Genomic DNA, 53,637 nt, shown 5'->3' on the forward strand with positions numbered 1-53,637 from the left:
TGCCGGGCACCTCCGCACCACCGGCGCGGACGTGCACTCCCACTTCCAGGGCCTGTCCGCCTTCTACAAGGCGCCGGAGGCGGAAAAGCTCTTCGCCACCACCAAGCCCGTCAAGGACCGGGCGGATGAGTTCGCCGACGGCCTGGAGACGGTCGCCTCGGCCCTGTCGGCGTACGCGGATGAGATCCGCCCGCTGGTGCCGAAGCTGGCGGCGCTGAAGACCAAGGCGCAGAACTTCATCCGGGACCACAAGGACGATGAGGACGGCGACTACGACGAGGATCTGATCCACGAGCACAATCAGATCCGCGACGACATCACCGCCACCGTCGCCGCGTTCTGGGCGGCCGAACGCACCTGCCACAACAAGATCACCGCTCTGTGGCACGGCACCCAGATGGTGGCCGGGGACGGTTCGGACAAGCAGAACCAGTACGGCTTCAACGCCGCGGACATGAAGAACGCCAAGCTGCCCTGGGGCGATCCGGTGGAGGAGAAGCACCACTGGTACGAGGTGGGCCACTGGGTGAAGTCCTTCGTGTGGGACGGTCTGATCGTCGACGGCATCTGGGGCACCATCAAGGGCCTGGGCACCCTCGTCGGCTTCGGCGGCTGGGACGCCATGGGCCAGGCCTGGAAGGGCCTCGCCCAACTGGCGACGGGTCTTGCGATCTCCTCCATTCCGGGTGTGGGCACCGCCTTCTGGGCCCTCCCCGACGACAAGATGCCGAGCTGGCTCCGCGACTCGCGCACCGCGATGAAGGAGACCGGCAAGGCGCTGGTGGCCTGGGACGAGTGGGGCAAGAACCCCGGCCGCGCGGCCGGCGCGGTCACCTTCAACGTCCTGACCACGGTCTTCACCGGCGGCGCGGGCGGTGCTGCGGCCGGTGCGGGCAAGGCCGGCGCGGTGGCCAAGGCCCTCTCGGTCGCCGGCAAGGCCGGCAAGGTCATCGACCCGATGACGTATGTCGCCAAGGGCGCCGGCGCGGGTCTCTCCAAGGTCGGCGACATCGCCAAGAGCATCAAGGGCATCGGCAAGATCGACGTTCCGGCGCTGCCCGCCGACGCGATCAAGCTTCCCGAGGGTGCGTTGAAGCTGCCCGACGGCACCGTGCACCTTCCCGAGGGCGCGGCGGTCCCGGAGGGGGCGACCAGGCTGCCCGACGGCAACGTCAAGCTGCCCGACGACGTCCCGGCGCTGCCCGAGAACGCCACCAAGCTGCCCACCGGCACGGGCGAGCCGGCCCGGTACTTCGACGGCGACGGCAACCTGCTGGACGAGCACGGCAACGTCCTGGACAGCATCGACAACGCACCCAAGGAGGGCTCCCCGCACGCCGGGCCGCCCGCGGGCTCGGATCTGCCGCGGGTGGACGCCGACAGCCCGGCCAAGGTCCCGGCGATGGCCGGCGCCGGCGCGCACGCCGCCGACGACGCCGCCCACATCCGCCTGGGCGGCAGCTTCGACACCCAGCTCGGCGACGCCGGACGCCTCGGCGACGACGCCACCACCCCGGCGGGCCACGTCGGCGACACCCCGGGCGGCCACGCCCCCGGCCACCTCGGCGACACCCCGGGCAACGGCCTCCCCGGCCGGATCGGTGACACGCCCGGCGGCACGGCCGACCACCTCCCCGGCGGCACCGCGCACGACCTGGGCCACGGCCCGTCGGCCGGCCATGAACCGCCCACCGGCGGCGGCCACCCGGGCGGTCACGGCGACGGGCCCGGCGGCCACAACGACGGCCCCGGCGGCCACAACGATGGCCCCGGCACGGGCGGCGGCCACGAGGGTCCGGCCTCCGGCGGTCACGGCGAGGGTCCGGGCGCGGGCGGCCACGAGGGCGCTCCCGGTGGTCACGAGGGCTCCGGCGGGGGGAACGGACCCGGCGACGGACCGGGCGGCAGCCATGATCCGTCCGGCGACGGCGACCGGTTCAGCGAGGGCGACCGTACTGCCACCGGGCCGACCGGGCCGATGAGCCCCGACCAGGAGGCGGCGGTCACGGCGGGGCTCGACCGTGCGAAAATGGCTCCGCAGGATCAGCAGCGGCTCCTCACGCAGTTGCGCAAGGGCGACTACGGGGCGCAGGTCGCCGAGTACATCGCCCGAGGAGACTTCGACGGTATGCCCGGCTATGGCGAACTGCTCAGCCAGTGCAAGCAGAAGGGCATGCTGCCCGCTGTCCACCAGGCCATGGAATTCGCCGCCGACCTCAAATCCCGTGGAGTGGACGACCTGGCCTTCGAGTACAAGAACAAGGGGCAGGGCCTGGACCTCGACGTCCTGGTCAAGTCCGGGGACGACATCAAGTACGGGTGCCAGCTCAAGGACGTCGGGCAGGAACACAGCATCGGTTCCGCGGCTCGCAAGATCGCGGACAAGCAGTTGGCCGGTCAGATTTCGGGCCCCAAGGTCGCCATTCTCGACGTCCACGACACGCGGGCCGCTCTCACGGAAGCCACCATCAAGGACGTGGAGCATTACGCGAAGAAGACCGGAGCGACGTTCGAGCTCCGCTTCAAGGACGGCTCCGTCACCATTCCGGCCAACGGCCAAGTCTATCCGTAAGGAAAATGCATGTCCCTCTTGATGCGCGCACCCGAGGAATGCGCCTCGTGGGAATGGGAGCTGGACGGCTTCGCGCCGCCCGGTCTGGAGTCCGCGCTGGACACGGCGTCGCGCATGGCGGAGCTGCTGCGGAGGCACGGCCTGCTGGAGCCGAGCCGGGTGGAATGGCGATGGTTCGTCTACGGAGTCGGCGGTATCGGCGTGACGACGGGGCTTTCCGTCATGGGGCGGCTCGACCCCGCCGACCTCGCGCAGCGAATCCAGCAGAGCCGGCCCGCCGGTTATCCGGAGGCCCAGGCCGGAGTCCTCACCGTCTCCGGGACGGGGACGTGGTTCGACGCCGACGGGGAGGAGCGGCGCGAGCAGGATCTCGTCGTGCTGAGCGTCGATCCCGATGAACGCCATCTCGCGGCCGACGTCGCGGTCTTCCATGACATCTGGGGCCATTTCGACTTCAAGGGTTTCCCGCATCCGGAAATCCACAAGCGCAATGCGCCGCGCCTCGCGGCAGCGCTTCAGGAACTCGAAACGCTGCTCGGTACGGCGGCGGAGCCGGGCGACGCCACGTATTTCGGCCGCGCCGAGGGGTACGGCATCGAAATGCCCGACGTCATCGACGGCCGCGGTCCCGACCTCACCGACCGCCTTTAAGGGCAGCGACGGGCAGACGGTTCCTGTTGCGCATCGACATCGATGACCCCGAGGTCGAGGCGGGCTATTTGCTCCTTTACCGGGGTGAGTCGTTCACCGGTGAGGTCGAGGAGCGGATGGGCGGGGCCGTCGTCAGCCGGGACTCCTACGTGGACGGCGTGCCGCACGGGCTCTGCCGCGAGTGGTACCGGGACGGCACGCTCCGTTCCGAGGGCACGGCCCGCATGGGCTTCCCCGTCGGGGTGGCGAGGACCCTGGCACCCCGACGGCACGCTCGCCTCTGAGCACGTGTCCTCCGAAGACGGGCTGACCGTACTGGAAGAGCGCCGGTGGGACGAGCGGGGGCGGCTCACGCGGGCCTGGCGCGCGGCCCGGCCGACTGGAGAAAGCCGGTCCGCCGGGGAACCCGGGGAGCCGTCAGCGGGCGGTACCGGGGCCTAGCTGCCCGCCGCCGGGAGGGACTTCGGGCCGGGCTCACGGACCAGTGCGTACAGGGCCGCGCTCGCGAGCATCAGGGCGCCGTCGAGGTAGATCGCCGGGACCCAGGTGCGGTAGGCGTCGAAGAGGGCGCCGCCGAGGGCCGGGCTGACGACCGCACCGATCTCGCTGACGAGGTTGAAGAGCCCGAACGCCGAGCCACGTTCGGCCGGGTCGACCACGTCGTTCAGCAGCGCGTGCACCATCGGCTGGAGCGCGTTGAAGACCAGGCTGGTGACGAAGAGCAGGACCGACATCAGGACCAGTGACGGCTTGCCGACCGCGTGCAGGTAGCCACCGAACACCACGACCAGCAGGCCCTGGACGAGCACGAAGGCCACCACCATGGGGCGGCGGCCCCAGCCGCGCCGCTTCGCGAGGTCGGAGAGCAGCCCGCCGGCCGGGAAGCCCAGGATGCCGGCGCCCGCGTTGAACGTCGCCACCAGCGCCGCCTTGGCGAAGGAACTGGTCGCCGCGTCGGCGACGATCGACACCGACCAGAAGCTGAAGAACCACAGGTTCCACATCACCGCGATGAACGCGCAGCACAGCAGCAGCACGTTGCGGTTGCGGGCGACCGCCCCCATCCGCGTACCGCGCCGCGCGAAGACCGCGCCGATGAGGACGAACGCGAGCACGCACTCGGCGACCGCCACGCCCCACGCGGGCATCCCGAGCCCGTCGGCGATCAGGTAGACGGCCAGCACGGCGGCGCACAGCACCACCGAGATGCCGAGCAGCCGCAGGGCCGGCGCGCCGGCCTTCAGCGGGCCGCCGAGCCGCCGCAGGTAGCCGGTCATGGCCAGCCCGAAGACCAGCGTCGCGGCGCCCAGCACAAGGAACGGCATCCGCCACGCGCCCGCCGTCCCGAAGGCGCCGGCGCCCCGGTCGATCAGGTACGGGGCGCCGAGCGTGGCCACCGTCAGGCCGAGCGCCAGCCCGGTGATGGCCACGCCCATGCCGAGGCCCGCCTTCTCCGGCGGCGAGTACCGGGCGATCAGCGTCCGGTCGTTGGAGTAGAAGACGCCCTCGCCGAGCCCGGTGAGCACCCGCAGGACGACGAAGGCGAGCAGCCCGCCGACGAACCCGCTGGCCAGGGTGGTGACGCCCGCCCAGAGCAGGGAGATCACGATCATCGACCGGTGGCCGAAGCGGTCGCCCAGGTAGCCGCCGGGGAACTGGGTGAGCATGTACCCGGCGAAGAAGAGGCTGCCGATGAGGCCGCCGAGGGCGTGCGGATGGGCGGCGGAGCCGAGCATTCCGTGGTCGTTCTCGATGAGCCAGGTGACGACGGGCCCGGTGATCGACCGGTCGGCGTACGAGAAGAGCCAGCCGCCGAGCAGCATGAGCCACAGGGTGTGGTGCGGCTGCCACCGGCCGCGCCCGCCCGGTGGTGCGGCGGCGGACCGGGCGGCCGGGGCCGGGGAGGAGCGCGTCATCGGTGATCCCTTCTCGGCCTGTACGGCAGGGGCATGACAGCTTGCACCGTGAACGGCCCCGCCGCCAGAGGCCGGACCGAACGGGGCCCCGCGACCGCCGGTGAGGTGCCGTCGGGGAGCCGTCCGGGCTCTGAGAGAGTGGGGGCATGAGCACTGCGCATACCGGTACGGGCCAGGCGCCCGGTCGTACGGGCCACGCGCCCGGTCACGTCGTCGTGATCGGCGGCGGCATCTCGGGTCTCGCCGCCGCGCACCGCGCACTCGACGGCGGCGCGCGGGTGACCGTACTGGAGTCGTCCGGGCGGCTCGGCGGCAAGCTGCTGGCCGGCGCGGTGGCAGGCGTACCGGTCGACTTCGGCGCCGAGTCCATGCTGGCCAGGCGGCCGGAGGCGGTCGAGCTCGCGCGCGCCGTCGGCCTCGGCGACCGGCTGCAGCCGCCGACCACGGCGACCGCTTCCCTCTGGACCCGCGGCGCCCTCCGCCCGATGCCCAAGGGGCACGTCATGGGCGTTCCCGGGGACGCGGCGCCGCTCGCCGCCTCAGGCGTGCTCTCCGAGGCCGGCCTCGCGCGCATCGAGGAGGACGCCGCGCTGCCCCGTACGGAGGTCGGCGAGGACGTCGCGGTCGGGCAGTACGTGGCCGAGCGGCTGGGCCGCGAGGTCGTCGACCGGCTCGTCGAACCGCTGCTGGGCGGCGTGTACGCGGGCGACGCGTACCGCATCTCCATGAAGGCCGCCGTTCCGCAGCTCTTCGAGGCCGCGCGGAACCACCGCTCCCTCACGGAGGGCGTACGGGCCATCCAGGCGCGCACGGCCGCCACCGTGCACCAGACCGGGCCCGCCGCCTCGGGGCCGGTCTTCATGGGCATCGACGGGGGCATCGGGACGCTGCCGGGCGCGGTCGCCGACGCGGTACGCGCCAAGGGCGGCGAGATCCTGCTGCACACGGCCGCGGAGGAACTGCGGCGGACCGGCGAGGGCTGGGAGGTCCGCACCGGGGACCGGGCCCTGGCGGCCGACGCGGTCGTCCTCGCCTGCCCCGCGCCCGCCGCTGCCCGGCTCCTCCGCCCGGAGAGCCCCGCGGCCGCGACGGAGCTGGACGCCGTCGAGTACGCCTCCATGGCCCTGGTCACCATGGCCTTCCGCCGCGCCGACGTCGCCGACCGGCTCACCGGCAGCGGCTTCCTCGTGCCGCCGGTCGACGGCCACCGGATCAAGGCGGCCACGTTCGCGAGCAACAAGTGGGGCTGGATCGGCGCCGCCGACCCGGACCTCTTCGTGCTGCGCACCTCCCTCGGCCGCTACGGGGACACCGCCGACCTGGCCCGCGAGGACGCCGAGCTGGTGGAGCTGTCGCTGGCCGACCTGCGCGAGGCGGTCGGGCTGCCCGCAGCGCCCGTGGCCGCGCACGTCACCCGGTGGGACGGCGGCCTGCCGCAGTACCCCGTCTGCCACCTGGCCCGCGTGGTGCGCGTCCAGGAGGCCGTGGACCGGCTCCCCGGCCTCCGGGTGTGCGGCGCGCTCTACGAGGGCGTGGGCATCCCGGCCTGCGTCGCGAGCGCCCGGAAGGCCGCCGACGCCGTACTGGCCACCCTGACGCCGGACATTCCGGCGAGCGAGTGAGAATGGACGACATGACTGACGCCACGCCCGGGCCCGCGCCCGAGAAGACCCCGAACGCCGGCAAGAAGGCGAAGGACCTCAACGAGGTCATCCGCTACACCCTCTGGTCGGTCTTCAAGCTCCGTGCCGCCCTCCCGGAGGACCGCAGCGGCTACGCCGAGGAGGTCGACGAGCTGTTCGAGCAGCTCGCCGCCAAGGACGTCGTGGTCCGCGGCACGTACGACGTGTCCGGCCTGCGCGCCGACGCCGACGTCATGATCTGGTGGCACTCGGAGAGCTCGGACGCGCTGCAGGAGGCGTACAACCTCTTCCGCCGCACGAAGCTCGGCCGCGCCCTGGAGCCGGTCTGGTCGAACATGGCGCTGCACCGCCCCGCCGAGTTCAACAAGTCGCACATCCCGGCCTTCCTCGCCGATGAGCAGCCGCGCAACTACGTCAGCGTGTACCCCTTCGTACGCTCGTACGACTGGTACCTGCTCCCCGACGAGGACCGCCGCCGGATGCTCGCGGACCACGGCAAGATGGCCCGCGGCTTCCCGGACGTGCGCGCCAACACCGTGCCGTCCTTCTCGCTCGGCGACTACGAGTGGATCCTCGCCTTCGAGGCCGACGAGCTGTACCGCATCGTCGACCTCATGCGCCACCTGCGCGGCTCCGAGGCGCGGCTGCACGTCCGCGAGGAGGTCCCGTTCTACACCGGCCGCCGCAAGCCGGTCACGGAGCTGGTGGCCGGCCTGGCCTGACCGGCCGCACGGCCTTCAGGGACGGCTCGGGGCTCACTTCTCACCGGGCTCGGGCTCCGCGTGCGGCTTGCAGACCGCGTCGCGCGCCGGGACCCGCCCGGTGAGCAGGTAGTCCTCGGTGTACTTGTTCACGCAGTCGTTCTCGCTGAACGCGATGCCGTGCGTGCCCGCGTCCCGCTCGGTGACCAGCCGGGACCCCGCCAGCCTGCGGTGCAGCTCCAGCGCGCCCGAGTACGGCGTGGCGCCGTCCCGCTCCGCCGCCAGCAGCAGGACCGGAGGCAGCACGCCGGGGGCCGTACGGACGTCCAGCGGGCGCCCGCCGGCCTCGGTGGCCGACCGCGGCCAGAAGGCGCACGGCAGGTTCATCCACGCGTTGTCCCACGTCTCGAACGGCGCGACCTGCGCCACCAGGGTGTTGTCGCGGTCCCAGGTGGGCCAGTCGCGCGGCCAGGCCGCGTCGTTGCACTCCACGGCCGTGTAGACCGCGTCGCCGTTCTCGTCCGACACCGCGTCCGCCGGGTCCGGCGCCGCCTGCGCGATCAGCGGCTTCGGGTCGCCCTTGAGGTACTTCGACAGCGCGGCCGCCCGGATCGGCCAGTAGTGGTCGCTGTAGCCCGCCGTCAGGAACGCCGACTGGAGCTGCGCAGGGCCGACCTTGCCGCCCGCCGGCTTGCGGCGCAGCTGCGCGGCCGCCCGGTAGTACGACCGGCCGACCGCTTCCGCCGTCGTGCCGAGGCGGTAGGTCTTGTGATGCTTGGCGACCCAGGTGCGCCAGTCCTTCCAGCGGCCCTCGAAGGCGATGTTCTGCTCGAGGTTGCTGCGGTACCAGATCTTGTCCGGGTCCGGGTTCACCACGCTGTCGAAGACCATGCGGCGCACGTGCCCCGGGAAGAGCGTCGCGTACACGGCCCCCAGGTACGTGCCGTACGACGCGCCCATGAAGGTCAGCTTCTTCTCGCCCAGCGCGGCCCGCAGCATCTCCAGGTCACGCGCGTTGTTCAGCGTGTTGTAGTACTTCAGCGCCGTACCGGCACGGCGCGCGCAGCCCTCCGCGTACGCACGCGCCTCCTTGATCTTCCGCTGCTTGAAGCGCTCCGAGGGGTGCACCGGGCTGTCCGAGGGCGCCTCGGAGGCATGCTTCGGGTCCTTGCACGAGAGGGGCGCCGACCGGCCCACCCCGCGCGGCGCGTAGCCCACGAAGTCGTACGCCCTGGCCGTGCGGCGCCACTCGGGCAGCTCGGCGTACATGGGGAAGGGCATCGCGGAGCCACCGGGGCCGCCGGGGTTGTACAGGAGCGCACCCTGCCGCTCCTTCGGGGGGCCACTGGCGCGCCGCCTGCTGACGGTGAGGTCGATCTTCTTGCCCTCGGGGTGCGCGTAGTCCAGCGGCACGCGGACCGTGCCGCACTGCACGCCGGACGGCAGGTGCTCCACGGCGGGGCAGCGGCCCCAGGCGATCTTCGGGGCAGGTGCGGGTGCGTGGGCGGCGGCCGGAGCGGTCGAGGGGAGCCCGGCCGCCGGGGCGGCTGCCAGGGTGCCCAGGACCAGTGACCCGATGGTGCCGAACAGCGCTACTGCCTTCACAAGCCTTCCCTTCGTGGGTCACCGTGCCGACGTGCCGCCTCCGGATGGCGTCACGGGGTGTGACAAAAGGGATACTTGAGCGGCGATTTGACGATGTAAAGCACCGGGCGCCGGTGTCGGAAGGGATGCCCCGGAAGAGTCCGCACGGGAGCGCGTGGGGGATGCCGCGGGGCGCCGCGCGCCCGCGCGGGCGCCGTGCGCCGCGTACGGAGGGCGGGCGGGACGGGACGGGCCGGGGCCCTCGGCACGGGACTCCAGGGTTTCGGCTTCCGGCTTCCGGTTCTGTGCTTAGGCTCCGGGCTTTCGGCTCCCGGCTTTCGCCTCCGAGCTTCGGCTCCGGGCCGAGGGCCGGCGCGGTCAGCCCCTGCCCGCCGCGTGCGGGCCGTTGCCCCCGCGGTTCTCCTGGCCCCCACCGTGGCCGGCGCCGCCGTTCCGGCCTTCCCCGCGGCCTTCGCCGTTGCCGGGCGCCGCACCGTTGCCGCGCGCCTCGCCGTTGCCGGGACCCATGCCGTTGCCATTGCCGGGGCCCTCACCGTTGGCGGGGTCCTGCGGCGCGGGTGTCGAGGCGGCCGGCGGGAGGGAGTACGTCGCGGTGGGTGAGGGCGCGGGTGCGGCGGGGGCGGCAGGGGCCGCGGACGCCGCGGGTGCGGCGGGCGGTGCCGAGGGCGCGGGCGTGGGCGAGGCCGGCGGCGTGGGCGAGGCGGAGGACTGGGTGTCCCGGGCGATGCCGTCGAAGTTCACGAGACCGGTGCGTTCGAGCACGCCGATGTGGTCGAGGACGGTCGCGTTGGCGTCGTCCGCCAGCCCGCGTACCAGCGAGTTGCGGGTGGTCGCGCGGACCTGGGCGACGACCGTGAAGACCCGGCCGTGCGCCAGCCGCAGGATGTTGGCGAACTTCCGGTCGTAGTCGGTACCGCGCGCCGCGGCCAGCTCCGTGAGCCAGCCCTGCTGCTGCGCGTTGGGCTGGTTGGGCAGGTCGACGCCGAGCTGCGCCGCCACCTGCCGCACGTGGCGGTCGAGCGAGGTGTGGCCGGAGACCAGGTGCTCGCCCGCGGTCCGTACGGCCTTGGTGGTGCCGCGTTCCTCGGCCTGCTGCCCGGCCGGCAGCTCCCACAGCCCGGCGAGCCGGACCTTGTTCACGAAGTCGCGGTCGAGCGCGGAGAGCGGGCCGAAGCGGGTGGCCACGGTGCCCGCGTTGATGTCGGTGCCGGCCGCGGACAGCCCGGCGAAGGACAGGATGGGGAAGAGCAGTGCGGCTGCCGTCGCGACGAGAGCGGCGACGACGAGACCGGTTCCGGTGACGGATCGCATGGTGCCTCCTGGTGCGGACCCGCACGCTAGTCCGACCGTCCCCACCCGCACCCCCGCTTCCCCGAACCCCGCTCAACGGGAGCAGCACGTTGGTACGTTGACGTGTTTCCGGAACGCGCGGCGTACGGGGCCGGGCCGGAGGGCGCCGTCGCGTATGAGGGTGCGCGCGAGAGTTGCGTACGGGGGCGGCCGGGACCGCTGCGTACGAGGCGCGTAACGGCGCTGTGTACGGGGGGCGGACCGCTGTGTACGAGGGTGCGCACGAGCGCTGCGTACGGGGCAGCTGGGGCCGCTGCGTACGAGGCGCGTCTCGGTGCGGCGTACGGGGGTGGCCGGGCCGCTGTGTACGAGGGTGCGCGCGAGAGCTGTGTACGGGGGGCCGGACCGCTGCGCACGAGGGCGGCCGGCACCGCTGCGCACCGGGTGCCGGGGATCGCTGCGCATGAGGGGCATGCGGGCTGCTGCGCATGGTGATCGTGCGGGCGCCGCGCTCCGGGGGGAGTCGGGGCGCCGCGCCTTGGAGGAGTCGGGAGCCGGGCCCCGGAGGGGGCGGGGCCCGCTCCTCGGGAGGTGCGGGTGTCGCGTCCCAGGGGGCGTCAGCTGCTGGAGCTGCCGCAGGAGGAGCCGCCGCCGGAGCTGCCCCCGCAGGAGGAGCCGCTACCGCACGACGAGCCCCCGGAACCACCGCACGAGGAGCCGCCGCAACCCGACCCGCCCCCGGAGGAGCCGCACCACAGGCCGCCCGCGTCGCCAGCCCGTGCTCCAGCCGCCGCCCGGCCCGGCCCCGGCCGAGGCCACCGCGGCGGCACCGGCCCCCGACGCCGCCCGCTGCGCCTCCTGCAGGTACTCCCGCAGCACCTGGTCCACCAGCAGCGCCGCGCCCCCGACGGCCACGGCGAGCGCGGCGGGCTGGCCCGCCGGGCCGGCGGCGGCCGCCTTGTTGGCCGTACGGAAGCGCTTCAGGACACGCTTGCCCTCCTTCGTGATGCGACGGCGCACGGCGTTCCGGCAGAGCGTGCCGATGAAGATCCCGGCGAACACGGCGGGCGTCACCTTCAGCACGAACGGCATGTTCTGCGGGTACTGCGGAGCGCCGTCGTCCAGCCCGCCCGTCACCGATTGGAAGATGCCGAGGAAGAAGATGCCCATGCACGCGCCGATCTGCAGCCGGGCCAGCTGCCGCCACGGCCGGCCGGCCTCCGGGCGGCGCAGCAGGCCGCGGTCGGCCAGCCGGTCGCCGATCTGCTGGACGGCCGCGCTGCGCATGATCACGGGGCGCAGCCGGGCCAGCGAGCCGCCCGGCGTCCGCGCGAGCGCCTCCAGCACCGCGGACTCGACCGGGTCGTGCGAGACGGCGGGACGGCGCGCGGTGACCGTCCCGGGGCCGCCGATGACCAGCCGGCCGTCGCTGTGCATCCCGGCGATCGCCGCGTCGGCGACCCGGCCGGGGCCGCCGGCGAGGAAGGCGTTCTCCCAGAGGTCGTGCGAGGGCACGTCGACGAGCACCGTCCGCGGGGACGGCGCGGCGCGGCGGGTGTGGACCGTACCGACGATGAGCACCACCGAGGACGCGGCGACGGCCAGGTACACCAACTGCGCGAAGGACAACGTGATTACCTCCCACTCCGGGGTCTGCCGACATACTCCACCCGCGAGGCGCCTTCCGGCACGTCACGGGCCCTGCTCCGGCCGTCGCCCGCCGGGCCGTCCCCGTCCGGCCGCCCGCCGCCGGGCCGGGGCAGGAAGCCGGCCAGCGTGCGGGCCAGGCGGGCCAGCCGCGCCGCGGGGCGGGCCGGCGGCGGGGTGGGGCCCGCGCGCTCGCGCCACCACTGTGTCAGCTTCCGCCGCGCGGCGGGGTGCGCCGGCAGCCCGAGGGCGAGCAGATGGCCGGCGAAGTCCAGCGCGTCCCGGCGGTAGCCGCCGCGCATCGGCCGGCGGTGCGCGTAGTCCAGGAAGGCGGTGCGGTAGTCCGCTCCGAGTATGCCGGGCAGCTCGGGCGCCACCGCGGCGACCACGTCGGCGCGCTTGGCGGCCAGGGCGCGCCGCTGCACGGCGAGCCGCTCCGTGTCGAACCCCGCCGGATCGGCACCGTCCGACACGAGAGCGGCCAGCAGCTCCTCCTGAGCCGCGGCCAGCCGCAACCGGGCGGCCTCGGTCCCTCCGGGAGTGGCGGGGCCTCCTCCGGGTGTGGCGGGGCCTCCTCCGGGTGTGGCGGGGGCGTGCTGGCCTCCGGAAGCGCCGCCCCGGCCTCCGTGAGCACCCCGGCCGTCGGACGCGTGCCGCTCCTCGGACGTGTGCCGCTCCTCGGGCGCCCCCGGCTCGGCAGCCGGCAGCGGGTCAGGCAGTCGCTCGGGCATGGGGCGCGGCCTCCTCCACGACGTCCCGGATGGCGTCCAGTTCGGCGGCCAGCTCGGCCACCGGCGGGAAGTTCTCGTCCCGTTCGAGGAGCACGCCGGGCGGGCTCACCCGGGCGCACAGCTCGCCCAGGACGTCGAGGACGGGCTGCGTCACGGGGTGCGCATGGCTGTCGTGCCAGACGCCGTCCCGTTCGAACCCGCCGGCCACATGGACGTACGCGATCGCCTCCACCGGCAGCGCGTCCAGCGCCGCCGCCGGGTCCTCGCCCCGGTTGACCCGGTTGGTGTGCAGGTTCGCCACGTCGATGAGGAGCCGCACACCGGTCCGCTCCACGAGCTCGGCGAGGAACTGACCCTCGGTCAGCTCCTCGCCCGGCCAGTTGATCAGCGCGGCGATGTTCTCCAGGGCAAGCGGTACCGGCAGCGCGTCCTGTGCGATGCGTACGTTTTCGCACAGCACGTCCAGCGCGTCGTACGTACGCGGGACGGGCAGCAGGTGCCCGGCCTCCATGCGCGGCCCCCCGGTCAGCTCACCGCCCGCCCGCACGAAGGCGATGTGCTCGGTGACGAGGGGCGCCCCGAGGGCTTCGGCGCGTTCGGCCAGCGCCGCCAGCCGACCGGCGTCCGGGCGCTCGGCGCCGCCCAGCCCGAGGGAGACGCCGTGCGGCACGACGGTGGTGCCGCGGGCGCACAGCGCTTCCAGAGCGGGCGGGAGATGGCCGGGGCAGATGTTCTCCGCGACCACCTCGACCCAGTCGATGCCGGGCAGCTCCGCGATCCCGTCGGCGATCTCGGGCCGCCACCCGATGCCGGTGCCCAGCCGGTACCGGGGCTCCGGACCGGCCCGCCGCTCCCGGTGGTCCGCACGCCCGGTACGCCCTGGCTGCTCCATCGTTCCCCCTCGCTCCGACTGTGGTGTTTCCGTACTCATCACCCCTCCGAAGAGGACGAACCGTCGACCGGCCGGGTTCAGAGCCGGATCTGAGCTTTTCCCCGCCTTTGCGCGGCGTACGAATGCGCACGGTGAGCCCGGCACGGACGTACGCCGCGAACTCGGCGCGGTTCTGCGCCGCGAACCGGCACCGTCGTGTGCGCGGCGCGCCCGGCACGGTCGTACGCCGTGAGCCCGGAACCCTGGTGCGGCGCGCACGACGCCGTACGGTGGCGGGCCGCTTGGCCGCTTGGCCGCCTGGCCGCCTGGCTCCTTGGCCGCCTGGCCTTCCGACCGCCCGCCGTCCGCGCCGTCCGCTCGCCCGACCCGCCCACCCGTCGGGCGGCCGTGCCGTGCCGTCAGCGGGCCGTCTCCGCGGCCACCGCCGCGCCGAGCCCGAAGAGGACCGTGCCGGTGAGCTGTTCGAGGCGGCGGTGGACGCGCGGGCGCCGGAAGACGGCCCGCGCACGGTGCACGGCGAGGGCCACCGCGCCCAGCCAGAGCATGCCCAGTACGGCGTGGACGGCGACCAGCATCAGCGTGGTGGCCACGACCGGCGCGCCGTGCGGGATGAACTGCGGCAGCAGCGACATGTACACCACGCCGACCTTGGGGTTCAGCACGTTCGTCAGCAGGCCGGTGCGGAAGGCACGCCACGGCGTCCGCGGCCCGTCCGCCGTCACCCCGCCCTCGAGGGCCTCCGGACCGTCCCGAAGGGCCTCCGCGGGGGTCTCCGAGGCGGCGGCCCCGGCGGGCGTCCGGGCGGCACGCCGCGCGCTGCGCAGGGCCTGGAAACCGAGCCACATCAGGTACGCGGCGCCCGCGATCCGCAGCGCGTCGTACGCCACCCGGGATGCCGACAGCATCGCCGTCAGTCCGGCCGCGCCCGCCAGCCCCCACACGAAGCACCCGGTGGCGATGCCGAGCGCGGAACACAGGGCGGCGCGCCGCCCCGCCCCGAGTGCCGTGCGCAGCACGACGGCGAAGTCCGGACCGGGGGAGACGGTCAGCAGCGCGGCGACGACCGTGAAGCCGAGGAGTGAGGTGTACACGTAAGAAACCGTACGTGCCCCGCCGTGCCCCGCCGCCCGCGGGGCACTCGGGGGCCGCCGGCCGCGCCGCATACAGGGCCTGGCGACCGCGCCCACTCGGGTGCCGACGGCCGCCCGGCACCCGGGTCCGCCGACCGCCCGGTACCCAGGGCCTGACGACCGCAGAGCCTCAGGGCCTGACGGCCGCAGAGCACCCAGGGACCAACGGCCGCGCGGCCCTCGGGGCCTGAGAGCCGCAGGACACTCAGGGCCTGACGGCCGCAGCGCACTCGGGACCGCCCGCCGCAGCGCACTCGGAGCCACCCGCCGCAGCGCATTCAGGGCCCGCCGATCGCAGCGCACTCGGGACCTGCCCGCCGCAGCGCACTCGTGAGCCATCCGCCGCAGCGCATTCGGGGCCCGCTGATCGCAGCGCATACGGACCCCGCCCGCCGCAGCGCACTCGGGACCCGCGAGGACCGACCCCCTCAGCGCCGGGTGAACTCCGGCTGCGTCACCGTGTCGACCCGCGTCGCGCGCCCGAGGAGGGCCACCTCGCGGAACTGCCACAGCAGTGCACCGGTCGGCGCGTGGATCACCATCCCCGCGCGCAGCGGCATCTGGAGCAGCGGGCCGCCGTCCGGTGCCGTCGCCCACCGCGGCAGGTCCGGCTTCATCAGCCGCCGCAGCGGTACGTGGTGCAGCGACTGCACCTCCTTCGGGTCCGGGCGCGGCAGCACCGGGCCCCGCGGGACGACGACGAGCGGTGTGATCACGAAGCCGGAGTCGGTACGGAAGTCGTCCAGCAGCCCGGCGACCTCCTCCGGGCCGGCCTCGACGCCGGTCTCCTCGGCCAGCTCCCGCAGCGCCGCCTCCTCCGCCGACTCCGCCTCGTCCAGGCGGCCGCCCGGGAGCGCCCACTGCCCGGCGTTCCGGCCGCGCGGCGCCCGCTTGATCACCAGGACGTGCGGCTCGTCCCGGAACGGCACCACGGTGAGGCACACGGCGGCGCTGCGCACGCCTTCCGGTACGGGGACCGCGCGTCGCTCGAACGCCGCCAGATTGGCGCGCAGCGCGGCTTCGAGCCGGGACGGGTCCGCGAAGTCCGCTTCCTTCAACGTCGACATCGGCATCATCACGATGTACCACGCCCGGACGCCCGTTCCCACCCCTTCGTGGCCGTTCGCCGGCCTCCGTTCGGCGTAGCTTCACTCGCTCTTGCCCCGCCCCGCGCGGGGCTGGTCCCATGGGGGAGGGGCGGGGCCCGCGCCACGGCGTCCGCCCGCCGGAGAAGAGTCCCGCAAGGGGTGATGTCCGTGAAGCCGACACCGGACGACCCCGACCGGCTCTTCCTCCCGCCGGACGACGACCTCGCGCCGAACCGCCCGGGTGAGACGCTGCGTACCTTCCTCGCCGAACACCCGCTGGACGGCTTCGCCCTCTTCGGGGCCAGACTCCTCGGCCGCCGTCCGGTGCAGGACGACTGGCGGCGCCGGCTCGCGGCGGAGTGCGAAGTGGGCGCGGAGCTGGAACGGCTGGGCCGCGGTGGCTGGTACGTACTGCACTCCGTGCCGTTGCCGCCGGGCAGCGAGATCAGCCACCTCCTGATCGGCCCGGGCGGTGTCTTCTGCCTCGCCACGGAGGCCGTGCGCGCCGCGCGGGTACGGGCGGACGACAGCGATGTGCGCCCGGGCCCGGGCCGGCGCCCGCTGCCGTACGTACGCCGGGCGCGTCAGCGTGCCGTGCGCGCCACGTACGCGCTGACCCGCGCCTGCGGTTTCCCGGTGCCCGCCCGCCCCGTCCTCGTCCTCGTCGGGCCCCGCCACGTGGAACGGCTGCCGGAACCGGCGGAGGCGTACCCCCGCGGCGAGCCGGAGGTCCGGCTCGTGGCCGGCGCCCACGCGGTCACGGCCCTCGGCGCGCTCGGCGGCGTACTGGCCCCCGCGGCCGCCGACCGCATCCACACCGTCGCCCGCAACCGCTGGACCTGGAACGACCTCTGACCCCGTCGGCAAACGACCACTGGCACCCGCCGGCACCGGACCGCCGACCCAGCGTGGCCCCGGCCGCTCGGGAGCCGACGAGCGGTCGCCGCCCACGGACGATGCGTCCGCCGACGGCGTCAGGCTCCCCGGGAACGTCGGACAGCCGCAACCGCTGCGGGGCGAAGGGCCGCTCGGCACAGTTGTGCAGCGGCGCTTGGCCTCGCGCGTCCTGGGCCGCGCTTGGCCCTGGGCGTCCTGGGCCGTACCTGCCCGGAAGCCGAGCCGTCGTGTCCTCGGCGCAGCCGCCCCGGGCCGGCAACGACACCCGTCCGCCCGGAACCGCGCGCAGGCGGGGTGTGCCCTCAGCAGTGAGCGAGTGGCGCCCCGGGAGCCCGGGAGCCCGGGAACCCGGGAGCCCGGAAGGCCCGGGAGCCAACGGCCCAACCGCACTCGCCGGCCTCCGGCCGAGCCCGTCAGGAAACGGTCTACCGCAGCGCCGGGTGGTCCGCCACGACCGTGCAGGAGCCCGGGGCGATCTCCGTGAAGCCCGCGTCGCGGACGACGGGGAGGCCGCTGCGGGTGAGCCGCGCCCACTGGTCCGGCTCCGCCGTGCGCACGGCCAGCGGGAAGCCGGCCGCCCGCCAGGACTCCCGCTCGGCCCCGGACAGCTCCCACCACGCGAGCTGCGCGCCGTGGCCCGCCTGCGCCATCGCCTTGCCGGCCGACATCTCCAGCTCCGGGCTCAGCCACAGCACCGGGGCCTCCGGGTCGGGCGCGGCCGGCGGCTCCGGGTCGTCCAGCTCCGTACCGGAGACCTGGAGCTTGGCCAGGTCCTTGGGCCAGCCGTCCAGCGGCACCGGCGGGAAGACCCGCACCTCGGCGGAGCCGCCGTCCACCGTGATGCCCGGCAGGGCCCCGGCCCGGCGCCATTCCGCGCCCCGCGCCCGCCGCACGACCTTGCGTATCCGGGCGTCCTGCCAGTCCCGTACGGCCGCGGCCCACTCGCCCTCACCCCGCGCGCGCTCGTCCGAGAGGAGCACCAGGACCGCCCGCGCGGCCGTCTCCAGCGCGTCCGTGCGCGCCGGCGGCGCGGTCTTCTCCAGCCGGACGACCAGCGGCAGCACGAACTGCGGCGCCGCGTCGCGGTCGGCCTCCGCGCGCGGAGCGGCGGACGCCGCCGCGCTGTCCGCCGCGGCCGCGGTGTCCGGGCCGTCCGGGGCGTCGGTGCTGCTCAGGCTGGTCTCAGTGGTCTCGGTGTCACTCACGAATTCAGTCTGCCAGCCCCCACTGACATTCCCCGCGCGGGAGCCCGCCCGGCTCTTGCGCGGCAGCCCGTCGGCTCTTGCGCGGCAGCCCGTCGGCTCTTGCGCGGGAGCCTGCTCGGCCCCCGAGAGGGGGCCGCCCGGACCTCGCGAGGGAGCCCGTCCGGGCCCGGCGGGCCGCGCGACGCGTACCGACGGCACCGCCCACCCGTATGTGCTTGGCGGAGCCAATCGTTCCGGGTGATCATCCTCGGCATGCAGAGCGAACTCTTCTCGTCCGAGAACTTGGTCACGCAGGCCACCGCCCCCGGCATGTCGCTGCAGAACGCCAAGTCGATCAAGTACGTGGTGGACGGCGAGTGCTACGCGCGCCAGGGCTCCATGGTGGCCTTCCGCGGCAACCTCCAGTTCGAGAAGCAGGGCCAGGGAGTGGGCAACTTCCTCAAGCGCGCGGTCACCGGCGAGGGGCTCGCGCTGATGGCCGTGCGCGGTCAGGGCGAGGTGTGGTTCGCGCACGAGGCGCAGAACTGCTTCATCGTGGACCTCGCCCCCGGCGACAGCCTCACCGTCAACGGCCGGAACGTGCTGTGCTTCGACCCCACCCTCTCCTACGAGATAAAGGTCGTGAAGGGCGCCGGCATGACCGGCGGCGGGCTCTTCAACTCCCTCTTCACCGGCCACGGCAAACTCGGTGTGATCTGCGAGGGCAACCCCATCGTCATCCCGGTGAGCCCGCAGCTGCCGGTCTTCGTCGACACCGACGCGGTGGTCGGCTGGAGCGCCGCCCTGAAGACCTCCCTGCACCGCTCGCAGAGCCTCGGTTCGATGATCCGCGGCGGTTCGGGCGAGGCCGTTCAGCTGCGCCTGGACGGCGAGGGCTTCGTGATCGTGCGCCCGAGCGAGGCCAAGCCCGAGCAGGCGTCGAAGGGCTGAGACACCGGACCGGGCAGCCACTCGGTCGGGCAGGGAAGGGCTGAGCCTTCCGGCCGGGCCACGATGAGACGGGCAACTGGGCCGGCACGGAGGCGGGGGACCACAGGGGGACCGCATGAAGCTGCACAAGGTGGGGCGGCGCTACGGGCTGCGCGGCCCCTGGGTGCTGCGCGACGTCGACCTCGAAGTGCCGCGCGCCGCTCTGCTGCGCTTCGAGGGCGCGAACGGCAGCGGCAAGTCCACGCTGCTGCGCCTGCTCGCGGGGATCGACGCGCCGAGCACCGGCCGCGTCACGGGGCGCCCACGCACCGCGTACGTACCGGAGCGCTTCCCCGCTGCGCTGCCCTTCACCGCCCTCGGATACCTCAGCCACCTCGGGCGCGTCCACGGGCTGCGCGGTGCCGAGCCGGCCCGCCGCGCCACGGAGTGGCTGGAGCGCTTCGGGGCGGCGGGCCACGCCCGTACGCCGCTCGCCGAGCTCTCCAAGGGCACCAGCCAGAAGGTCGCCGTCGCCCAGGCGCTGCTCGCCGAGCCCGAACTGCTCGTGCTGGACGAGGCGTGGACCGGCCTGGACCGTACGGCGCGTGGCACGCTCGACCGCGCTGTGGCCGAACGCGTCGCTGCGGGCGGCACCGTCGTGTTCGTCGACCACGATCCCGCCCGTCTGGCCGGCGCCGCTGACGCCTGTTACCGGGTCGTGGACACGGGCCTGCGCCGCCAGGAGGCAGCCGCGTACGCCTCGGACGCCGCCCCCGGTCCGCGCGTCACCGTGGTGGCGCAGGGCCCGCCCGGCGCCGACCCGCCGCCGGGCCTTCCGGGGGCGCCGCGCACCGCGCCCGGCCCGGACGGCACGACCCGGCTCACCGTGCCCGCCACGCACTCCGACACGCTGCTGCACGCGCTCCTCACGGCCCGGCCGCCCTGGCACATCCACGCCGTCGCCCCTGAGGAAGCCCGTCCCACCGAGGGAGCCCGTTCCCCTGAGGGAGCCCGCCCCACTGAAGGAGCCCGATTCCCTGTCCCCGAGGGAGCCCAGTTCCCTGAGCAAGCCCCTTCCGACCGCACCGCACGGAGGCCGGACATCCCGTGACACCGCTGCTCCGCTACTACGTGGCGCTGCTCATCGGCTCGCACCGCTGGCTGCCGCCCACCCTCGTGTACGCCGCGTTCGTGGCGATCGGCATCCGGGCGGGCGACCCGGTGCTCGACGGGCTCGGGTACGCCGCGGCCCCGCTGCTGCCCGTGGCCGCCTGGCTGGTGCGGGCCGGGGTGACCGCCGAGCCGCCCGCGGCGCGGGCCTGCACGGCGGCGGCCGCCGGGCCCGGCCGCGCGCACCTGGCGGCCGTCCTGGCCGCCACGCTGGCCGCGACGGTGCTCGGGGTGCTCGGCACGGCCTTCACCGCGCTGGTCTCCGACCCGCGCAGCGCCGATCACCGCATCGCGGTACCGCTGGGGCCAGCGGTCCTCGCCGGGGCGCTCACGGCCCTCTGCTGCGTCCTGCTGGGCACGGCCGTCGGGGCGCTGGCCAACCGGCCGGTGTTGCACAGCCCGGGGTGGGCGATCCCCACGGGCGCGCTGGCCGCCCTGATGCTCCTCGTCGCCGCGGGCTCGCCCGCGAACGCCGCGGTCAGCGGCCTGGTCACCGGTTCGTCGCACGGCACGGTGACCGTTCCCTGGCTTCCGCTGGGCGCCGCCGCCCTGATCGCGGTGGCCGCCGTCGGCGCGGCGTGCGTGCTCAGCTCCCGGCGCACCTGAGTTCCCGGCGCACCTGAGCCCGGCCGGCAGCCGCACACGGGCGTGCGACCCTACAGGGCTTCAGAAGGGCACAGGCTGCAGACCGGCACGGGCTTCAGGCCGTGCCCAGGCTTTAGGCTCGGGACCATGTCGTCCGCCAGTCAGCGCCCCGCCCACGAAGACGCACCGCCCGCGCCCTCCGAGGAGGGCACGCGCGCTGCCTCCGGGGAGGAGACGCCCGCCGCCTCCCCGGAGGAGCCGTTCGCCGAGTGCGTCCTGTGCCGTGCGCCCACCGAGTACCCGGAGTCCACGCCCGGCATCGTCCTGTGCCCGCCGTGCGAGTGGCTGGAGGCCCAGCGCACCGCCTGCTCGGGCTGAGCCGCCCGCCCGGGCCGGTGGAGCGGACGGTGCGCCGGCCGTGCCGGACGCACCGCCGCTGCCGGCGTCAGACCGTCAGAACGGACCGGTCACCGCGAACGTCGTCCCCGGCGTGTAGCAGTTCACGTACATCGTGCGCCCGTCCGGCGCGAAGGTGACGCCGGCGAACTCGCCCCACTCCGGCTTCTCCGGCGTCCCGATGTTCTGCCGGCCGCGCGCCATCGGGTACACCGCGCCCTTCCGCGTCACACCGAAGACGTGCTGCGCGCCGTCGCCGTCCTCGCAGACCATCAGGCCCCCGCTGGGCGCCAGGCAGATGTTGTCCGGGGACTCGCCGGGCAGCTGCAGGTCCGTGTCCGGCCCGAAGACGACGACCAGTGTCAGCCGCCGCGCCTTCGGGTCGTACTTCCACACCTGCCCGTAGTGGTCGGCGGCCGAGCCCTCGTCCCGGTGCGCGAAGCTGGACACGAAGTACACGCAGGAGCCGCCCCAGTAGCAGCCCTCCAGCTTCTGGGCGTGCGTGATGCCCTTGGGCCCGAAGTCCTGGAAGCGGATGGCGGTCTGCTTCGCCAGCGGGTCGGGGACATCCACCCATTCGATGCGGTCGAACGTCGCGCCCGTCTCCTGAATGGCGGAGAGGTCCTTCACCCCCGGTACGCGCATCGCCTGCAGCCGGCCGCCCGCACGCAGCGAACCGATGCCGCCCATCGGCTTGTTCGGGTGGAAGCGGTAGAAGAGCCCGAACGGCTTCTCGAAGGCGTCCTCGGTCTCGTAGACCGTGCCGTCCCGCGGGTCGATGGCGATCGCCTCGTGCTGGAAGCGGCCCATGTCCGTGAGCGGCACGGCACCGGTGCGGCGCGGGTCGTACGGATCGACCTCGAAGATGAAGCCGTGGTCCTTGGTGTAGCCCTCCTCGCCCGCCTTGAACTCGGTCTCCTCGCACGTCAGCCAGGTGTTCCACGGAGTGGGACCGCCCGCGCAGTTGGTGGAGGTGCCGGCGATGGCGACCCGTTCGGAGACCACCCCGTTGTGCGCGTCGACCTCGATGGCCGTGCAGCCGCCCTCGCCCATGGGGTCGTAGGTGATGCCGGACACGGTGGGCACGGGGGAGCGGGACTTCTTGCGGTTCTCGTGGTTGCGCACGAGGTGGGTGTGGCCCCGGCGGCCCCTGAAGGCGGCCATGCCGTCGCAGTTGCTCGGTACCTTGCCCTCTCCGGAGCGCAGCGGGTCGCCCTCCCGGGACAGGACCTTGTAGCGGAAGCCCTTCGGGAGGTCGAGCAGACCGTCCGGGTCGGGCACCAGCGGTCCGTAACCGCTCCTGCCCATGGCCTGGGCGGCGGTGCCGGCGAAGATCTCCGAGACGGCGCCGGAGAAGACGATCCCCGCTCCCACCGCGCCGGTTCTGGCGAGGATCTGACGTCGTGTTGCGGACATGAGGCAACTCCCTGCTGGCGGACAGGTGATGACCGCACGTGTGTACCACGTCACAGGGGGGCCGGGAAATACGCGCGTAGAGGGTGCCGTGGGAGGCAGTGGCGGGCTGCTGGGCGCCCCGGCGGGGCGCCGGGGCGCTACTTCTCCGTCAGCTGCTTCGCGTCCCGCGCCAGGGCCGTCAGGCGGGATATCGCGCGGAAGTACTTCTTGCGGTAGCCGCCCTTGAGCATGTCCTCGCTGAACAGCTCGTCGAACGGCTTGCCGGACGCCAGCACCGGCACCTCGCGGTCGTAGAGCCGGTCGGCCAGCACTACGAGGCGCAGCGCCGTGGACTGGTCCGGGACCGCCTGGACGTCCGTGAGGCACACCGCCCGGATCCCGTCGCACATCGCGCCGTACCGGCTGGGGTGCACCTTCGACAGGTGGTCGAGCAGCGCGGGGAAGTCGTCGAGCGAGGCGCCCGGCGTGGCGTAGGCGACCCGGGTCACGGTCTCGTCGTCGAACGGCGCGGGCGCCTCGGGCAGGCCGCGGTGGCGGTAGTCCTCGCCGTCGATGCGCAGCGGCCGGAAGTGCGCGCTCAGGCCCTGGATCTCGCGCAGGAAGTCGGCGGCCGCGAAGCGGCCCTCGCCGAGCTTCCCCGGAAGCGTGTTCGAGGTGGCGGCGAGCGCCACGCCGTGCTCGACCAGCTTGGCCAGCAGGGAGGAGACCAGGACCGTGTCACCGGGGTCGTCGAGTTCGAACTCGTCGATGCAGAGCAGGCGGTGGCCGCTGAGGGTGCGGACCGTCTCCTGGAAGCCGAGCGCGCCGACCAGGTTGGTCAGCTCCACGAAGGTGCCGAAGGCCTTGAGTTCCGGGGCGGCCGGCGTCGCGTGCCACAGGGAGGCCAGCAGGTGGGTCTTGCCGACGCCGTAGCCGCCGTCCAGGTAGACGCCGCGCGGCCCCTTGGGGGCCTCGGGCTTCTTCGAGAACCAGCGCCGCTTGCCCCCCGAAGGGCTCGCGGCACCCCCGATGCCCGCCGCGAAGGAGCTGAGCACCTGTACCGCCTCGGCGTGGCTGGGCTGCGCCGGGTCCGGGATGTACGTCTCGAAGCGCGCGCTCTGGAAGCGCGGCGGCGGCACCATCTCCGCGACCAGCCGGTCGGCGGGGACATGCGGGGCGCGCGCGGTGAGGGCGGCCGGAGCCGCGTCGTCCGAGGGACCGGCGGACCGGCCGGCTATCGGAGCGGGCTGCGAGGGCGACGAGGGGTTCGAAGGTGACACAGCGCTCCAGGGTAGTCGCTGCGCGGCAGGCGACGGGCCGCTGAGCGAGACATGTCACACGGCCGCCGCCGTGCCACACTGCGGCGTATGCGACGTCTGTTCCCTTTCCCCGCCCAGCCCGCGCCGTCCGAAACCGCTTCCCCCGAAGGAGTCGTCGACGCGGTGATGTCTTCGCCGCCGAACGGGTACCGGGAGTGGATGGAAAATCGGGAGTGGACGCTGGACGAGCTGGCGGACGCCTATGCGTACCCGGAGCCCGCGGACGCGGCGCCGGAGGGCGCGGGGGCGGCGGCACACGGGTGGCTGCGCGCCAACATGGTGTCCTCCGTGGACGGCGCCGCGCACCACGACGGCCGTTCGCAGCCCCTCTCCAGCGACGCCGACATGCGCATCTTCGGGGTGCTGCGGGGCCTGGCCGACGCGGTCGTGGCCGGCGCCGAGACGGTGCGCAAGGAGGGGTACCGGCCGGCCAGGGCGCGCGAGGCGTTCGCCGCCCGCCGCGCGGCGGCAGGGCAGGCGCCCGCCCCGGCGATCGCGGTGGTGACGGCCAGCATGGACCTGGACTTCTCGCTGCCGCTCTTCACCGAGCCCCTGGTGCCCACGGTGCTGCTCACCGGCGCCGCCGCCGACGAGAACCGGGTACGCGAGGCCCGCGCGGCCGGTGCGGAGGTGGTCTTCGTCGGGGAGGGCGCCGCTGTGGACCCCGCGCGGGTGCCCGGCGCGCTCGCGGACCGGGGACTGACCCGGCTGCTCACGGAGGGCGGGCCCCGGCTGCTCGGCCAGTTCGCCGCGGCGGGCGCGCTCGACGAGCTCTGCCTGTCGCTGGCGCCGATGGTGACGGCGGGCGACGCGCCGCGGATCATGAACGCGCCCGGCCTGACGGACCCGGACCGCTTCCGGCTGGTGTCCGTACTCGAGGAGGACGGGTTCCTGTTCACCCGCTACCGACGGCCATGAACCGTTTCATCGGATCTCCCCGGCGTTCAGCGGAATAACCCGTTCCGCTTAGCTTCCGTTGGGCACACTAAAGGACAAAGACCCCGTCCCTGACGGGGAAGGATGGTTTCTGTCGGACCGCTCCCCGGGGGCGGTCCATGCAGCGGAGAAGAAGGGCACGCGTCGTGTTCACGAGCGTTTTGATGATCGAGAAGCCTCTGACGCCCGCGGACGTGGAGTTCGTCACCACGCTGCACGGCGACGACGAGGTCTCCTTCGTCGTCCTCATGCAGCCGCGCGGCGAGCAGGACGTCTTGCTGCGGGCCATCGACGACGTCGCCCTCGGCGAGTTCGACGAGGCGGTGCGGGAGGGCGACGAGCCCGAAGGGGAGCGGGCCGAGCCGCCCGCGGAGCGCGCCCTGTCGCACACCTTGCAGCAACTGCGGAACGCGGGCGCTGAGGCCATCGGACAGGTGGTCGAAGACCACCCCCTGGAGCTGCTCCGGTCGGTCGTCGACGAGACGGGGGCCGACGAGGTGATCGTGCTGACCGCGCCGCACTTCGTGGAGGAGTTCTTCCACCGCGACTGGGCCTCCCGCGCCCGCCACAAGGTCGGCGTGCCCGTACTGAAGCTGTTCTCGCACGCGCCCGGCGAGCCTGCGGAGGAGCAGGACGAGACGGCCGGGAGCTGACCGCACGCTCGCTCCACGGCCTCTCAGGCGCCCGCCGGCGCCCGCGTACCGACCCGCCCGTCCCGGACCTCCACGACGGCGTCCACGGCGCCCAGGTGTGCCCTGTCGTGGGTGACGAGCACGGTCGCCGTGCCGCGCCGGCGGGTGAGCGCGGTCAGCAGCTCCAGCACGGCCGCGCCGCGCTCCTGGTCCAGCGCGCTGGTCGGCTCGTCGACCAGGAGGACGGCCGGGTCGTTCATCAGGGCCCGCGCGATGTTGACCCGCTGCCGCTGGCCGCCCGAGAGCTGGTGCGGCCGGTGGTCCGCCCGGTCCGCCAGCCCCACGGCGGCCAGCAGCTCCCGCGCCCGCGGGGCCGCCGCACGGGGCGACCGCCCGGCCAGGTGGGCCATCGCCTGCAGCTGCTCGGCCGCGGTCAGCGAGGGCAGCAGGTTGGGCTGCTGGAAGACCATGCCGACCTTGTCGCGGCGGAGCGCGGTCAGCCGCGCGCGGCTCATCCCGGTGGTGGCCACGCCGTCGATCGTGACGGTGCCGCGGTCCGGGGTGATCAGGGTGGCGGCCACCGCCAGCAGGCTGGACTTTCCGGACCCCGAGGGGCCGAGCACGGCGGTCACCGAGCCGGCGGGCACGTGCAGGGACACCGCGTCCAGCGCGGTCAGCCGGGCGTCGCCGTCGGGGTAGGTGAGGGTGACGTCGGTCAGGTCGAGGCTCATCGGGCGCTCCACGGGGTCTTGGGGGCGGTCGGGGCGGTACGGGGGCGGCGGGGGCCGTGGGACGTCACCGGGCGCTCCCCAGGGCCGTCAGTGGGTCGACGGCGGTGACGCGGCGGACGGCCAGCGCGGCCCCCACCGCGCCGAGCGCGATCATGACCAGCGCGGGCACCAGGACGGTGGCCGGCTCCAGCACGAAGGGCACGGTGCCGCCGACCGCGGCGCCCACCCCGGCAGCGAGCGCGGTGCCCAGGCCGGTACCGAGGACCAGCAGGACGACGGCCTGGCCGAGGGCGTCCCGCAGCAGGTAACGGGTCGAGGCGCCGAGCGCCTTCAGTACGGCCACGTCGCCGCTCCGCTGGATGGTCCACACGGTGAAGAACGCGCCGATCACCAGCGCCGAGATGGCGAAGAGGAAGCCGCGCATCAATTGCAGCGACCCGTTCTCGGCGGTGTAGGAGCCGATGGCCCGTACGGCGTCGGCGGACGCCACCGTCCGGGTGCCGAGCTTCCTGTCGGCGGCCGCGAGCGCGGTGGGCCCGGCGTCGCCGGCGGACAGCGCGAGGACCGTCGAGCCGCCGTCGTCCTTCGTGGCGGCCGGGCCGCCGGTCATCCGCTGCCAGTCCGCCAGCGCGGTCCACACGACGGGCGTGTGGCTGTACATCGCCCCGCCCGACACGGCGGCGGCCCGCAGCCGCTGCCCGGCGAGCGTGAACCGGTCACCGGCCCGTACGCCCAGCTCCTCGGCGGCCCGCTCGGAGAGCACGGCCGTACCGGGCGCGATCCGCGCGGCCTCGGGGGCCAGCCGGGAGCCGGGGCGCACCCCGAAGGCCGACAGTGCCGCGTTCCGCGTGCCCGACTCGCCCTTCGTGGTGGCGATGCCCAGCGGCTCGGCCCGGGCCACTCCCGGTACCGCGGCCCAGCTCCCGGCCGTCTTCGTGCTGATGTGCGAGTCGGTGAACGACACGTCGTCGTCCCCGGCGGGCGCGGAGAACACCAGGTGGTCGGCGGGGAGCGAGGTGACCGCCGAGGTGTTCTCGCGGCCCAGCCCCGCCGTCAGCCCGGACAGCAGCCCCACCAGCACGGTGATCAGCACGATGACGGTCCCCATCAGGGCGAACCTGCCCTTGGCGAACCTCAGGTCTCTCCAGGCGACGAACACGGCCTCGGACGTCCTTTGCGCACGGTGCCGGGCCCGGTGCCCGGCGGCTGCCCCCAATCTCGCTGCGGAGGCGCGCCCCGGGCATCGCGCCCGGGACGGCTTCGCCGGGATCGAAAGGACACCGGCTCGGTCAACCTTTCGGTTGATGCCGGAGTGCCGGGCGCCGCCTAGCCTTGAGGAGCGCCCCGGCCGGCCTCCGGGAGCAGCCCCGCCGCCCGTGCCCGTACGCGGCCCGCAACGGGGCAGCGCACACCGGTACGCGCACGCGCAGCCCCGTACGCGTGCGCGACGATTCGGAATGAGCACCTGAACGCGTCGTGAACCCCCACTCCCTGACCCCCGTCCTCCGTGTGCTGCGCCTCTGCCTGCATCTGATGGTCGCCGCGCTGCTGGCGCTCGCCGCCGGGCGTGCGGTCGCCGACCACGCGCCCGACGGGCCGGCCGTCATCGGTGCCGCGGGCGTGCTCGCCCTCGTGTACGCGCTCGGTCCCGTCCTCCCGAAGGTATCCGCGGCGCCCGCTGCCGCCGCCCTCTGGCTCGTCGCCGTGCTGGCCGTATGGGCGACGCTGGTCCTGCTCACCCCGGACGGCGTCTGGCTCGCCTTCCCGCTCTTCTTCGTGCAGCTCCACCTGCTGCCCCTGAGGTGGGCGCTGCCGGTCGTCGCGGTCACCACCGCCGTGGCCGTCGGGGGCTTCGGGTGGCACGCCGGCACGCTCACCATCGGGACGGTGCTCGGGCCGGCCCTCGGGGCGGCGGTCGCGGTCGCCGTCGTCCTCGGGTACCAGGCGCTGTACCGGGAGAGCGAGCAGCGGCGCCGCCTCATCGAGGAGCTGACCGTGGCCCGCAGCGACCTGGCAGCGGCCGAACGCACCGCCGGGGTGCTGGCCGAGCGCGAGCGGCTCGCCCGCGAGATCCACGACACCCTCGCCCAGGGCCTCTCCAGCATCCAGCTGCTGCTGCGCGCCGCGGAGCGCGCCCTGCCCGGCCGCCCCGAGAGCGCGCTCGGCCACGTACGGCACGCGCGGGAGGCTGCCGTCGACAACCTCGCCGAGGCCCGCCGCTTCGTACGCGCCCTCAGCCCGCCCGGTCTGGAGCACGGTTCACTGCCCGCCGCGCTGGAACGGCTGTGCGAGACGACGGCGCGCACCACCGGCCTCGCCGTGCACTGCCACGTGTCCGGCACGCCCGCAGCGCTGCCCACCCCGCACGAGGTGGCCCTGCTGCGCATCGCCCAGTCCGCGCTGGCCAACACGGTGCGGCACGCCGCGGCACACCGGGCCGAGCTGACCCTCAGCTACATGGACACCGAGGTCGCGCTGGACGTGGTCGACGACGGCACCGGGTTCCGGCCCTCCGAGGTCCCCGCCCCGGGTGCCGACACCGGGGGAGGGGGCTTCGGGCTCGCCGCGATGCGCGCCAGGGCACGCGCCCTGCACGGCACCTTCGTGGTCGAATCGGCGCCGGGGGAGGGCACCGCCGTCGCGGTCACGCTGCCCGTCGCCGACCCGTCCCCGCCGGCCCCGCCACCGGCTGGCACCGGCACCGCACCGACCGGCACCGGCTCCGCCCCGTCCGACACCGGCACAGCCCAGATCGCCTCGTCCGATCCGCCCGACCCGTCCGAACAGGCCCGCACATGACCGACGCCCCGCACTCCGGCGACCCCGTCGCGCACACCGGCGCCCCTGCCCCGGACACCGGCAGCCCCGCCCCGGCCGCCCCCGGAGGCGGCCGCATCCGCCTCCTGCTCGCCGACGACCACCCCGTCGTACGCGCCGGGCTGCGGGCCGTACTGGAGACCGAACCGGACTTCGAGGTGGTGGCCGACGTCGCCACCGCTGAGGAGTCCGTTGCGCTCGCCGCCCGGCTCGGCGTCGACGTGGTCCTGATGGACCTCCAGTTCGGCGGCGAGATGCGCGGCCCGCGGGCCACCGCCGAGATCACCGCACGGGACGGCGCGCCCCGCGTCCTGGTCCTCACCACGTACGACACGGACGCCGACATCCTGGCCGCCATCGAGGCCGGCGCCACCGGCTACCTCCTGAAGGACGCGCCGCCCGAGGAACTGGCGGCCGCGGTGCGCACCGCGGCCGCAGGGAAGTCGGCCCTCGCGCCGGCCGTCGCGCTGCGCCTGATGGACCGCATGCGCGCACCCGCCGCCGCCCTTTCGCGCCGCGAGACCGAGGTGCTCCGGCTGGTCGCCGACGGCCTGTCCAACGCGCAGATCAGCAAGCAGCTCTTCCTCAGCCAGGCGACCGTGAAGTCCCACCTGGTGCACATCTACACCAAGCTCGGCGTCGACTCCCGTACGTCCGCGGTCGCGGCGGCCACGGCACAGGGGCTGATCCGGCGCTGACCCCGCTGCGTGGCGGAGGCCGGGCGGCCGTGACCGGGATTGTCGGTGCGGGGTGCGAGAATCGGGTCCGACCGACAAGCCGACCGGCGCCCGCCGGCCGGCCGTACCGACCAGGGAGACGTCACGATGGCACCCGGCATCCCCGCCGCGATGGACCGACCGCACTTCATCGGCATCGGCGGCGCCGGCATGTCCGGCATCGCGAAGATCCTGGCCCAGCGCGGCGCCGCCGTGGCCGGCAGCGATGCCAAGGAATCGGCGACCGTCCTGGCCCTGCGCGAGGCCGGCGCCACGGTCCACATCGGCCACGCCGCCGAGCACCTGGCCGCCGACGCCACCAGCGTCGTCGTCTCCTCCGCCATCCGCGCCGACAACCCCGAGCTGGCCGCGGCCGCCGAGCGCGGCATCCCGGTCGTGCACCGCTCGGACGCCCTCGCCGCCCTCATGGACGGCGCGCGCCCCATCGCCGTCGCCGGCACGCACGGCAAGACGACCACCACGTCCATGCTGGCCGTCGCCCTGACCACCCTCGGCCTGGACCCCTCGTACGCCATCGGCGGCGACCTCGACGCGCCCGGTTCGAACGCCCGGCACGGCAACGGCGAGATCTTCGTGGCCGAGGCCGACGAGTCGGACCGCAGCTTCCACAAGTACGCCCCCGAGGTCGCCATCGTCCTCAACGTGGAGCTGGACCACCACGCCAACTACGCCTCGATGGACGAGATCTACGAGTCCTTCGAGACCTTCGTGGGCCGGGTCCGGCCGGGCGGCACCCTCGTGGTCTCCGCCGACCACCCCGGAGCCCGCGAGCTGACCGCCCGCGTCCGCGACCGCGACGGCCTCACGGTCGTCACCTACGGCGAGGCGGACGACGCGGACCTGCGCGTCCTGGACATCACCCCGCGCGGCCTGGCCAGCGAGGTCACCGCCGTGCTGCCCACCGGCGAGCGCCTGGCCTTCACGGTCTCCGTCCCCGGCCGCCACTACGCGCTGAACGCCGTCGCGGCCCTCGCCGCCGGCGTCGCCCTCGGCGTGCCGGCCGCCGAGCTGGCCACGGCGCTCGGTTCGTACACCGGCGTCAAGCGCCGCCTCCAGCTCAAGGGCGAGGCCAAGGGCGTGCAGGTCATCGACTCCTACGCGCACCACCCCACCGAGATGACCGCCGACCTGGAGGCCATCCGGGGCGCGGCGGCCGGCTCCCGCGTCCTCGTCGTCTTCCAGCCGCACCTCTTCTCCCGCACCCAGGAGCTGGGCCGGGAGATGGGCCAGGCGCTGGCGCTGGCCGACGCCTCCGTGGTGCTGGACATCTACCCGGCCCGCGAGGACCCGATCCCGGGCGTGACCAGCGACCTGATCGTCAAGGCCGCCGAGGCGGCCGGCGCGACGGTGACCGCCGAGCACGACAAGGCCGCGATCCCCGACGTCATCGCAGGAATGGCGGGCCCTGGTGACCTTGTTCTGACCATGGGCGCGGGCGACGTGACGGAGCTGGGACCGGAGATCCTGGCCCGCCTCGACGCCTGACGCGCGGCCCCACCGGACACCACAGGGCCGGACACCCACCGCCCGAAGGAGCGAGACCATGGCCTACGAGATCGACAAGCCCGACGAGCAGTGGCGCGCCGAGCTGAGCCCCGCCGAGTACCACGTCCTGCGCGAGGCCGGCACGGAGCCCGCCTTCGTCGGCGAGTACACCGACACCAAGACGCCCGGCGTCTACTCCTGCCGGGCCTGCGGCGCCGAACTGTTCCGCTCGGACACGAAGTTCGCCAGCCACTGCGGCTGGCCGTCCTTCTACGACCCGAAGGACTCCGACGCCGTCGAGCTCGTGGAGGACCGTTCCCACGGCATGGTCCGCACCGAGGTGCGCTGCGCCCGCTGCGGCTCCCACCTCGGCCACGTCTTCGAGGGCGAGGGCTACCCCACCCCCACCGACCAGCGGTACTGCATCAACTCCATCTCCTTGCGGCTGACTCCGGAAGAGGGCTGACGGTCACCGGGAGGCCCGCACGGCCTTCCGGTGACGCAACGGCGCGTGGCGCCCGCGCGCCTTCAACGGCGGGCGCCCCGCCGGAAATTCGGTGGCGGACCGCCGTCGGGCGCGCCGATGATGGCCGCATGAGCGGAGCGCGCAGAAGAGCCGACATGTTCGTGGCGTCCGAGGACGACCCGCGGGAGAACGGGCCGCGTCTGGGGGACGAGCGGGCCACGCTCGTGGAGTATCTGCGCTGCCAGCGCCTCACGCTGGAGATGAAGTGCGCCGGGCTGGACGCCGAGGCGCTGGCCCGGCGTGCGGTGGAGCCGTCCACGATGTCGTTGCTGGGGCTGGTGCGGCACATGGCCGATGTGGAGCGCGGCTGGTTCCGGCGGTGCATGGCCGGGCAGGACGCGCCCCCGCTCTTCCGTACCGAGGCCGAGCCCGACGGCGACTTCGACGGGGCGGTGGCCGACCCGGCGGTGGTCGACGGTGCGTGGGCGGCCTGGCGGGCCGAGACGGAGTTCGCCGAGCGCTTCGTGGCCGAGGCGCCCGATCTCGGCATCGTGGGGCAGGGGAGCGATGGGCCGATCTCGCTGCGCGAGGTGCTGGTCCACATGGTGGAGGAGTACGCCCGGCACAACGGGCACGCGGATCTGCTGCGTGAGCGCATCGACGGCCGCCTGGGGCAGTAGCGCACCACGCAGGGGCCTCGCCGCCCGCGCCCGCGCAGTGCGGCCGTCAGGGCCCGCCTCAGTCCACCCGCGGCGTCAGCACCTTCCCCAGGTCGTACCGCACCGGCTCCTCCAGCTGCGCGTACGTGCAGCTCTCCGGTGTGCGGTCCGGGCGCCAGCGGCGGAACTGCGCCGTGTGCCGGAAGCGCTGCCCGTTCTCCATGTGGTCGTACGCCACCTCCAGGACCCGCTCCGGGCGCAGCGGCAGCCAGGACAGGTCCTTCTTGCCGCTCCAGCGGCTGGGCGCGCCGGGCATCCGCGCCGACTCGTGTGCCTCCTCGTTCGCCCAGTCGGCCCAGGGGTGGCCCGCCGCCGACTCCATGCGCAGCGGCTCCAGCTCCGCCACCAGCTCCGCACGCCGCTTCATGGAGAACGCCGCGCACACCCCTACGTGCTGCAGTGCGCCGGTCGCGTCGTACAAGCCCAGCAGCAGCGAGCCGACCACGGGTCCGCTCTTGTGGTAGCGGAAGCCGGCCAGCACGCAGTCCGCCGTCCGCTCGTGCTTGATCTTGACCATGACCCGCTCGTTCTGCCGGTACGGCATGTCCAGCGGCTTGGCGATCACGCCGTCCAGCCCCGCGCCCTCGTACTGCGTGAACCACTCGGCGGCGACGTCGCGGTCCGTGGTGGCCGGCGCGAGGTGCACCGGGGCCTCGGCGCCGCGCAGCGCTTCAGTGAGCCGCGCCCGCCGCTCCTTCTGGGGCGCGCGCAGCAGCGCTTCGTCGTCCAGCGCCAGCAGGTCGAACGCCACGAAGCCGGCCGGGGTCCGCTCGGCGAGCAGGTCCACCCGGGACTTGGCGGGGTGGATGCGCTCGGTGAGCGCGTCGAAGTCCAGCCGGTCGCCGCGGGCGATCACGATCTCGCCGTCGAGGACGCAGCGCCGGGGCACGTTGGCGCGCACCGCCTCGACCAGCTCGGGGAAGTAGCGGGTGAGCGACTTGCCCGTACGGCTGCCCAGCTCGACCTCGTCGCCGTCCCGGAAGACGATGGCCCGGAAGCCGTCCCATTTGGCCTCGTACTGCATGCCGGGCGGGATCTTGGCGGCCGGCTTGGCCAGCATCGGCTTCACGGGGGGCAGCACCGGGAGATCCATATCCCGATTGTGCGGGTATGCCCCGTACGTCGCCCGACGAGCGCGTCCGCCCGTCCGCGCTTACCGTGGCGGCCATGGGCGGTACAGGCGGTGCCGGAGCGGCGGGAGGCACCAAGGGAGCGAGCGGCGCCAAGGGTGCCGGAGGTGCCAAGGACGCAGGCGGTGCCAAGGACACAGGTGGCGCCAAAGGCACGGGCAGCGGCAAGGCCGCCGCGGTGGAGATCGCGGCCGGCGGCCGTACCGTGCGCGTGTCGCACCCGGACAAGGTCTACTTCCCGGAGCGCGGCTTCACCAAGCTGGACGTGGTGGGGTACTACCTGGCGGTCGGCGACGGCATCGTCCGCGCGTTGCACGACCGGCCGACGACGCTGGAGCGGTACCCGGACGGCGTCACCGGCGAATCGTTCTTCCAGAAGCGCGCCCCGAAGAACAAGCCCGACTGGCTCCCCACGGCCCACATCACCTTCCCCAGCGGCCGGTCCGCCGACGAGATCTGCCCCACCGAGCTCGCGGCCGTGATCTGGGCGGCGAACCTGGGCTGCCTCACCTTCCACCCGTGGCCGGTCCGCCGCGGCCGTCCCGACCACCCCGACGAGCTGCGCATCGACCTCGACCCGCAGCCGGGCACCGACTACGGGGACGCCGTACGGGCCGCACACGAGCTGCACGCGCTCCTGGACGAGCTGGGCCTGCGCGGCTGGCCGAAGACCTCCGGAGGCCGGGGCCTGCACGTCTACGTGCCGATCGAGCCGCGCTGGACCTTCACCGAAGTGCGCCGCGCCGCCATCGCCATCGGCCGCGAACTGTCCCGCCGGATGCCGGACGAGGTGACCACGGCCTGGTGGAAGGAGGAGCGCGGCACGCGGGTCTTCGTCGACTACAACCAGATGGCGCGGGACCGCACCATCGCCTCCGCGTACTCCGTACGGCCCCGGCCGCGTGCCACGGTGTCCGCGCCGCTGCGCTGGGACGAGCTGGACGACGCCGAGCCGTTCGACTTCGACCTGGCCACGATGCCGGCCCGGTACGCGGAACGGGGCGACGTGCACGCCGACATGGCCGACCACGCCTTCGGACTGGAACGCGTCTTCGAACTCGCCGAGCGTGACGCCGAACTCGGTGACCTGCCCTACCCGCCGGACCACCCGAAGATGCCGGGCGAGCCCTCCCGCGTCCAGCCGAGCCGCGCCCGCCACTGAGGCGCGGCGTCGGGCTCCCCGGAAGCGGCCGTTCGGCCCGCCCTCGTGCGGCGCCTCCCGCGCACTCCAGTGGCGCGCGCCTCGCGTCACCCTCGTGTCAGGCGCCCCGCTCCGCCCTGATGAGCAGCGCCCGCGCTTCCTTCGTGTACGGATGGGCGTCCCCGTAGGCGGCGGCGCAGGCCCGGACGCTCCGCCGGGCGGCGGACCGCGCCGTGTCCCAGTCGGCCTGCTCGGCGTGCAGCTCGCTGATGCCGCGGTCCAGCGCCCGGTTCAGGCGCCCCAGCAGCCGGCCGGCGGTGCCGCTTCGGTCCCTCACGGCCCGCGTACCGGCGTCGGCGCCGTGGAAGTGCGCCGCGGCCTCCGTCAGAAGCCGGGCGTGTACGAGCTCCACCAGTGCGGCTTCCCGGGGGTGTTCCCGGCCGAGCCGTTCCCGGCCGCCCGCGGCGTACACGTCGGAGGCCAGCGACATGGCGAAGTCCCACCGGCCGCTCAGGCCCGCGGCGAGCGCGCGGTGCATCTGGGCCGTCGCCCAGTCGGGATGGTGCGTGCCGCGGGTGCGCCACAGGAGGCCGACGGCGATCCGCAGGACGTACTCCGACTCGGCGTGCTCGCCGGCCGCCAACAGGGCGCGCCCCAGTGCGTACTGAATGCCGGCGATGTGGCGGAGCGTCTCGGTCTGCGCCACGGACAGGTCGTTCCGGAACGGCCCGTGCACGTCCTGGAAGAGGGACTGCACGATCCGCGGGCCCTGCCGGCCGGCCAGGGAGAGGCCCTGCGCCTGCGCGTCCGCCTCGGCGGCGCGCAGCGCCTCGCGCAGCACGGCGGCCGCACGGGCGGACTCACCCGCGGCCAGCAGCTCTTCGCCGCGGGCCAGCCGTTCAGCGGACGTGGGCGCGGGCGTGTGGCCCGGTGGCGGTCCGTGCACGTGGAACGTCCGGTGGTCCTCGGTGATGTACTGATCCCGGCCCGCCTGATAGGCGCGGCCCTCGCCGTGCGCCTCGGCCCGGAAGGACTCGTCGCTCACGGAACATCCCTCCCCCTCGTCCCGCGGGGAGGCTACCCCCGTAGCGCCGCGCCCGCCCCACTACGGGCCCGCCGGGCCCGCACCGCTACGGGCCCGGCGGTGTCATACCCGGCCCCCGCGCCGGATGCGGGTCGCCAGCCACAGGTCGAAGCGGTCGTCCGCGTCGTCGAGCCGCCGGCCGGTCAGGGCCATGGCCTTGTCGAGGCGGTTGCGGACGGTGTGCCGGTGGACGCCGAGGCGGCGGCTGGTGGTCTCCCAGGAGCCGCCGGACTCCAGCCAGGCGGCCAGGGTCGCGATCAGCTCCTCGCCGTTGTCGGCGAGGTCCAGGGGGCTGAGGACGGCGTCCGCGTAGCCGAGGAGGGTGCGCCGGTCGCCGAGCTCCAGGAGCAGCCGGCTGGCCTGGCTCTCCCGGGCCTCGACCGGCTCGCCCGCGGCCCGGCTCAGGCCCAGCAGCCCGGTGGCCTGCCGCAGGGACGTCCGGACGGCCTCCGGGGGCGTCAGCGGGCCCAGACCGGCCGGGCAGCCCGGCGCGAAGCGGCCGAGCACGTCCCGTACGTCCAGCTCCTCGCCGACCACGGCCTCCACGAGACCGGCCTCGCCGGCCCGCACGAGCCCGCCCGGTACGGCGAGTGCGAGGTCGGCGGCCGCCTCCTGGGCGGTCTCCCGTGGCGCTTCGAACACCACGCCCCGTACGCGCTCGGCGGCCAGCCCCACGGAGGCGAGGATGTCCCGCGCCCTTCCCGCGGCGCGCTCCTGCCCGCCCTCGGGCTCGGCGAGCAGCTCGGCCAGGAGTGCGGAGCGGCGGCGCCGTTCCGGCTCGTCCATGAGGTGGCGGCGCTCCAGCTCCAGGGAGAGCAGCGAGACCAGGCCGGGCACGACGGCGCGGGCCGCGGCGTCCGGGCCGCCGCTGAGGAGGAGCAGGCCGCGCAGCCTGCGGGCGCCCAGCGGCTGCACCTCCAGTTGCAGCCCGCCGGCCGTACTGGCGGCGCTGCCGCGCAGCCCCCGGGAGGCGACCCGGTCGATGAGGTCGCGGGCGTCGTCCAGTACGGGCTCGGCGTCCGGCCCGCCCGAGGCGAGCAGCCGGCCGAGGGGGTCCAGGACCGCGGCGCCGACCCCGGTGGCGGCCGCCCACTCCTCCAGCATCGGGCGCAGCCCGTTGTCCGTGGCCGCCGCCGTCAGCCGCCGCTGGGTCGCGAAGGCCCGCTGGAGTACCTGCCGCTCCTCGTGCGCCCGCGCCTCGAAGACCGCCTTGGTGACGGCGATGAACGGCACCTCGTCCGGGACGGTGAGCAGCGGCAGCCCGGCCTCCTGTGCGGCGTCCACGAGGGGCTGTGGCGCCGCCTGGTACGGCAGTCCGTGCCCCAGGCCGAGCGCGAGGGCCGCGGCGCCGCCCGCCGCCACGTCGGCGACGTACGCGCGGCAGGCCGCCGGCTCCATCGGCAGCAGCAGCCCGATGGTCATCAGCAGCTCGCCGCCCTGCAGCCACTTACCGGGATGCAGCAGGTCGGAGACGGTGGCGGCCTCGATGGTGCGGTCCAGCAGGCCGGGCGCGGGGTCGCCGGTGACCGAGAGGTTCAGGTCCGGCCGGGCCAGGAGGTCGGTGAGGTACAGCGGCATAGACATAGTGTCCACCACATATCTATCGGATGGACGATCGGGCGATCGAAGCCGCTCCGAACGGACCCGTAGGTTCACACCACCGCGCTCAGCAACGGCCGCACCACCCCCGCGGGCCGCACCCCCGTCCCCGTACGGCTCCCCAGCCGACCCCGCCCCCTGTACGGCCCCGCGCCGATCACCGCACCACCCGAGGAGGACCCATGGCTGCCCCCAGGGTCGAACAACGCTCGATCGACTATGTGCCCGTGCGCGAGCGCCACGGCAAGGTCTGGCACCAGGGGCCGTTCTGGTTCACCGGGAACTTCGTGCTCACCACGATGGTCACCGGCTTCCTCGGACCCGAGCTGGGGCTGAGCCTGGGCATGTCCGTGCTGGCCGTCGTCCTCGGCGCCTGTTTCGGCACGTTCTTCATGGCGTTCCACGCCAACCAGGGCCCCCGGATGGGCCTGCCGCAGATGATCCAGTCGCGGGCCCAGTTCGGCACCCGCGGCGCCATCGTGCCCTTCGCCGCCGTCGTCTTCGTGTACGTCGGCTTCAACGTCTTCAACGTCGTGCTGGCCACCGAGGGCCTGCGGACGGTCCTCCCCGGGGGTACCACGCTCTGGTACGCCCTGATCATCGCCGTCGCGATCTTCCTCGCGGTCGTCGGTCACGACCTGCTGCACCTCGTGCAGCGCTGGCTGACGTACGTGCTGATCGCCGTCTTCGGCGTCCTCACCATCGGGGCGCTCGTCCAGCTGCACCCGGGTACCGCGCACGCCGCTGCCTCCGGTGGCGGCTCGACCTGGACCTCCTTCCTGGTCGTCTTCTCCGCCGCGGCCGGCTACCAGATCAGCTACGCGATCTACGTCTCGGACTACTCCCGCTACCTGCCGCGCGACGTCTCGGCACGCAAGGTCATCTGGTGGACCTACGCCGGCGCGGCCGGCTCCGCCGTCTGGCTGATGTCGCTCGGCGCGCTGCTCTCCTCCGCGCTGCCCGACCCCGGCGCGATCACCGGCATCCGCCAGGTCGGCAACGCCATCCTGCCCGGCTTCGGCACCTTCGCCGTGGTGGTCTCCTCCGTCGCCCTGATCGGCATCACGGCCGTCAACGCGTACGGGGCGATGCTCACCACCACCAGCGCCGTGGACGCCTTCCGCACGGTCAAGCCGACCGTCCGGCTGCGGGTCGCCGGGATCGCGGCGGTGGGCGTCGTCATCTTCACCGTCGCCATGCTGCTCCCGGAGGACTACCTGGAGAGCTTCAACACGTTCGTGCTGATGATGCTGTACTTCCTGGTGCCGTGGACCGCGGTCAACCTGGTGGACTTCTACTGCGTGCGGCGCGGCCACTACGCGGTCACCGCGATCTTCGACTCCCAGGGCGGCATCTACGGCCGCTGGTCCTGGCGCGGCATCGTCTCGTACGCCGTCGGCTTCATCACGATGATCCCGTTCTTCGCCACCCACGCCTACGAGGGCCCGGCCGCCAAGGCCCTGGGCGGCGCCGACCTCTCCTTCGTGCCCGGCCTGCTCATCGGCGGCGGTCTGTACTACCTGCTCACCCGGAAGCTGGACCTGAAGGCGGAGCTGGCCGCTGTGGCGGAGAGCGAGCGCGAGCTGGACGGCGAGCCGGAGCCGGCCGCTGCGGAGCCCGTCAGCGCGTCCTGAGCCTCTGTGCGGCCCCCGGAGCCGCGTCAGGTCCCGAGGACCGTGACCGACTCCGGGGGCAGCCGCAGCACCCCGTCCGCGTCCGGCTCCTGCGGCGCGGGCCACCCCGCCAGCGGCCGCGCGCCCTCGTGGGGCAGCGGCACGTCCGCCGTACGGGAGGGGTGCAGGTTCACGGCCACCAGCACCCCGTGCCCGCCGTGACCCGTCGTACGGTCCAGCCGCAGCCACCGTGCGTCCTCGTCGTACGCCACCCGCGTCCGGGTGAGGTCGGGATCGGTCAGCGCCGCGTGGTCCCGGCGGAGCGCCAGCAGCGTGCGGTACCAGCCGAGCAGGTCCTTGTGCGGCGCGCGGTCCGGCTCGGACCAGTCCAGGCACGAGCGGTCCCGGGTGGCCGGGTCCTGCGGGTCGGGGATCTCCTCGGCCTGCCAGCCGTGCGCCGCGAACTCCCGGCGCCGCCCGTCGCGCACCGCCGCCGCCAGCTCGGGATCGGTGTGGTCGGTGAAGAACTGCCAGGGCGTGCCCGCGCCCCACTCCTCGCCCATGAAGAGCATCGGCGTGTACGGCGCGCACAGCACGAGGGCCGCGGCGCACACCTGGAGGGCGGGGGAGAGCAGCTCCGAGAGGCGGTCGCCGAGCGCGCGGTTCCCGATCTGGTCGTGCGTCTGGGAGTAACCGAGCAGCCGGTGCGCGGGGACGGCGTGCGTGTCCAGCGGCGCGCCGTGCGTCCGTCCCCGGAAGCTGGAGTACGTGCCGGCGTGGAAGAAGCCGCGCGTGAGGGTGGTGGCGAGGGCCGCCATCGGGGCCCGCGCGAAGTCCGCGTAGTAGCCCTGCGACTCGCCGGTGAGCGCGGCGTGCAGGGCGTGGTGGAAGTCGTCGTTCCACTGCGCGTGCAGCCCGTGGCCCCCGTAGGGGCGGGGCGCGGTGGTCCGGGGGTCGTTGAGGTCGGACTCGGCTATGAGGAACAGCGGCCGGCGCAGCTGCGCAGCGAGGGCGTCCACCGCCTCCGACAGCTCGGCGAGGAAGTGCCGGGCCCGGTCGTCGTGCAGCGCGTGCACCGCGTCCAGGCGCAGCCCGTCGATCCGGTAGTCGCGCAGCCAGGACAGGGCGCTGCCGAGGAAGTAGGCGCGCACCTCGTCGGAGCCGGGCGCGTCGAGGTTCACGGCGGCGCCCCAGGGCGTGTGGTGCGCCTCGGTGAAGTACGGCCCGAAGGCGGGCAGGTGGTTGCCGTGCGGGCCGAGGTGGTTGTGCACGACGTCCAGGACGACGCCGAGCCCCAGGCCGTGCGCCGCGTCCACGAAGCGCTTGAGTCCGTCCGGGCCGCCGTACGGCTCGTGCACCGCCCAGGGCGCGATGCCCTCGTACCCCCAGCCGTGCGTGCCGGGGAACGGGCAGACAGGCATCAGTTCGATGTGCGTGATGCCGAGGTCCTTCAGGTGCGGCAGCCGTTCGATTGCCGTGTCGAACGTGCCGCCGGGCGTGAACGTCCCGATGTGCAGCTCGTAGAGGACCGCGCCGGGCAGCCCGCGCCCCGGCCAGTCGTGCCGCCAGGCGTACCGGGCGTGGTCCACGACCGCGGCCGGGCCGCCGGGACCGTCCGGCAGCCGGGCCGCGCGCGGGTCGGGCAGCGGCGCGCCGCCGTCCAGCCGGAAGGCGTACCGGTCCCCGTGGCGGGCCGGCGCCTCGCCCCGCCACCAGCCCGCACGGGACGGGCAGCGGGTCAGCGGGACGGTCGCGGGGGACGCGGCCCCGGGGCCGTCACCGCCCGGCAGGTCGAGCTCGACCCGCCCGGCGTCCGGCGCCCACACCTCGAAGAGCACGATGGCCTCTCCCTCCTCGCCGCGGCGTGACGACGCACGCCCCCGCGACCCCGATGCGCCTGCGCGCGCTTACCTGTCGAAGTAAGCACGCTCCTGAGTGATCGGGTACCCCGCCTTGGCGAATGCCGCCGCCATTGGGGTGTTGTGCTGGTCCGTCTCGGCGACGATCCGGTCGGCGCCGACCGAGGCCAGGTGCCGTGTGCAGTCCACCAGCAGGTCGTAGGCGTAACCGTGGCCGCGTTGGCCGGGAACCACCCCGATGAAGCCCACGACGGGTGAGGTGTGGTTGCGCGCGGGCACGTGCAGCCCGACCGGCTCGCCGCCGGGCGTGTACGCCAGCCGCCACCACTCGCGCGGCGACGGGCACCAGTGGAAGAACTCCAGCTCCTCGCGGGCGGCCTGCTCGATGCCGCCCTCGGTGGCGGCCCGCCGGGCGTGCGCGTCCAGCGAGCCCCGCTCCACCTGGCGGAGCACCTCCAGGATCACCTCGTCGTCCGGCTCCGGCCGGAAGACCAGCCGTCCCGGGTCCGCCGGCAGGCCGCACTCGGGGGTCCAGGCGTACCGGAAGCGCTCGACCATCGGGCGCAGCCCGGCGGCCCGCGCGACGGCCGTACGGGCCTCGGCGGCGGCCCGTACGGCGGGCTGCTCCCGCCAGCCGGGCGGCAGCAGCAGCACGTACTCGGCCGACAGCGGTGCGGTGCGCAGCAGTTCCGTCGCGGCGGCCGCCTCGCCGGGCGCGAAGTCCAGCCGGTCCAGGGAGAGCGGGCGGGTGTCGTCCGGGCCGGCCCACCACGCGGCGCGTGCCACGACGACGCCGTCGCGCAGTGCGACCCACGACCAGTCGGGGCGGTACTCGCCGCCGGCCGTGCGGAGGGCGTAGGGATGCCCGAAGCGGTCGTGCCCCAGGAGCGGGGCGGTGGGGTCGTGCAGGGTGGTGAAGAGGTGCGCGTCGTCCTCGGTGAGCGCGCGGATGACCAGATCGGTCATGAGTGCGGGTCCTCTCGGGAGGCACGCTCCCGACGGCCCGTCAGCGTATGCGGCGGGCGGCGCGGGAGCGCGTGAACAGGTCAGGGGCCGTGCCGTACATGCCGTTCCGCCTCCTTCCGCTCGGGTTCCGCCGACGTGTCGTGCTGTGGGGTGGACGGTACCCGTCGGCGCGTGCGGGGCGCCAGCGAATTTCCGGGGAACTGATCGGGCTCCGGTGCCGTCCTCCGAGTGGAGGCCGGGTGACGGCCGGCCTCGTCTGGACAGAGACGCGGGCCCGCCGGAGAATCATGGACATGTCATCGCTCGAATTCCCGGCACGGCCGGCCCGGTTGTCGGATGCCGAGCGGGACCGCGCGCTGGAACTGCTCCGCGAGGGCGCGGCCGACGGCCGGCTGTCCCAGGACACCTTCCTGCGCCGCCTGGAGCTGGTGCTCACCGCGCGCCACCGTGACGAACTGGAGCGGGCCACCGGTGACTTGGCCGGCCGCGGCCGCTTCCAGGCCGCCGTGCTCCGCGCGGTGGGCAGGGCGTCCGCCTTCCACCTCACGGTCCGCAGGGCCTGGCGCACCGAGCGGCTGCCCAAGCTCCTGCTGCCGGCCCCCGGGCCGTTCCCCCTCCTGATCGGCCGCGCCCCCGGTGCGGGACTGCGCCTGAGCCACGACTCGGTCTCCCGTACGCACGCTCAGCTCCGCTCCTCCGGGGACACCTGGCTGCTGCGCGACCTCGGCTCCATGAACGGCACGTACGTCAACGGCCGCCGCGTCCTCGGGGAGGTCGCCGTGGCCCCCGGGGACCACGTCAGCTTCGGCCACGTGGCCTACGTGCTCACCGGGCGCTGAGCACGAGGAGCGCGACCGGCAGCCGGTCCAGGAGGGACGCCAGCGGCACGGACGGGCCCTCGAAGTCCCGCCCGGTGAGCAGGTCGTGCCAGACCCCGGACGGCGCGTCCGGCAGCCGCAGGTCCGCCGAGTGCCAGCCGCCGGACTCCGCGAGACGCAGCGAGAGCCGGGTGGCGACGGTCACCGCGCGGTGGCGCGGGCGAACGCCACGCAGTGGCCGTGCGGGTCGCCGGCGGCGCGCAGCGGCCGGTACGTGCCCGCGGGGCCGAACCACTCCGGGTGCGTACGGCGCAGCCGCAGCGCGGTGGTGGTCAGCCGCAGCTTCTCGGCGGAGAGGTCCGGGAAGCCGTGCGCCTCGCCGGCCGGGGCCCCGCCGTCCACGTCGGCCAGGAACTCCGGGGAGAAGCGCGCGGGCGCCCGGTTGTCGGGGTCGACGAGCGCCGCGTACTCCCGCTCCGTGCCCTGATAGAGGTCGGGGACGCCCGGCATCGTGAGGTGCAGCAGGGCCGCGCCGAGCACGTTGGCGCGGACGAAGGGGGACAGCTCGTCGGCGAACGCGGCCAGTTCGGCGGCCGCGGCCGGGCTGCACGGGCCCGCCTCCAGGAACTCCGTGACCGCCTCCTCGTAGGCGGTGTCCTGCTCGGTCCACGTGGTCTGCAGCCCGGCCTCCCGCACCGCCTTCAGGACCGCCGGGGCGAGCCGCCTGAAGGAGATGCCGCCGCGCCCGCACGCAGCGGTGCCGGTGTCGGTACCCGAAGCGGTGTCGGCCTCCGTACCCGGAGCGGCCGCCGTGCCCAGCTCCACCGTGCTCCCCGGACGTGCCAGCCCGAAGGCCGTCTGCCAGGCCACCCACGCCATGTGGGGGTCGGGCTCCGGGCCGTCCAGGGTGAGGGCGGTACGGATGTTCAGCCGGGACAGCACCTCGCGCCAGCCCTCGGGGCACTCGCTCAGCGCCGCGAGGCGGGCCCGGACGTCGGCGCTGCGCTTGGTGTCGTGGGTGGACAGCACCGTGCCGGAAGCGGGCCAGGCGTCCTGCAGACGGGCGCAGAAGGCGTGGAACGCGTCCACGGTGACCGCGGGGCAGCCGGGGTCGCCGCCGACCTCGCAGGCCGACAGCAGCGGCGTGTAGCGGTAGAAGGCGCGGTCCTCGACCGACTTGGCGTGCAGCGCGGAGGCGGTCTGCGCGAAGCGGGCGGCGAAGTCGGCGTGGTCCGCCGCCGCGTCCCCCTCGGAGCCGTCGGCCAGCCGGCCCAGCGCCAGGTCGCGCACCAGCTCAACGGAGCGGGCCTCGTCGCGCACCTCGAAGGCCGCTGCGGCGCCCTCGGCGGCCGCCTCCAGCATCGCGGCGTCCCGCTCGGCGCACCACGGGTCCTGCGCGTACGGGCGGTACACGGGCAGCCGGACGAGCAGTTCGTGCAGGGCGCGGCGCAGGGCCCACGGGGCGTGGTCGCCGTGGTGCGGCGCGCGTTCGCTGATCCGCGCCGCCGTCCGCACCAGCCGGTCGACCTCGGCGGCCAGATCGTGGGTGACGACCTCGTACGCGGCCTGCCGTACCGTTTCCTCCCAGTCGCCGCCGCGATCGGCGAGCGGGGCCACGGTGTCGCGGTAGACCCCGAAGAGCAGCTCGGCGCCCTCCGGGCACACGAAGAGCCCGTCGATGTGGCGCAGCGCGTCGTAGCCCGTGGTGCCCGCGCACGCCCAGCTCTCCGGCAGCCGTTCGTCACCGGTCAGGATCTTCTCCACGACCGTCCAGCGCCCGCCCGTGGCCTGCCGCAGCCGCGCCAGGTAGCCCGCCGGGTCGGTGAGCCCGTCCGGGTGGTCGATGCGCAGCCCGTCGATCACGCCGTCCTCGATCAGCCGCAGCACCGTCGCGTGCGTCGCCCGGAAGACCTCGGGGTCCTCGACGCGGACCGCGATCAGCTCGGAGATCGTGAAGAAGCGGCGGTAGTTCAGCTCGGTGCGGGCCAGCCGCCACCAGGAGAGCCGGTACCACTGCGCATCCAGGAGCTGCGGGAGCGGCAGCCGCTCCGTACCGGGGCGGACGGGGAACGCGTGTTCGTGGTAGCGCAGCACGTCCCCCTCGATGCGCATCGAGGGCAGCTCGTCGGCCAGCCGCCCGCCCAGTACGGGCATCAGCAGCCGCCCGCCGTGCCCGCCCTCCCAGTCGATGTCGAACCAGCGGGCGTACGGGGAGGCGGGGCCGTCGCGCAGAACGGACCACAGTGGTCCGTTCAGGGAGGCGGGGGCAGGGCGGGCCATGTGGTTGGGCACCAGATCCACCACGAGGCGCAGGCCGTGTGCGGCGGCGGTCCGCGCCAGCGCGCGCAGCCCCTCCTCGCCGCCCAGCTCGGCGCGCACCGCGGAGTGGTCCACCACGTCGTACCCGTGCGTGGAGCCGGGCACGGCACCGAGCACGGGGGACAGGTGCAGGTGCGAGACGCCCAGGTCGGCCAGGTACGGCACGGCCTTCTCGGCCGCGGCGAACGGGAAGTCCGGCTGGAGCTGCAGCCGGTAGGTGGCGGTGGGCGGCGCGCTGAATTCGGGCGTCATGGGGACACACGTACCCACACGGTGCCTTGTTGCTTCATCCGATCGAGCGGGGTGTGCCCCGATTTTCGTTCGTACGTCCTGCCCATACTGGCCGGGGCCGCAGGACCGATAACGTCGCCCGATGACCGCTGCACTGGCCACCTACCGTACCGTGCTCGCCGCCTGCGGACCGGTGCTGCCCGCCGTCTCCTTCCTCGGCCGGCTGCCCACCGCCATGTGCCAGCTCGGCAGCGTCCTGCTGGTCGCCGAGACCAGCGGCAGCCTGGCGACGGCCGGGGTGGCCGGCGGCGCGCTGGCCGCCGGGCAGACCGTGGCGGGCCCGCTCATCGGCCGGCTCGCCGACCGGCGCGGCCAGCGACCGGTGGTGCTGGCGGCCTGCTGGGCCAACGCCCTCGCCGTCGCGGCCCTCGTGCTCGCCGCACTGTCCCATCTGGCCGTGCTTCCGCTGGCCCTCCTGGGACTGCTCGCCGGGCTGACCGTTCCTCAGGTGGGGCCGCTCGCCAGGACCCGCACGGTCGCCCTCGTACGGCGCACCGGAGCGGACGAGCGCACAGTGAACGCCGCGCTCTCCTTGGAGGGCACCCTGGACGAGGTGTCCTTCGTGCTGGGCCCGGCCCTCGTGGGCGTGGCGGCGGCGGTCGCCCACCCGGCCGCCGCGCTGGCGCTGGCGGCGCTGCTGCTCGCCACGTGCGGCTCGGCCTTCGCGCTGCACCCGACGGCGGGGCTGACGGCGCCGAAGGCGCCGGAACGCCGCAGGACGGCCCGGCAGGACCGCCCGGGCATTCCCCGGGCCGCGTACGCGCTGCGGGCCTCCATGGCCCTCCAGGGCGCCATGTTCGGGGCCTCGCAGGCCGGCATCACCGCGCTCACCGAACGGCTCGGCGCGCCCGGCCAGGCGGGCCTGGTCTACGCGGCCATGGGCGTGATGAGCGCGGTGGCCGGACTGTCGCTGGTCCTCGTGCCGGCCCGGATCGGCCTGCCGGCCCGCTGGCGGGCCGCCGCCGCGGCCCTGACCCTGCTCTCCGTACCGCTGCTGTTCGTCGGCTCCCTCGGGGCCCTGTACGCGGTGGTCGTGGTGCTCGGTGTGGCCTTCGCGCCGCACCTCATCACGGTCTTCGCGCTCACCGAACGGCTGGTGCCGGCCCGCCGGATGGCCGAGTCGATGGCCTTCCTCACCAGCTCGATCGTCGGCGGGCAGGCGCTCGCGCTGGCCCTGTCGGGGCGGCTGGCCGAGTCCTACGGGCCGGCCGCCGCCTTCGCCGTCGCGCTCGCCGCGGCCGTCCTCGTGCTCGGCCTCGCGCTGACCGTCCGCCTCCGCCCCCGGCCGGACACGCCCCCGTACGCGGGCGCCCGGCCGGGCGGGGCGCCGGACGCGGCGTCCGGCGGCGCGGAACCGGCCCCCGTCAGGCGGGCCGCTGGAGCACCATCAGACTCCGCCCCACCAGAGTGAGCGTGTCCCCGGCGCGCACCTTGGGGCCGCCCTCGGCGACCGCCTTCGGGTTCGCGGTGTCCACCACCGCCTGCCACTGCCGCCCGTGGTCCACGGGCACGGTGAACTCCTTCTCCTCGCCGTGCGCGTTGAAGAGCAGCAGGAACGAGTCGTCGGAGATCCGCTCGCCGCGGACGCCCGGCTCGGAGATCGCGCTGCCGTTGAGGAACACCATCAGCGACTTGGCGTGCGCGGCCTGCCAGTCGCGCTGCTCCATCTCCTCGCCCTCGGCGGTGAACCACGCGATGTCCGAGAGCTCGTCGTGCGTGCCCTCCATCGGGCGGCCGTGGAAGAAGCGGCGCCGCCGGAACACCGGGTGGTCGCGCCGCAGCCACACCATCTGCCGCACGAAGTCCAGCAGTTCCAGCGACCCCGTGTGCTCGCCGTCCTCGCCCTCTTCGGGCCAGTGCACCCACGCCAGCTCGTTGTCCTGGCAGTAGGCGTTGTTGTTGCCCTTCTGGGTGCGCCCGAACTCGTCCCCGTGGCTGAGCATCGGCACGCCCTGGGAGAGCATCAGGGTGGCGATGAAGTTGCGGATCTGGCGGGCCCGAAGCTCCAGCACCTCGGGGTCGTCGGTCTCGCCCTCGGCACCGCAGTTCCAGGAGCGGTTGAAGCTTTCGCCGTCCCGGTTCTCCTCGCCGTTGGCCTCGTTGTGCTTCTCGTTGTACGACACGAGGTCGTGCAGCGTGAAGCCGTCGTGGCAGGTCACGAAGTTGACGGAGGCCAGCGGCCGGCGTCCGTCGTCCTGGTAGAGGTCCGAGGAGCCGGTCAGCCGGGACCCGAACTCGGCGAGCGTCTGGGGCTCGCCGCGCCAGAGGTCCCGCACGGTGTCGCGGTACTTGCCGTTCCACTCGGTCCACAGCGGCGGGAAGTTGCCCACCTGGTAGCCGCCCTCGCCGACGTCCCACGGCTCCGCGATCAGCTTCACCTGGCTGACGACCGGGTCCTGCTGCACCAGGTCGAAGAAGGACGACAGCCGGTCGACCTCGTGGAACTGCCGGGCCAGGGTCGCCGCGAGGTCGAAGCGGAAGCCGTCCACCCGCATCTCGGTGACCCAGTAGCGCAGCGAGTCCATGATCAGCTGGAGCACGTGCGGGCTGCGCATCAGGAGGCTGTTGCCGGTGCCCGTGGTGTCCATGTAGTACCGCGGGTCGTCGGCCAGCCGGTAGTACGAGGGGTTGTCCAGCCCCCTGAAGGACAGCGTCGGGCCCATGTGGTTGCCCTCGGCGGTGTGGTTGTAGACCACGTCGAGGATGACCTCGATGCCCGCCTGGTGCAGCGCGCGCACCGCCGACTTGAACTCCAGCACCTGCTGGCCGCGGTCGCCCCAGGAGGCGTAGGCGTTGTGCGGCGCGAAGAAGCCGATGGTGTTGTAACCCCAGTAGTTCGCCAGTCCCTCGTCCACCAGCCGGTGGTCGTTGACGAACTGGTGTACGGGCATCAACTCCAGCGCCGTGACCCCCAGCTCCCGCAGGTGTTCGATGATCACGGGGTGCGCCAGCGCCGCGTACGTGCCGCGCAGCTCCTGGGGCAGCCCGGGGTGCAGCATCGTCAGGCCCTTGACGTGCGCCTCGTACATGACGGTCTCGTGATAGTCCGTACGCGGCGGCCGGTCGTCACCCCAGTCGAAATACGGGTTGACGACGACCGAGGCCATCGTGTGCGGCGCCGAGTCCAGGTCGTTGCGGCTGTCCGGCTTGCCGAAGTGATAGCCGTAGACCGCCTCGTCCCAGTCGATGGTGCCGCTGACCGCCCTGGCGTAGGGATCCAGGAGCAGTTTCGCGGAATTGCAGCGGAGACCCTTGGCCGGCTCGTACGGGCCGTGCGCCCGGAAGCCGTACCGCTGCCCCGGCATGATGCCGGGCAGATATGCGTGACGGACGAACGCGTCGGACTCGCGGAGCTCCACCGCTGTTTCCGACCCGTCGTCGTGCAGCAGACACAGCTCGATACGTTGTGCCGCCTCGGAGAACACCGCGAAGTTGGTGCCCGCACCGTCGTACGTGGCACCGAGCGGATACGCCTGACCCGGCCAGACCTGCATGCGTCGACTCTTCCACTTCCCTAGAGGGGCGCCGCGACGGACTGATGACCGCGGACCGAACCGGAATTCTTCCCCGATAAGCGGCGAACAGTGGGATGTTCGCGAGATCTTCGCCGAAAGGCAGGCAACCTGCCGCGAAGAAGGGTCCTCCGACCGGGGGAACGAGCAGGTGTCCGACTGTAATCGCGATGTATGGCGACATAGCGAACAGGAGGGGACGTCCTGGGCGTGTCGCGACTCCGGAACAATCAGTTTCGGCCTCCTTCCCAGCAGCCCCGGAAGCCGTCCCGGACCCCTGACGAGGTGCGTGTCGGGCGGGGAGTCCGCCGGGACTGCGGCGCGGCCCCCTGGGGGCCCGACTATGACTCCGCTCACGCCCGCCGCCCTTTCCGGACACAACGGGCACAGTGAATAAGGGGAGTTGGTGGAAGAGTCGGCGCATCCGGCTGCACCCTCTCCCGGACCCGCAGTAGGGTGCCTTGATCGTTGGCACGGAGGTTCGGAAGGCGGTGTACAGGTGAGCTCGGGCGGGTTGGAGTTGCCTCCTGGTGACGATGGTCATGAGGGCGGCTCCATCGACGCACCGCCCGGCGCGGTGTCCCTCGCACGCCCCATGGAGATCGGGGCGGAGCTGGAGTGGGACGCCGAGGCCTGGAGCGAGGTACGTACCCGCGCCAGACGCGCCGGGCGTGCCTACATCTGGCTGAATCTGGTCGAACAACGGCTGCGCGCCGTCGTGGCGGCCGTACTGCGCCCCATCTACGAGCCGGTGCACGGCGACGAATGGGTGGTCGCCGCGGCCGGGCCGGCGGGCCAGGAGTGGGTGCAGCGCGCCGTCGCCGTGCGGGAGGTCAGCCGCCGCAAGGGGTACCTCCTCGACCCGGCCGACGACAACATCATCAGCTTCCTCACCCTCCCGCAGCTGCGCGAGCTGATGGTCCAGCACTGGCCGTGCTTCGAGCCGTACTTCGACGACCGGCGCGACGTCGAGCTGGGCCTGGACGAGCTGGAGGTCGCCCGCAACATCGTCTCCCGCAACCGCGCGCTCTCCGAGACGGTGCTCGCACAGGCCGAGCGCGCCTCCGCGCGCCTCCTGGAGATACTGGGCTCCGGCATCGGCACCCGTACGGCCGGGCGGCTGCCCATCGACGCGGTCGAGGACCTCGTGGGCGACCGCTACGCCGACGTCGTGGGCGTCCACCCCGACCGGGTGCGGCTGCAGCGCCAGCTGCCCGCCGAGGACCTCTTCGGGGGCGCCCGGCGGCTCGACGCGGTCGGCATCGGCCTGAACCTCCTCGTGCAGAACTACTCGGGCCGCCGGCTGGTCCGGCTCGCCGAGTCCGGCTGCCGGGTGCGGCTGCTCTTCCTCAACCCGGCCAGCAGCGCGGTCCGCCGCCGCGAGCGGGAGCTGGGCCTGAAGAAGGGCGAGATGAGCCGGTCGATCGAGATGAACATCATGCACATGCGGCGGGTGCGGGCCCGGCTCCGCGACCCCGGCGCGTTCGAGATCCAGGTCTTCGACGAGACCCCGCGCTTCACGGCGTACCTCGTCGACGGCGACGGCCCGGACGGCATAGCCGTGGTCCAGTCCTACCTGCGCCGCAGCCGGGGCATGGAGGTGCCGGTCCTGGTGCTGCGCGGCGGCGGCCGGGAGGTCGTGCGCCACGAGGACGGCCGGGAGAGCGACCACGGCCTCTTCGAGGTGTACCGCGAGGAGTTCGAGAGCGTGTGGGCGGACGCGCGGCCGGTGTCGTGACCCGTTGCGCGGCGCATGCGGCTCACGGCGTGCCCGTGATGCCGCCGTCCACCCGCAGCTCGATGCCGTTGACGTAGTCGGCCAGGGGGCTCGCGAGATACAGCACCGCGCCCGCGATGTCCTCCGCGCGCCCCAGCCGGCCCACGGGGTTGGGCGCGTACCGGGCCGCCGCGTCCGCCGCGGTCTCGCCGCGCTCCTCGAACATCCGGCGCATCGAGGACGTTTCGACGACGCCCGGGCTGACGCAGTTCGCCGTGACACCCGTGCCCGCCAGGTGCCCGGCCAGGCTGGTCGTCATGTTCACCACCGCGGCCTTGGCGGCGGAGTACTCCACCATGTTGGGCAGCGGCGTCCGTACGGCCCGGGAGCCGATGTTGATCACCCGGCCCCAGCCGTGCGCGCGGAGCGACGGCAGCAGCGCCTGCGTCAGCCGCGCCGCCGAGAAGACGTTCCCGTCGAACGCGGCCTGCCAGTCCTCGGGCCGTACGCAGTCCCAGTCGTGCTCGAGGAACGGCCCGGCGTTGTTGACCAGGATGTGCACCCCGAAGTTCAGCGCGGCGGCGGCCACCCGCTCGGCGCCGCCCGGCTCACCGAGGTCACCGAGCACCACGTCCGCGCGTACGCCGTGCTCAGCGGCGCGGCGCGCGACCTCCTCCGCGGCCTCCGCGTTCCGCCCGTGCACGAGTACGTCGCAGCCCTCGGCGGCCAGTATCCCGACGGTCGTGGCCCCGATGCCGCCGCTGCTTCCCGTCACCACCGCGCGCCGTCCGGCCAATTGCAGATCCATACCGGAACCCTAGGGGCCGGAGGGCCCGGCGGCCGGGAGCCGGCGGCGTTGTCAGTGGTGCGTGGGAGAGTGAGGGAACACGAGATCGCGGACCGTGCGGGACGCGGCGGGCGGTCGCGTGCGACACGGGGGACGCACCACCGAAGGAGGCCGCATGAGCTGGCACAAGGAACCGCTGGTCGGCTTCGACCTGGAGACCACGGGCACCGACGTCGAGACCGACCGGGTCGTCACCGCAGCCGTCATCCGGCTCGACGGGACGGGACAGGCGGTGACGGCGCTGAAATGGGTCCTCGACCCGGGCGTGCCGATACCGTCCGAGGCGGCCGCCATCCACGGCTTCTCCACCGACTTCGTCCGGCAGCACGGCCTCCCGGCCGCGCGGGGACTCGCGGAGATCACCGAAGCGCTCGCCGAAGCGCTGCGCGCGGGCGTCCCGCTGGTGGTGATGAACGCCCGGTACGACCTCTCGCTGCTCGACCGCGAGTGCCGCCGGCACGGCGTGCTGCCGCTGTCCGACCGGCTCGGCACGGACCCGGCACCGGTCGTCGACCCGCTCGTCCTCGACAAGCACCTCGACCCCTACCGCAAGGGGAAGCGCACCCTCCAGGCGCTCTGCGCGCACTACGGCGTGGTGCTGGACGCGGCGCACGAAGCGGGCGCTGACGCGCTGGCCGCGGTCGGCGTGGCCCGCCGAATAGGCGCCAAGCACCCGGAGGTCGCCGGGCTCACCCTGCCCGCGCTGCACGCCCTGCAGCGCACGGCGGCGGCCGATCAGGCGGCCTCCTTCCAGCGCTACTTGCGCCGTACGTCCGACCCCGCGGCCCGCGTCGAGCCGGCCTGGCCGCTGATACCTCCGCTGATACCGCGGGCGCGGAACTGAGCGCGTGCGGCGGGCGGCCGGTGCCGGGCAGGGGTGACGTCCTGTGGGCGGGACGGGCGGGGGTGCCAGCGGGGGCTGAGCGCTGTCAGCGGTGGCTGAGGACATTGACCACCCGGCCGTCGGGGGCGCGGACGAAGAAGCGGCGTACGCCCCACTCCTCGTCCTGCAGCGGGTGGACGATCTCCGCGCCGCTCTCCCGCACCGCCGCGTACGCCGCGTCCACGTCGTCCACCTCCACGCTGATGTCGGGGACGACCGGCGCGGTCCGGTCGGCCGTCATGAAGCTGATCTGAGCGGTGGGGGTGGCCGGTGAGGCCAGCGTGGTGATCCAGCCGAGGTTCATGACCTCCTCGAAACCCAGCAGACCGTAGAAGTCCCGGCTCTCCTTCGCCGTCTCGGGGGCGGCGGTGAAGTTGGGGACGACGCGGTGAACGGTCATCGATGACTCCAGACGAAGCGGAGGGAGGGACGGGGAGCGGAGAAGCGAGAAGAGGGGCGTAGGCAGGGGGACGGAGGGAGGGAAGGGCGCTGACTCCCACGAGTACTACAACGGAGCCGGCGGCGGGGTGTTTTCGGCGCGCGCGTCAGTCGGCGGGTGTGGGTTCGGCCGGTACGAGGGTGAGGTAGGCGAGGCCGAGGACGTCGCGGTAGCCGGTGAGCCAGGCGGCGCGGTGGGCGTCGGCCCGGGCGCGGGTCTCGGCGGCGAGTGGGTGGCCGGGATGGGCGGCCAGCCACTCCTCCACGGCGCAGCGGTAGCCCGACTCGAACGCCTCCCACTCGTCGGCGTTGGCGGTCTCCACCCAGGCCGGGCGGAAGCCGGCCTCGACGGCGAGGTCGACGAGCTCGCCGAGGCCGACGTGCTCCTCGGCCGTGGCGCCGGGCCACATCCGGGTCAGCTCGGCGGTGGTCGGCGGGCGTTGCCAGAAGCCCTCGCCGTAGAGCACGCGGCCGCCGGGCGTGACGAGGCGGCGCAGCTCGCGCAGGACGGTGCGGTAGTTGTGGGGGGACTCGGGGCCGCTCACGGCCTGGCCGGCGCCGAGGCAGAGTACGAGGTCGGCGGGGCCGCGCGTGGTGCCGTGCCCGGACTCCTCGGCGAACTCCACGCGGTCGGCGAGGCCGCGCGCGGCGGCGTTGGCGCGGCCCCGCGCCAGGTCGTCCGCGTTCAGGTCGATGCCGACGCCGGTGGCGCCGTCCACGGCGTCGAGCACCCGCAGCATGAACTCGCCCCAGCCGCAGCCGATGTCCAGCACGGTGGCCGGCCGTACGGCGGCGAGCCGCGCCACCATGCGTGCCGCCCGCGCCTCGGACAGCGGGCCGTGGAAGTCCAGATGGGTGAGCCGCGGCGGCCCGTCGTCCCGCGGACCGCCGTCCCCCGAGCCGCCGTCCCGCGAGCCGCCGGGTGAAGGGGCGGGGGAGGGCGAGGTGGCGGGGGAGGGCGACGCGGACGGTGGCGCGGAAGGCGATGGGGGTCCGGACGGGACCGTGGACGGCGGCGGGGCGGAGGCGTTGGGCGGTGCGGGCGGGGTGGTGTCGGCCATGGGGCGCGACGCTAGTCCCGGAACGGGGCGGGCGGTACCGAATATCGGCGGGCGCCGGCCGGGACGGGCGCGCGTGCGGCCGCCCGGGTGGCGC

General features: G+C 74.1%; 44 protein-coding genes and 2 pseudogenes. 23 read left to right on the forward strand and 23 right to left on the reverse strand.

What is annotated here, in order from left to right; translation table 11 throughout:
- The 3 genes from C3486_RS38140 to C3486_RS22105 all read left to right on the forward strand — a co-directional run.
- A partial coding sequence (locus tag C3486_RS38140; RefSeq protein WP_258052928.1) for a hypothetical protein occupies positions 1-2,572 on the forward strand: 2,572 nt, incomplete at its 5' end.
- Between the two features lie 9 nt (positions 2,573-2,581).
- Positions 2,582-3,223 carry a hypothetical protein gene (locus C3486_RS22100; protein ID WP_258052929.1) on the forward strand — a complete coding sequence of 214 codons (642 nt, stop codon included), beginning with the start codon at positions 2,582-2,584 and terminating at the stop codon, positions 3,221-3,223.
- Positions 3,224-3,249: 26 nt separating this feature from the next.
- Positions 3,250-3,507 carry a hypothetical protein gene (locus C3486_RS22105; RefSeq protein WP_258052930.1) on the forward strand — a complete coding sequence of 86 codons (258 nt, stop codon included), beginning with the start codon at positions 3,250-3,252 and terminating at the stop codon, positions 3,505-3,507.
- A gap of 153 nt (positions 3,508-3,660) precedes the next feature.
- Here the strand turns inward: C3486_RS22105 and C3486_RS22110 are convergent, their stop codons facing one another.
- Complete coding sequence (locus C3486_RS22110) at positions 3,661-5,139, reverse strand: MFS transporter (protein ID WP_103834489.1); 1,479 nt, start codon at positions 5,137-5,139, stop codon at positions 3,661-3,663.
- Between the two features lie 146 nt (positions 5,140-5,285).
- On the opposite strand from C3486_RS22110, the gene hemG reads away from it, so the two are divergent.
- Positions 5,286-6,761, forward strand: coding sequence for a protoporphyrinogen oxidase (hemG, locus tag C3486_RS22115; protein WP_103834490.1), 1,476 nt, complete (start codon positions 5,286-5,288; stop codon positions 6,759-6,761).
- Positions 6,762-6,763: 2 nt separating this feature from the next.
- On the forward strand, positions 6,764-7,504 hold the full coding sequence (gene hemQ, locus C3486_RS22120) for a hydrogen peroxide-dependent heme synthase (RefSeq protein WP_181138645.1): 741 nt from the start codon (positions 6,764-6,766) through the stop codon (positions 7,502-7,504).
- 33 nt (positions 7,505-7,537) lie between these two features.
- Here the strand turns inward: hemQ and C3486_RS22125 are convergent, their stop codons facing one another.
- The 6 genes and pseudogenes from C3486_RS22125 to C3486_RS22155 form a co-directional block, all read right to left on the reverse strand.
- Positions 7,538-9,088 (reverse strand): alpha/beta hydrolase, encoded by a 1,551-nt coding sequence (locus C3486_RS22125; protein WP_181138646.1) that lies wholly within the window; start codon positions 9,086-9,088, stop codon positions 7,538-7,540.
- Between the two features lie 549 nt (positions 9,089-9,637).
- Positions 9,638-10,399 (reverse strand): annotated as a pseudogene (locus tag C3486_RS22130) (DUF4142 domain-containing protein); the annotation flags it as partial.
- A gap of 657 nt (positions 10,400-11,056) precedes the next feature.
- Positions 11,057-12,007 (reverse strand): TIGR04222 domain-containing membrane protein, encoded by a 951-nt coding sequence (locus tag C3486_RS22135; RefSeq protein WP_258052931.1) that lies wholly within the window; start codon positions 12,005-12,007, stop codon positions 11,057-11,059.
- 149 nt (positions 12,008-12,156) lie between these two features.
- A pseudogene (locus C3486_RS38145) lies at positions 12,157-13,576 on the reverse strand (DUF692 domain-containing protein); the annotation flags it as partial.
- Between the two features lie 470 nt (positions 13,577-14,046).
- Positions 14,047-14,739 (reverse strand): LysE family translocator, encoded by a 693-nt coding sequence (locus tag C3486_RS22150; RefSeq protein ID WP_181138648.1) that lies wholly within the window; start codon positions 14,737-14,739, stop codon positions 14,047-14,049.
- Positions 14,740-15,206: 467 nt separating this feature from the next.
- Positions 15,207-15,845, reverse strand: a complete 639-nt coding sequence (locus C3486_RS22155; RefSeq protein ID WP_103834519.1) for a CoA pyrophosphatase — start codon at positions 15,843-15,845, stop codon at positions 15,207-15,209.
- A 189-nt stretch (positions 15,846-16,034) separates the two neighbouring features.
- Here C3486_RS22155 and C3486_RS22160 point away from each other — a divergent pair, with 189 nt between their 5' ends.
- Positions 16,035-16,721: a nuclease-related domain-containing protein gene (locus C3486_RS22160; protein ID WP_181138649.1), complete on the forward strand. Its 687-nt coding sequence runs from the start codon at positions 16,035-16,037 to the stop codon at positions 16,719-16,721.
- 467 nt (positions 16,722-17,188) lie between these two features.
- Here the strand turns inward: C3486_RS22160 and C3486_RS22165 are convergent, their stop codons facing one another.
- Positions 17,189-17,938 carry a peptidyl-tRNA hydrolase gene (locus C3486_RS22165; RefSeq protein ID WP_103834520.1) on the reverse strand — a complete coding sequence of 250 codons (750 nt, stop codon included), beginning with the start codon at positions 17,936-17,938 and terminating at the stop codon, positions 17,189-17,191.
- Between the two features lie 282 nt (positions 17,939-18,220).
- Here C3486_RS22165 and C3486_RS22170 point away from each other — a divergent pair, with 282 nt between their 5' ends.
- From C3486_RS22170 to C3486_RS22185, 4 genes are all read left to right on the forward strand, one after another.
- A complete protein-coding gene (locus tag C3486_RS22170) occupies positions 18,221-18,898 on the forward strand; it encodes an AIM24 family protein (protein WP_103834521.1) in 678 nt (225 codons plus the stop codon).
- Positions 18,899-19,013: 115 nt separating this feature from the next.
- Positions 19,014-19,988: an ATP-binding cassette domain-containing protein gene (locus C3486_RS22175; RefSeq protein WP_258052932.1), complete on the forward strand. Its 975-nt coding sequence runs from the start codon at positions 19,014-19,016 to the stop codon at positions 19,986-19,988.
- Positions 19,985-20,653 (forward strand): ABC transporter, encoded by a 669-nt coding sequence (locus C3486_RS22180; protein ID WP_103834494.1) that lies wholly within the window; start codon positions 19,985-19,987, stop codon positions 20,651-20,653. Before C3486_RS22175 ends, C3486_RS22180 begins: the two co-directional genes overlap by 4 nt.
- Before the next feature lie 126 nt (positions 20,654-20,779).
- On the forward strand, positions 20,780-21,010 hold the full coding sequence (locus C3486_RS22185) for a hypothetical protein (RefSeq protein ID WP_103834495.1): 231 nt from the start codon (positions 20,780-20,782) through the stop codon (positions 21,008-21,010).
- Positions 21,011-21,085: 75 nt separating this feature from the next.
- Here C3486_RS22185 and C3486_RS22190 read toward each other — a convergent pair whose 3' ends face one another.
- Both C3486_RS22190 and zapE read right to left on the reverse strand, forming a co-directional pair.
- The gene (locus tag C3486_RS22190; RefSeq protein ID WP_103834496.1) at positions 21,086-22,444 is read right to left on the reverse strand and encodes an alkaline phosphatase PhoX; all 1,359 of its coding nucleotides are present in this window, start codon (positions 22,442-22,444) and stop codon (positions 21,086-21,088) included.
- 137 nt (positions 22,445-22,581) lie between these two features.
- Complete coding sequence (gene zapE / locus C3486_RS22195) at positions 22,582-23,703, reverse strand: cell division protein ZapE (protein ID WP_103834497.1); 1,122 nt, start codon at positions 23,701-23,703, stop codon at positions 22,582-22,584.
- 165 nt (positions 23,704-23,868) lie between these two features.
- Between zapE and C3486_RS22200 the strand changes: the two genes are divergently transcribed.
- Together C3486_RS22200 and C3486_RS22205 are read left to right on the forward strand one after the other, a co-directional pair.
- Positions 23,869-24,660: a pyrimidine reductase family protein gene (locus C3486_RS22200; RefSeq protein WP_258052933.1), complete on the forward strand. Its 792-nt coding sequence runs from the start codon at positions 23,869-23,871 to the stop codon at positions 24,658-24,660.
- 182 nt (positions 24,661-24,842) lie between these two features.
- On the forward strand, positions 24,843-25,331 hold the full coding sequence (locus C3486_RS22205) for an indole-3-glycerol phosphate synthase (protein ID WP_103834498.1): 489 nt from the start codon (positions 24,843-24,845) through the stop codon (positions 25,329-25,331).
- A gap of 23 nt (positions 25,332-25,354) precedes the next feature.
- Here the strand turns inward: C3486_RS22205 and C3486_RS22210 are convergent, their stop codons facing one another.
- Positions 25,355-26,041, reverse strand: coding sequence for an ABC transporter ATP-binding protein (locus C3486_RS22210; protein ID WP_103834499.1), 687 nt, complete (start codon positions 26,039-26,041; stop codon positions 25,355-25,357).
- A 64-nt stretch (positions 26,042-26,105) separates the two neighbouring features.
- Positions 26,106-27,200 carry an ABC transporter permease gene (locus tag C3486_RS22215; protein WP_103834500.1) on the reverse strand — a complete coding sequence of 365 codons (1,095 nt, stop codon included), beginning with the start codon at positions 27,198-27,200 and terminating at the stop codon, positions 26,106-26,108.
- A 317-nt stretch (positions 27,201-27,517) separates the two neighbouring features.
- Here C3486_RS22215 and C3486_RS22220 point away from each other — a divergent pair, with 317 nt between their 5' ends.
- From C3486_RS22220 to C3486_RS22240, 5 genes are all read left to right on the forward strand, one after another.
- Positions 27,518-28,840 (forward strand): sensor histidine kinase, encoded by a 1,323-nt coding sequence (locus tag C3486_RS22220; RefSeq protein WP_374936906.1) that lies wholly within the window; start codon positions 27,518-27,520, stop codon positions 28,838-28,840.
- Positions 28,837-29,556, forward strand: coding sequence for a response regulator transcription factor (locus tag C3486_RS22225; RefSeq protein WP_103834501.1), 720 nt, complete (start codon positions 28,837-28,839; stop codon positions 29,554-29,556). Before C3486_RS22220 ends, C3486_RS22225 begins: the two co-directional genes overlap by 4 nt.
- Before the next feature lie 126 nt (positions 29,557-29,682).
- The gene (gene murC / locus C3486_RS22230) at positions 29,683-31,080 is read left to right on the forward strand and encodes a UDP-N-acetylmuramate--L-alanine ligase (protein ID WP_103834502.1); all 1,398 of its coding nucleotides are present in this window, start codon (positions 29,683-29,685) and stop codon (positions 31,078-31,080) included.
- A 58-nt stretch (positions 31,081-31,138) separates the two neighbouring features.
- Positions 31,139-31,546 carry a peptide-methionine (R)-S-oxide reductase MsrB gene (gene msrB / locus C3486_RS22235; protein ID WP_103834503.1) on the forward strand — a complete coding sequence of 136 codons (408 nt, stop codon included), beginning with the start codon at positions 31,139-31,141 and terminating at the stop codon, positions 31,544-31,546.
- 128 nt (positions 31,547-31,674) lie between these two features.
- On the forward strand, positions 31,675-32,226 hold the full coding sequence (locus C3486_RS22240) for a DinB family protein (protein ID WP_258052934.1): 552 nt from the start codon (positions 31,675-31,677) through the stop codon (positions 32,224-32,226).
- 58 nt (positions 32,227-32,284) lie between these two features.
- Here C3486_RS22240 and C3486_RS22245 read toward each other — a convergent pair whose 3' ends face one another.
- Positions 32,285-33,358 (reverse strand): ATP-dependent DNA ligase, encoded by a 1,074-nt coding sequence (locus C3486_RS22245; RefSeq protein WP_103834505.1) that lies wholly within the window; start codon positions 33,356-33,358, stop codon positions 32,285-32,287.
- Positions 33,359-33,432: 74 nt separating this feature from the next.
- On the opposite strand from C3486_RS22245, the gene ligD reads away from it, so the two are divergent.
- The gene (ligD, locus tag C3486_RS22250; RefSeq protein WP_103834525.1) at positions 33,433-34,557 is read left to right on the forward strand and encodes a non-homologous end-joining DNA ligase; all 1,125 of its coding nucleotides are present in this window, start codon (positions 33,433-33,435) and stop codon (positions 34,555-34,557) included.
- A 97-nt stretch (positions 34,558-34,654) separates the two neighbouring features.
- Here ligD and C3486_RS22255 read toward each other — a convergent pair whose 3' ends face one another.
- On the reverse strand, positions 34,655-35,581 hold the full coding sequence (locus C3486_RS22255) for a hypothetical protein (protein ID WP_103834506.1): 927 nt from the start codon (positions 35,579-35,581) through the stop codon (positions 34,655-34,657).
- Between the two features lie 102 nt (positions 35,582-35,683).
- Positions 35,684-37,198 (reverse strand): PucR family transcriptional regulator, encoded by a 1,515-nt coding sequence (locus tag C3486_RS22260; protein WP_103834507.1) that lies wholly within the window; start codon positions 37,196-37,198, stop codon positions 35,684-35,686.
- Positions 37,199-37,401: 203 nt separating this feature from the next.
- Here C3486_RS22260 and C3486_RS22265 point away from each other — a divergent pair, with 203 nt between their 5' ends.
- Positions 37,402-38,853, forward strand: a complete 1,452-nt coding sequence (locus C3486_RS22265) for a cytosine permease (RefSeq protein ID WP_103834508.1) — start codon at positions 37,402-37,404, stop codon at positions 38,851-38,853.
- A gap of 26 nt (positions 38,854-38,879) precedes the next feature.
- Here C3486_RS22265 and treZ read toward each other — a convergent pair whose 3' ends face one another.
- Both treZ and C3486_RS22275 read right to left on the reverse strand, forming a co-directional pair.
- Positions 38,880-40,670: a malto-oligosyltrehalose trehalohydrolase gene (gene treZ / locus C3486_RS22270; protein ID WP_103834509.1), complete on the reverse strand. Its 1,791-nt coding sequence runs from the start codon at positions 40,668-40,670 to the stop codon at positions 38,880-38,882.
- Positions 40,671-40,739: 69 nt separating this feature from the next.
- Positions 40,740-41,657 (reverse strand): GNAT family N-acetyltransferase, encoded by a 918-nt coding sequence (locus tag C3486_RS22275; RefSeq protein ID WP_103834510.1) that lies wholly within the window; start codon positions 41,655-41,657, stop codon positions 40,740-40,742.
- Between the two features lie 293 nt (positions 41,658-41,950).
- On the opposite strand from C3486_RS22275, the gene C3486_RS22280 reads away from it, so the two are divergent.
- Positions 41,951-42,496, forward strand: coding sequence for a DUF1707 and FHA domain-containing protein (locus C3486_RS22280; protein WP_103834526.1), 546 nt, complete (start codon positions 41,951-41,953; stop codon positions 42,494-42,496).
- On the opposite strand, the gene C3486_RS38150 is transcribed toward C3486_RS22280, so the two are convergent.
- Positions 42,483-42,680, reverse strand: coding sequence for a hypothetical protein (locus tag C3486_RS38150; protein WP_258052936.1), 198 nt, complete (start codon positions 42,678-42,680; stop codon positions 42,483-42,485). The two genes, C3486_RS22280 and C3486_RS38150, sit on opposite strands and share 14 nt — an antisense overlap.
- A complete protein-coding gene (gene treY, locus C3486_RS22285) occupies positions 42,677-45,046 on the reverse strand; it encodes a malto-oligosyltrehalose synthase (RefSeq protein WP_258052937.1) in 2,370 nt (789 codons plus the stop codon). Before treY ends, C3486_RS38150 begins: the two co-directional genes overlap by 4 nt.
- Before the next feature lie 121 nt (positions 45,047-45,167).
- Between treY and C3486_RS22290 the strand changes: the two genes are divergently transcribed.
- The gene (locus C3486_RS22290) at positions 45,168-46,496 is read left to right on the forward strand and encodes an MFS transporter (protein ID WP_258052938.1); all 1,329 of its coding nucleotides are present in this window, start codon (positions 45,168-45,170) and stop codon (positions 46,494-46,496) included.
- Here C3486_RS22290 and glgX read toward each other — a convergent pair.
- Positions 46,450-48,579 carry a glycogen debranching protein GlgX gene (gene glgX / locus C3486_RS22295; RefSeq protein WP_103834511.1) on the reverse strand — a complete coding sequence of 710 codons (2,130 nt, stop codon included), beginning with the start codon at positions 48,577-48,579 and terminating at the stop codon, positions 46,450-46,452. The two genes, C3486_RS22290 and glgX, sit on opposite strands and share 47 nt — an antisense overlap.
- A 517-nt stretch (positions 48,580-49,096) precedes the next feature.
- Here glgX and C3486_RS22300 point away from each other — a divergent pair.
- Positions 49,097-50,335: an SAV2148 family HEPN domain-containing protein gene (locus C3486_RS22300; protein ID WP_103834512.1), complete on the forward strand. Its 1,239-nt coding sequence runs from the start codon at positions 49,097-49,099 to the stop codon at positions 50,333-50,335.
- A 22-nt stretch (positions 50,336-50,357) separates the two neighbouring features.
- On the opposite strand, the gene C3486_RS22305 is transcribed toward C3486_RS22300, so the two are convergent.
- Positions 50,358-51,122 (reverse strand): SDR family NAD(P)-dependent oxidoreductase, encoded by a 765-nt coding sequence (locus tag C3486_RS22305; RefSeq protein ID WP_103834513.1) that lies wholly within the window; start codon positions 51,120-51,122, stop codon positions 50,358-50,360.
- A 154-nt stretch (positions 51,123-51,276) separates the two neighbouring features.
- Between C3486_RS22305 and C3486_RS22310 the strand changes: the two genes are divergently transcribed.
- Positions 51,277-52,005 carry a 3'-5' exonuclease gene (locus C3486_RS22310; RefSeq protein ID WP_103834514.1) on the forward strand — a complete coding sequence of 243 codons (729 nt, stop codon included), beginning with the start codon at positions 51,277-51,279 and terminating at the stop codon, positions 52,003-52,005.
- 85 nt (positions 52,006-52,090) lie between these two features.
- Here C3486_RS22310 and C3486_RS22315 read toward each other — a convergent pair whose 3' ends face one another.
- Together C3486_RS22315 and C3486_RS22320 are read right to left on the reverse strand one after the other, a co-directional pair.
- On the reverse strand, positions 52,091-52,444 hold the full coding sequence (locus C3486_RS22315) for a VOC family protein (protein WP_103834515.1): 354 nt from the start codon (positions 52,442-52,444) through the stop codon (positions 52,091-52,093).
- A gap of 145 nt (positions 52,445-52,589) precedes the next feature.
- The gene (locus C3486_RS22320) at positions 52,590-53,543 is read right to left on the reverse strand and encodes a cyclopropane-fatty-acyl-phospholipid synthase family protein (protein WP_258052939.1); all 954 of its coding nucleotides are present in this window, start codon (positions 53,541-53,543) and stop codon (positions 52,590-52,592) included.
- Positions 53,544-53,637: the final 94 nt, after the last annotated feature.

The organism is Streptomyces sp. Ru73 (assembly GCF_002920575.1).
In the GTDB taxonomy this organism is placed as follows: Bacteria; Actinomycetota; Actinomycetes; order Streptomycetales; family Streptomycetaceae; genus Streptomyces.

Excerpts from the sequence above, each read along its gene's own strand:
- C3486_RS22100 (WP_258052929.1), top strand. The coding sequence starts at position 2,582 with ATGTCCCTCTTGATGCGCGCACCCGAGGAATGCGCCTCGTGGGAATGG.
- C3486_RS22110 (WP_103834489.1), bottom strand. The coding sequence starts at position 5,139 with ATGACGCGCTCCTCCCCGGCCCCGGCCGCCCGGTCCGCCGCCGCACCA.
- hemG (WP_103834490.1), top strand. The coding sequence starts at position 5,286 with ATGAGCACTGCGCATACCGGTACGGGCCAGGCGCCCGGTCGTACGGGC.
- hemQ (WP_181138645.1), top strand. The coding sequence starts at position 6,764 with ATGGACGACATGACTGACGCCACGCCCGGGCCCGCGCCCGAGAAGACC.
- C3486_RS22155 (WP_103834519.1), bottom strand. The coding sequence starts at position 15,845 with ATGTCGACGTTGAAGGAAGCGGACTTCGCGGACCCGTCCCGGCTCGAA.
- C3486_RS22170 (WP_103834521.1), top strand. The coding sequence starts at position 18,221 with ATGCAGAGCGAACTCTTCTCGTCCGAGAACTTGGTCACGCAGGCCACC.
- C3486_RS22175 (WP_258052932.1), top strand. The coding sequence starts at position 19,014 with ATGAAGCTGCACAAGGTGGGGCGGCGCTACGGGCTGCGCGGCCCCTGG.
- C3486_RS22185 (WP_103834495.1), top strand. The coding sequence starts at position 20,780 with ATGTCGTCCGCCAGTCAGCGCCCCGCCCACGAAGACGCACCGCCCGCG.
- C3486_RS22190 (WP_103834496.1), bottom strand. The coding sequence starts at position 22,444 with ATGTCCGCAACACGACGTCAGATCCTCGCCAGAACCGGCGCGGTGGGA.
- C3486_RS22200 (WP_258052933.1), top strand. The coding sequence starts at position 23,869 with ATGTCTTCGCCGCCGAACGGGTACCGGGAGTGGATGGAAAATCGGGAG.
- C3486_RS22205 (WP_103834498.1), top strand. The coding sequence starts at position 24,843 with ATGATCGAGAAGCCTCTGACGCCCGCGGACGTGGAGTTCGTCACCACG.
- C3486_RS22210 (WP_103834499.1), bottom strand. The coding sequence starts at position 26,041 with ATGAGCCTCGACCTGACCGACGTCACCCTCACCTACCCCGACGGCGAC.
- C3486_RS22225 (WP_103834501.1), top strand. The coding sequence starts at position 28,837 with ATGACCGACGCCCCGCACTCCGGCGACCCCGTCGCGCACACCGGCGCC.
- murC (WP_103834502.1), top strand. The coding sequence starts at position 29,683 with ATGGCACCCGGCATCCCCGCCGCGATGGACCGACCGCACTTCATCGGC.
- msrB (WP_103834503.1), top strand. The coding sequence starts at position 31,139 with ATGGCCTACGAGATCGACAAGCCCGACGAGCAGTGGCGCGCCGAGCTG.
- C3486_RS22240 (WP_258052934.1), top strand. The coding sequence starts at position 31,675 with ATGAGCGGAGCGCGCAGAAGAGCCGACATGTTCGTGGCGTCCGAGGAC.
- C3486_RS22245 (WP_103834505.1), bottom strand. The coding sequence starts at position 33,358 with ATGGATCTCCCGGTGCTGCCCCCCGTGAAGCCGATGCTGGCCAAGCCG.
- ligD (WP_103834525.1), top strand. The coding sequence starts at position 33,433 with ATGGGCGGTACAGGCGGTGCCGGAGCGGCGGGAGGCACCAAGGGAGCG.
- C3486_RS22260 (WP_103834507.1), bottom strand. The coding sequence starts at position 37,198 with ATGCCGCTGTACCTCACCGACCTCCTGGCCCGGCCGGACCTGAACCTC.
- C3486_RS22265 (WP_103834508.1), top strand. The coding sequence starts at position 37,402 with ATGGCTGCCCCCAGGGTCGAACAACGCTCGATCGACTATGTGCCCGTG.
- C3486_RS22275 (WP_103834510.1), bottom strand. The coding sequence starts at position 41,657 with ATGACCGATCTGGTCATCCGCGCGCTCACCGAGGACGACGCGCACCTC.
- C3486_RS22280 (WP_103834526.1), top strand. The coding sequence starts at position 41,951 with ATGTCATCGCTCGAATTCCCGGCACGGCCGGCCCGGTTGTCGGATGCC.
- treY (WP_258052937.1), bottom strand. The coding sequence starts at position 45,046 with ATGACGCCCGAATTCAGCGCGCCGCCCACCGCCACCTACCGGCTGCAG.
- C3486_RS22290 (WP_258052938.1), top strand. The coding sequence starts at position 45,168 with ATGACCGCTGCACTGGCCACCTACCGTACCGTGCTCGCCGCCTGCGGA.
- glgX (WP_103834511.1), bottom strand. The coding sequence starts at position 48,579 with ATGCAGGTCTGGCCGGGTCAGGCGTATCCGCTCGGTGCCACGTACGAC.
- C3486_RS22305 (WP_103834513.1), bottom strand. The coding sequence starts at position 51,122 with ATGGATCTGCAATTGGCCGGACGGCGCGCGGTGGTGACGGGAAGCAGC.
- C3486_RS22310 (WP_103834514.1), top strand. The coding sequence starts at position 51,277 with ATGAGCTGGCACAAGGAACCGCTGGTCGGCTTCGACCTGGAGACCACG.
- C3486_RS22315 (WP_103834515.1), bottom strand. The coding sequence starts at position 52,444 with ATGACCGTTCACCGCGTCGTCCCCAACTTCACCGCCGCCCCCGAGACG.
- C3486_RS22320 (WP_258052939.1), bottom strand. The coding sequence starts at position 53,543 with ATGGCCGACACCACCCCGCCCGCACCGCCCAACGCCTCCGCCCCGCCG.